Genomic DNA, 41,516 nt, shown 5'->3' with positions numbered 1-41,516 from the left:
GCTCGCGCTTGCCAAGCACGGGAGCAGCCCACAGCAGGCTACGCCCGCCCGAACTACCTGATTCCTTCAGGGAACCACAGAGAATTCAAGACGCTAGCTGTCGTGCACAAAGGCGACGGGCGAGGCAGCCCGTACCGCTTCATGTCGCCCGCAGAACGGCGATCGATCCCTTAATCCTCGTCAGGTTCGGCCCGGAACGGCGGCAGGAACGCGCCATCGCGACGCGTCACAACCTTCCCGTCGCGGACGCTCAGCAGCTCCGGCTCATCGTCCTCGTACCAGCGCTGGTACCCGAAAAAGGACTCGTTCTTGTGGAGCCGGGCGGCCAACCAGTCCATCAGCCCGGCCACCTCGGCATGCCCGTCGGGGTGGATCTCCCAGCGGCAGGTCAGCGCCCAGCGTTCGTCGCCGTGGTCATCCCCGCGCACCAGGATCGAGCAGCCGGCGCCCGAAATCTTCGAGGCCGCGTACGGCGAACCATCGCTCCACACCGGTTGCGGAAACTCCTTGATCACCCAGTCGCCGTTCTCGTCCTGCACCGGCTCCAGCTCGTCGTCCAGCAGATCGAGAACCTCGTTGACGATGATCGTCTTCTCGGTGATGTGCTCGGGCCGCGACCCGAGGCCCACGTGCCAGCGCAACTCGGCGAGTTCGGTCTCGGACAAGTCGCCGCGCAGGTCCATCGCGACCATGAGTTCGTGAATGTCAGCCACGGCAGCACCGTAGCGACACGGACCGACACCGGGCGGCCGCACCAGAACGGCGGGTCCGCTCTGAAGCCGAAGCAACTACTCACGGCCCGCTAGGAGGCGGCGGGGTGATGGTCGGTGAGGCGGTCGAGGGCGGCGGCGGTGGTCTCGTCGGAGGCGAGGTAGACGACCAGCCGCTGCTCGTCGGGGTCGGGCAGCTCCAGGCTCTCGTACGCCAGCCGTAGCTCCCCCACCTCCGGGTGCGCCCACCGCTCGACGCCGGTGCGCGTGGGCAGCGCGGCCGAGCCCTCGAACCGGTCGCGGAAGCGGTCGCCGGCGGTGATCGTCAGCTCCTCGGCGAGCAGCGCCGCGTGCGGGTCGCCGAGCGCGGACGCGGCCCGCAGCGCGGCGGCCCGCTCGTCGGCGACCGTGTCCCAGTCGGAGTGGGCGTCGTGCGCGCGCGGGTCGGTGAAGACGTACCGGACCAGGTTCGGCGGCTCGGCCTCCAGCAGCCCGCTCGGGCCGGCGAGCTGCGCGAACCCGGCCGTCCACGCGAGCAGGTCGCCGGGCCGGTTGGCAACCAGCGCCGGCGCGGGCTCGAGCCGGTCCAGCAACGCCTGCACGGTCGGGCGGACCGTCCGGGCCCGCGTCATGGCAGCCCCGTCGCAGGTGCCGCCGCCGGTGGTCTTCGCCAGCCGGTGCAGGTGGATCCGCTCGTCACGGGACAGACCCAACGTCTCCGCGAGCGCGGAGAGCACCTGGGCGGACGGGCTGCGGTCGCGCCCCTGCTCCAGCCGGGTGAGGTAATCGACGCTGACGCCGGCGAGCGTGGCCAGCTCGGCTCGGCGCAGCCCGGGGGTGCGGCGCCGGTTCCCGTTCGGGAGCCCGACCGCGGCCGGCGGGACCGCCTCCCGGTGTGCGCGTAGAAACGCGCCCAGCTCTGTCTCCCTCATCAACCGCGATTGTATTCACGGCGAGCCTGGCCCTGCCAGGGCTAGGAAAACCGCAGCCTGGTCCGGACACACCCAGCGCCGGGACGCTAGCTGTCATGAGCACCTTGGAGGAGGCCCATGATCCGGATCGCGATCATTCTGGGCAGCACCCGCCCCGGGCGCCGCGTCGAGGACGTGGCCCGGTGGGTCGCCGAGGCCGCCGGTCGGCACCCCGCCGTCAAGACCGGGGAGGCCGGCCTCGAACTCGTCGACATAGCCGAGTACGAGCTGCCGTTGCTGGATGAGCCGGCGCCCGCGGTCATCGGTTACTACCAAAATGCGCACACCAAGCGGTGGGCGGCCACGATCGACAGGTTCGACGGGTTCGTGTTCGTCACCCCGGAGTACAACAGTGCCATCCCCGCGGCGCTGAAGAACGCCATCGACTACCTGTACGCGGAATGGAATGAAAAGCAGCCGGGATCGTCAGCTACGGGGTTTACGGCGGCACCCGCGCCGCCGAACAACTACGGCAGACCATGGGCGAGATCAAAATCGCCGACGTACACGCCCAGGTCGCGATCAACCCGTACGTCGACTTCGACTTCACCGAATCCAAAGCCGGCGTCTGCGCCCCCGGCGAACGCCAGGAAACCGCCCTGATCACCATGCTGGATGAAGTCCTCGCATGGTCCCGTGCCCTCCGAGTGCTGCGGACCCCCACCGCGAGCGCCGATCCCCGGCCCGGGACGACCTGATCCACGCACCTCAAAACCGAAGCCATCCCGAATCCCTGACGCACCACCTATTTCCACACGAGAAAGGACCAAGATGAAAGTAGAGATATACGCCGATATCGCGTGCCCGTGGTGCCGCCTCGGCACGCACCAGTTCCACCGCGCTGTGGCCGCGGCCGGCACAGAAGCGGATGTCGAACTCGTTCATCGTCCGATCCAGCTCCTTCCCGACGCGCCCGAGGAGCCCCGGCCACTGATGGACGCGGTGGTCGAGATGTTCGGTCGCGAACAAGCCGAGGCGATGCTCGCGGAGATGACCCGGCTCGGCGCCGGCGAAGGAATCGAGTACCGATTCGACCGTGCGGTGGCGGTCAACACCTTGACCGCGCACCGGCTGCTGTGGCTCGCCCTGCACGAGCACGGTGCCGAGGTGCAGGCCGCGCTGGCGACCGCCCTCTTCGACGCGTACTTCCGCGACGGCGTGAACATCGCCGACCACACGCAACTCACCGAACTGGCCGAACGGGTCGGCCTGGACGGCGGCCGGGTGCGGGACTTTCTCGCCTCCGAGGAGGGGAGCGCCGAGGTACGTGAGCAGGCGGCCGCGGCGCGGCGGGACGGCGTCACCACCGTGCCGAGATTCGTCTTCGAGGACGGCGCGCTGATCGTAGGTGTGACCAGCACCGAGGCGCTCGGCGACGCGCTCCGGAAGGCCGGCGGCCGGTAAGGCGCCGCCTCAGGTGACGGTGCCGTCCCAGTGAGCGATCCATTCGCCCTGCTTGAGGACGACGGGCGGGGACGGCTGTGCGGGCCAGATCTGCAGGTAGTGGTGGTCGCCGTCAAAATCCGGCCGTTCCGTGAGCGTGCTCCAGACGTGGTAGCGCAGCCGGTGCATGCCCGGACCGGCGGGCAGCGGGGGAAGGCGGCGCATCGCCGCGTCGTCCCAGTCCATGCACCATCCGATCAGGAAGAGCTCGCCGGTCGTCGACATGAAGTCGATCTCCACGATCTCCTCGTACCCGTCGAGGTCGGCGCCCGGATCGTGGTCGGCGACGGTCACCGTGAGGGGGATGCCGTCGCCGTGCTGGTACGAGATCGCCAGTTCGGCCATGGCCTTCCGTACCGTGACGAGCGCGACGGACCGCTCCACGTCGCCCGCGTCGTCCCCGTCCCAGTCCCCGTTCATCAGGAAGACAGTGCTGCAGTCCTCGACGTCTACTTCCACCTGGACGGTCTCCGCATTGAGGCTCATGGCGGCGAGCGTAGAGCCCGCGACCCGCCTCGGTCGGTTCCCGCGTCACGATCCCACCGGAGATCACCATGCCCGCCCGGCAACCTCCCACCTACCGCTCGTTCGTCGAGCTCGCCACCGCCGACCCCGCCGTCGTCGGGCTCGTCCTCAAGGGCTCCCGCGCCCACGACGGCATGGTCACCGAGCACTCCGACCATGACCTGTACGCCGTCCTCGCCGACGGCGCGGCGACGGATCTCACCCGGTTCGCCGGTCACCGCACCCCCGAACTCGACCTCGTCATCATCACCCTGGCCGAGTTCCGTACGGCTGGAATGCCCGGCTTCGAGCGATACGCGCTCGCCCGCGCCAGGGTCGTGCTCGACCGGCTCGATGGAGGCATCGGCCGGATCCTGGCCGCCAAGGCACGGCTCGACGCCGACGAGGCGTTCCGGGACTCCGGTGAATGGCTCGACGCCTACGCCAACTCCCTCTACCGCTCCGTCAAGAACGACCGTGACGGGCATCCGCTCGCCGCCCGTCACATCTCGGGAACGGGCGACGTACCCCTGCAACGGCGCCTCTTCGCCCAGGTCGAGGCGGCGGCCCGGCGGGCCGGGCACGGCGCGGTGCTGGACGCGTGGGGCGAGGACCTCGACCTGATGCGACCGCAGGAGGACAGGTCCTAGCCCGCCGGCTTGACCTCCGGGTAGCGCGACGCCGGGTCGTTCAGGATCGGCTGTGGCTTGCCCCGCAGGTGGAGGTCGTAGAAGGCCGCGACGATCCCGCGCGTGATCTCCAGGGATCGCGTGGCGGGCAGGTCGGCGCCGTCGTCGATGCCGAGCTGCTCGGAAAGCACGGAGATGTCGGTGAAGGAGGCGTGCTCGGTACCCGTCACCACGAACCAGCGCTTCCAGCCGGTGAGGTTCGGCCAGGACTGGTCCCAGGTGGGGTCCTTGCCCGGGCTGTGCTTCGCCTCGGAGCCGAGGAGCAGGTACGGCTTGGCCAGCCCACTGCTGGGGACCGGGACGACTGCGGTGCCGTCGATGTTCATCCCGGCGCGCAGCCGGGAGTCCTTCAGCAGGGCGGCCACGGAGCTCGCGCCGCCCACGGAGTGGCCTCCCATGGCGATCCTGGATCGGTCGATCAGCTTGGGATACCTGGCGAGCACCGAGTCCAGGACGAAGGTGACATCGGCCGCCCGGATCTGCCCGACCTTGGCCCAGAACGCCGGATTCTTCGGTTCGATCTCGCACGCGACGCACTCCGCGACCCTCCCGTCGGGGAAGCTCGTGGCGACGTTCTCGTACGTGTGCCCGATGACGGCCACCGTGTAGCCCCGGCTGGCCAGGTCCTCGGCCAGGCCGGTGAGCGAGTAGCGGGGCTTGGTGAAGCCCGGGGAGAGGACCACGAGGGGCAGCCGTCGCTTGGCCGGCCGGGCGTCCTTGACGGCGTCGATCCGCGTCTTGCTGAGCAGATCGCCCGGTACGCCGGAAGCGCCCGCCTCCTTCAACGTGAGCTCGGACTCCTTGACCGTCATGTACGGCGCCCGCACCCCGCCGGCCTTCGCCGCCGGATACCAGAGCGAGACCATGAGCTCCCGCGCCTTCACGCTGGGCACCCAGGGATCGGGGCGGGAGGTGTCCTTGAGGTGGAGGGAGGTCATGCCGACCGGCAGCTTGCCCGTCGGCTTGGGGATGCGCAGAGCGGGTGCCGGCTCGGTGGTTCGGTTCCTGACGGCGGCCTCCGACGTGGCCGCCCAGGAGGCGGCGGCCGGCAGGGCGAGGAGTACGGCGAGGGCAAGCCGCCCGATTCGGTGACTCATGGGGCTCGACGCTAGGGCCGGGCGATCTCCGGCCGCGTCGGCCGTGACGACGACATCGGCGGCGGGGTCGTCCTCGAGATGTACTCCGCTCCGCCGATGCCCCCATACGCCACGAACAGGACAATGTGCGAGTGTCACTGATCAGAAGGCGATGGCGGGACCTGCTCCGCGCGGAGCACAGGCCCTCGCGTCGCGCGCTCGTGTTCGACGTCCTCCTCGCGGTCGCCTTGACCGTGCTGGCGATGGTGGCGGCGGCACCCGCCGTGGACGCCGTCCACAGCGTCGATCCCCTGCGGCTGCCTCCCCCGCCCCGGCCCGTCCTGCCCTCCCACAGTGACGCGGTCGATCCCGGTCTGCTCTTCGCGGTGGCGCTGACGGCGTTGCCGCTGGCCGTACGGCGGCTGTATCCGTTGACCGCCTTCTGGATCGTGCTGCTCGCCGCCCTGGCCACCGATGACGAGGCGACCTGGGTCACCGTGGCGACCTGCGCCATCGCCGCCTACGGAGCGGTCGCCTACAGCCGCAACCGGCTGGTGGCGCTGGGCGGTCTGGTGCTGGCCACCGTACTGGCGGGAATGGCTTTCAAGGATGCCGTGGCAGGGTTGCCGAGCTGGCTCGGGCCGTTCGTGGTGCTGCTCGGCGCGGGGGTCATGGCGAGCTTCGTCCGGTTCTGGCGGCAGCAGCTCGCCGAGCGGGACGAGAAGCTCCGCCGGGCCGTACAGGTGGAGCGCTCGCGCATCGCCGGCGAGCTGCACGACGTCGTCACCCACAACGTGAACGTGATGGTGATCCAGGCGGGGGCGGCGCGCAAGGTGATGGACACGACGCCGGAGCGGGCCAAGCAGGCCATGCTCGCGGTGGAGACCAGCGGCAGGGCCGCCATGGCCGAGCTCCGCCACGTCATGGGCCTGCTCGCCGCCTCCGGCAGCGGGTCCGACCTTCTCGAACCGCAGCCGGGGCTCGACCAGCTCGACTCGCTCATCGAACGCGTGCGCGCGGCCGGGGTCCCGGTCAGCGCCGAGATCGGTACGCCGGAGGGTCCGGTGCCGCCCGGGGTGGGCCTGGCCATCTACCGCGTCGTCCAGGAGGCACTCACCAACACGATCAAGCACGCGGGCGGCGCCGCCGTGTCGGTGGTGATCAGTCACACCGGCGACTGGCTGGACATCGAGGTCGCCGACCGCGGCGGCATTCCCGCGGCCCGCGCGGGGGACGGCCAGGGCCGGGGGCTGATCGGGCTGCGCGAACGGCTGGCGCTCTACGACGGGACCCTGGAGGCGGGGCCGCGGAGCGGCGGAGGCTTCGTGACGAGGGCGCGCCTGCGGTGGACGGCATGAACGAGGCGCCCCGCGTCGTCATCGCCGACGACCAGGCGCTCGTACGCAGCGGGTTCGGGATGATCCTGGCCGCCGACGGGATCGAGGTGGTCGCCGAGGCCGCCGACGGCGTCGAGGCGGTCGCCGCCGTCCGGCGGACCCGGCCCGATCTCGTGCTCATGGACGTACGGATGCCGCGCCTGGACGGCATCGAGGCCACCCGGCAGATCCTGTCCGGCGGCGCGGACGGGACCCGCGTCCTCATCCTGACCACGTACGACCTCGACCACTACGTCTACGCGGCGCTCACCGCCGGGGCCAGCGGATTCCTGCTCAAGGACGTCTCCCCCGAACACCTGGTGGCCGCGGTGCGCCTGGTGCGCACGGGGGACGCGCTGCTCGCGCCCGCGATCACCCGCCGCCTGATCGAGCGCTTCGCCCGCCACGACGAGCCCGCTCGCCGCGTCGTGCACGGCGACCTGTCGCAGCTGACCCCGCGCGAGCTGGAGGTCCTGCGCCTGCTCGCGACCGGCATGAGCAACGCCGAGGTCGCCGACCGCCTGGTGCTGAGCCCGACGACGGTCAAGACGCATGTCGCGCGCATCCTGTCAAAGCTGGAGCTCCGCGACCGCGTCCAGGCCGTCGTCCTCGCCTACGAAACCGGCCTGGTCAGCCCGAGCGCACCGGCTCCGATCACGCGTAAAGCTCCTTGAGGCCGACCAGGCGGACGCCTTTATGCAGCCATAGATCCCTAAACGCATTTCGTATTGTGTCGCTTAGGGTGGCTTCATGGAGGCAGGAAAGGCGATCTTCGAAACCGTCGACAAGCTTCGTCAGCGGCGCACGGCCCCGCTGGTGCTGGAGCTCGATCTCACAGAGGGCCTCACCGAGGGCCCGCCGGCGGACCCGCTCGCCGCGGTGCTGTCCATGCGCAAGACGCGCCTGTCCGACGTCCTGTCCGGGCTCAGGCGCGCCAGGCAGGACTCCAGGGTCAAGGCGCTGGTGGTGAGGATCGGGGGCAACCCGCTGGGCCTGGCCATGGTGCAGGAGCTGCGCCAGGCGGTGATCCAGTTCAGGGCGTCGGGCAAGCTGACCGTCGCGTTCTCGGAGACGTTCGGGGAGTTCGGCGGCGGTACGGTGCCGTACTACCTGGCCACCGCGTTCGAGCGCGTCTACCTGCAGCCGAGTGGCGACGTCGGGCTGACCGGGGTGGCGCTGGAGCAGCGCTTCGTCAAGGGGGCCCTGACGAAGCTGGGTGTCGGGTACGAGGCCGGGCAGCGGCACGAGTACAAGACCGCCGTCAACACCTTCACCCAGGACCACATGACCGAGCCGCACCGCGAGTCCATGGGCCGCATCGTCGAGTCGGTCACCGAGAGCCTCAGCGCGGGCATCGCCGACGGGCGCCGGCTCGACGCGGGCAAGGTGCGGGAGCTGATCGACCGCGGCCCGTTCACCGCCTCCGAGGCGCTGGAGGCCGGGCTGGTCGACGGGCTGGCGTACCGGGACGAGGTGTACGAGCAGGTCAAGCAGGCGGCGGGCGACGACTCGCACCTGCTGTACGTGTCCAGGTACGCCAGGGGCGCGGCCGTGCGGAAGCTGCCGCACCCGACGGCGGACGGGATCGCGCTCATCCACGGCACAGGCATGATCAGGACCGGCCGCAGCGGGCGCAGCCCGCTCGGCGGGGGCGGCGCGATGGGCTCCGACACGATCAGTGCCGCCTTCCGGGCGGCCCGGCGGGACGAGCACGTCAAGGCGGTCATGTTCCGGGTGGACAGCCCCGGCGGCTCGTACGTGGCCTCCGACACGGTCTGGCGCGAGGTGACCCTCACCCGCAAGGTCAAGCCGGTGATCGTCTCGATGGGCGACCTGGCGGCGTCCGGCGGCTACTTCGTGGCGATGGCCGCCGACGTGATCGTGGCCCAGCCCGGCACGCTGACGGGCTCGATCGGCGTGTACGGCGGCAAGCCCGTCGTGGCAGAAATGCTCGAAAAAATCGGCATAAATTCGGAAATGGTGGCGTCCGGGGCTAACGCGGGAATGTTCTCTACATCTCGCGGCTTCTCCCCCGAGCAATGGGACCGGGTGAACGCCTGGCTCGACCGTATTTACGATGACTTCGTGGGCAAGGTCGCCGCGAGCCGCGACCTGACCCGGGAACGCGCGCACGAGCTGGCCCGCGGCCGCGTCTGGACCGGCGCCGACGCGCACGCCAGCGGGCTCGTGGACGAGCTGGGCGGCCTGGAGGACGCGCTGGTCCTGGCCAGGAAGCGGGCCGGCCTCCCCGACGACGCCCCCGTACGCGCCTACCCCCGGCTCAACCCGCTGGAGCGGCTGCGCGGGCCGGACTCGAGCGAGGACAAGTCCGCCGCCCTGGCCCGCCTGCGCCTGGACGCGTGGGGTCCCCTCGCCCGCCTGTCCGCCGAGCTCGGCCTCCCCGCCGCGGGCCCGCTGCTCCTCCCCACGTGGTACGTGATCCGCTGAGCGCTCACGACCCGATCGGGCGGTAGCGGGAGCGGAGCCGTACCAGAGGCTGGAGAGCGGCCTCGACGTAGGGGACCGCGAGGACGGTGGCGATGAAGAGGGTGTGATCCCCGGCCGGGACCACTTTGGTGGTCTCGGCCTCCAGGGCGGCCACCCCGCCCTCCACCACCAGCGCGTCCGAGTGCGTTCCCCGGTGATGCGGCGTGCCCGCCAGCAGCAGCCGGGCGCTGGGCCGGCCGGGGGTGGCGAAGCGGCTGGCGATGGCCGCCTGGCCGGACGACAGGAGCGAGGCCGCCCAGCGGTCCTGCCGGAGCAGGACCTCGTTGAGGTAGCCACCACTGGCCAGGCTCACCAGGAGGAGCGGGGGCTCCAGCGAGACGGACATCAGCGCCGACACCGTGGTGCCCAGGTCGTCGCGCCCATCGCGTACGGTCACCACGGCCACCCCGGCCGCGAGCTGCGCCATCGCCTCCGTGAACTCGCTCACGGCACGAACCTAGCGGTGCGGGCCCCCGGACGGCGGGGACCCGCACCGGAAAACGGCGTCAGCCGAGACCGTTGGAGGTCAGCCATTCCTTGGCCACGGTGCCGGGCTCGTCCTTGTTGACGGAGATCTTCTGCATCATGTCCAGGAGGGACTGCGTGGTGAGCTTCGCCGAGACGGCGTTCAGCGTGGTCTTGATCGTGTCGTTCGCGGCCGCCTTGTTGAGGAGCGGCGTCACGTTCTGGGCGGGGAAGATGTTCTTGGGGTCCTGCAGCGGCACCAGGTTGTTGGCCGTCATCTTGGGGTCGGTGGTGAACACGTTGCCGACCTGGATCGTGCCGTCCTTGATCGCGTCAGCGGTGGTCGGGCCCGTGGGCTTCCACTGCTTGAACTCGATCCCGTAGACCTCCTTGAACCGCGCCTCCCACCGCTTCTTGAACTCGGGCGGGCCGCCGACGACGAAGTCCTTGGAGACCTTGGCCAGGTCCTCCATGGTGTTCAGCGACTGCTTGGTCTGGGTGTCCTTGGAGATGGACAGGCTGTCCTTGTCCTCGGCCGGGGAGGAGTCGAGCACCTCCAGCTCGGCGGGGAGCTTCTCCTTCAGCGCGGCGTTGACCTCATCGGTGGTCGCGGCCGTGTTCTTGAGGTCGACGAAGGCCAGCAGGTTGCCGTTGTACTCGGGCACGATGGTCAGGCCACCGCTCTTGACCTGGTCGATCACGACCTCGCGGCTGCCGATGCGCGGCTTCTCCTCGACCTGCACGCCCTTGGCCTGCAGCGCCTGGGCGTAGATCGACCCGAGCAGCACGCTCTCGTCGAAGTCGAAGGATCCGATGACGGCCTTGCCCCCGCCCCCGCTCGAAGCCGAACCGCTGGGGGCCGCGCTCGACGTGTCGAGCGGGTTGCCTCCAGTGTTGCCACCGCCACCACCGCCACAGGCGGCCAGCGCGAGCATCGCCGAAACGAACACCCCGGCGATGCCGTACTTGCGTCCCATCTTGCTTTTCCCTTCTAAGCGGGAGGTAATACAGGAGACTATCGGACCTTCAGCCGCTGGCTCACGCCCGGGGAGACCGTCACCCTCTGGGCGAGCGTGAACAATATCTGGACCACCAGGGCAAACAGCACAATCAGTACTGAACCGCCGACGACGCTCGCGTAATCCTTCGTCGCGAAACCGTCGATAACGAACCGCCCCAGACCACCGAGCCCGGTGTACGCGGCGACGGTGGTGGTGGCCACGACCTGGATCGCCGACAGCCGGCATCCCAGCAGGATCAGCGGCAGCGCGACCGGGACGAGCACCCGCCCGAGCACCTGCCCGCCGCGCAGCCCCATCCCGTACGCGGCGTCGCGCAGCTCGGGATCGACCCCCTTGATGCCCTCGAACGTGTTCACCAGGATCGGCGGCACCGACAGCAGCACCAGCGGGACGATCACCGGCAGGCTCGACGCCGTGCCGAGCAGCAGCACGAACATCACCAGCAGGCCCAGCGTGGGCAGCGCCCTGGCCAGGTTCGCGGTGACGGCGACCAGCACCTCGCCCCGGCCCGTGTGGCCGATCAGCAGCCCCAGCGGCACCGCGATCACCACGGCCAGGACCAGCGCCAGGGCCGAGAACTCCAGGTGCTCCAGCAGGCGCATGGGGATGCCGTCGGGGCCGGACCAGTTGGCGCTGTTTCCGAAGAAGTCGGCCAGCCAGCCGAAGAAGTCGGTGAGCCAGCTCACGATCCCTGCCCCCTTCGGGCCCGTACCCATGGAGTGAGCAGCCGCTGCGCCAGCACCAGCAGCCCGTCGGCGACCAGCGCCAGCGCCACGATCAGCACGATCCCGACGATCACCGGCGGCATGAACGGGTTCTGGTAGGCCCGCGTGAACAGCCCGCCGAGCCCGCCCTGCCCGATCAGCGCACCCACGCTGACCAGGCTGATGCTGGAGACCGCGACCACCCGCAGGCCCGCCAGCACCACCGGGACGGCGATCGGCAGCTCGACCGCGAGCAGCCTGCGCAGCGGCGTGAAGCCCATCGCGATCGCCGACTGCCGCACGTGGTCGGGCACCGAGCCGAGCCCGTCCACGACGGCCGGGATCAGCACGGCCATGCCGTAGAAGGTCAGCGGGATGATCACCGTGGTCTGCGACAGCCCGGTCACCGAGATCAGCAGCATGAAGACCGGCAGCGAGGGGAGCGCGTAGACGACGTTCATGAAGCCGGCGGTCGGCTGGTAGAGCCAGCGCCAGCGCACGCAGGCCAGCCCCAGCGGCAGCGCAACGACCAGCGCGAACAGGATCGGCACGAGGGACATGGTCAGGTGGTCGAGGAGCAGATTCTTGATGCTGTCGACCCGGCCGGTATCCCAGTTACGCCCGATCCATTCCCCTATGGAAGGAGGGCCGTCAGCCATCTGCCGCCTCCGCGAGCGCCTTGTCGAGCGTCTCCCTGGTGGCCACGCCGACGACCTTGCCCTGCTCGTCCACGGCCACCGCGCAGCCGGACGGCGACAGCAGCGCCGCGTCGAGGGCCGTGCGCATGGAGTCGCGCCCGTACACGAACGTCCCGTACGGCTCCAGCTCGTCGGGCCGCTCCCGGGAGACCCACCCGGTCGGCCTGCCGTCCTCCATGACCAGCCGCCACGGGTCGTCCGCGGTGTCGGTCAGGTCGGTACGCAGCCGCAGCCCGCCCGTCGAGATGAACTGCAGCCGCCGGATCCCCCGGTCGTGCCCCAGGAACTCCTTCACGAAGTCGTCGGCCGGCTCGGACAGCAGCGTCTTGGGAGCGGCGAGCTGCGCCAGCTTGCCGCCCACCCGCAGCACCGCCACGCGGTCGCCCAGCTTGATGGCCTCGTCGATGTCGTGCGTGACGAACACGATGGTCTTGTTCAGCTCGGACTGGAGCCTGAGCAGCTCGTCCTGCAGGCTCGTGCGCACGATGGGATCGACCGCGCTGAACGGCTCGTCCATGAGCAGCACGGGCGGGTCGGCGGCCAGTGCCCTGGCCACGCCCACGCGCTGCTGCTGCCCGCCCGAGAGCTGGAAGGGGTAGCGACCGGCCAGCGCCGGGTCGAGGCCGACCCGTTCGAGCAGCTCCATGGCCCTGGCGCGGGCCTTCTTCTTGTCCCAGCCGAGCAGGTACGGGACCGTGGCGATGTTGTCGACGATCTTGCGGTGCGGGAACAGGCCGGCTTGCTGGATGACGTACCCGATGCCGCGCCGCAGCGTCGGCGGGTCGATGCCCTGCACCGGTGTGCCGTCGAGGAGGATCTGGCCCTCAGAGGCGTCGATCATCCGGTTGATCATCCGGAGGGATGTGGTTTTTCCGCAGCCCGAGGGGCCGACGAGCACGGTGATCTCTCCCGTGGGCGCCTCGAGGTCGAGACGGTCCACGGCGACCGTTCCGTCTGGGTAGCGTTTGGTGACAGCGTCGAATGTGATCACGCGCGAACTCTCGCTTCAGGCTTCTGTGGCAGGGGCCGCAGCCCCCGTGCCACGACCGCCGCATGATCTATCGCAGGACAGACTACGGCGATCCGGACCACCGTGTCGTCCTGGGATCCAGCTGAAACGCTTCAGTTGAGCTGGATATTTACCCCAAATGTTGAAGTGGTAGTGCGCCGGACCGTGGTGTCTTGGCATGATTACCTCCACGAACTTCTGACCTATACCTCCACAAAGTCCTGACGAACACCCCGAACGAAATTCACGAACTTCAGCCCCGCACCCCTCACCCTCAGCGTCCGCTCACAGCAAGAGGATCCGGCCCCGTGTCTCAGCCGCTCACCGATCAGCGCCGACGCGCCGAGTTGATCGCAGAGCTCTACGACCGCCATGCCGCTGGGCTGTTCGCGTACTGCGCTGACCAGCTCGGCGACCTAGGCTCCGCGTCCGACGTACTGGTGACCTTGTTCTCCAGCGTCGCCGGCGTTCCCTCCGCCGCCGAAGCGCCTCGCGCCGCTCTCTACGCGTTCGCCCGCCGCGAGATCCACCGGCGGGACATCGTCTTCGCGCCCCCCTCCATCGATCCGCTGATCGACCCCGCCTCCGCCCTCGTCGAGCGCACCTTCCGCGAGCTGCGACCACACCAGCGCGAAGTGCTGGTGCTGTGCGCGGTCTGCGGGATGAGCAAGGCGGAGCTGGCGTGGGTACTCGACGTCGCCCCCGACACCGCCGAGGAACTGGCGGTGGGGGCCGCCCACCACTTCCGGCACGCCTTGGTGACGGCGCTGTCCTCCACCGGGGTCCGCGTGCCCAAGCCGGTGGCGGATGTGTACGGCGCCCTGGGCGTGGCCCCGCTCGCCGACATCATCGGCCGCCTCCCCTGGGCGCAGCCGCCCGGAGCCCTCCGGATCCACTTCGCGGGCTCCCGTTCCGCCAGCCCCGGCCCTCTCTTCGTCAAGCCCCGCTGGCCCAGCCCGCCGATGTGGCCCCAGCCTCTGGCCGACGGGGACCCGGCGACCAGCACGGTCATCTTCCCGGCCGAGCTGCTGACGCCGCCGTCACCGTCGCACGCGCCGGAGCACGCCGCCACCACGGCCCCGATGCCCGCACTGAACAACTCCCCGGAGTCCGCACCGCGCCGCGGAGAATTCCCGGCCTCGCACGTCCCCTTCGGAGAAGCCCCGTCCTCAACGCCACGCTCGTTCTTCGGAGAGGGCCGGAGCTCGACTCCGGTCTCCTTCTTCGGCGACGGCACGGCCTCGACCGCCCGCTCCCCCCTCAGGGACCCGTTGGCCTCCGCCCAGCGTCTGCACGATCCGCTGGGCCCCACCCCGTCTCTCAGAGATCCTCTGGCGGCGGTGGACGGCGCGCGGCCCGACCAGCCCGGCACACCACAGACAGCTCCACCCTTCGCAGGGAGGACCCCAGTGCCGCCTTACATCCATCCGTTCTTCCAGGACCCGCCCGACGAGCCTTTCGGCGGTCTGGAACCCTTCGCGACCGGCGACGTGATCTTACCCAGGGACACCCCTGAGCCCTTCGCGACCGGCGACGTGATCCTGCCCAGAGATGTCCCGAGGCCGTTCTCGGACGACGACGACGGCGACATCCTGGCCCCCAGGGACCCGCACCCCGACGTACTGGTGCACAAGGGCCCCGCCCGCCCGCTCCAGCCGCCGTCGCGGACGAACGAGCCGGCCCCCCTCTTCCGCCCCCGCCCCAAGTCGGCCAGGCGCACCAAGCCCGCCAAGTCCTCCGAGCCGGCCAGGCGCACCCCCAAGCCGGCCGAGCCCGTGAGGCCCGCCGAACCGGTCTACCGCCTGCCCCTGTACGACAAGGCGCCCCCGAAGCCCCCCACCCTCCCCAGGCCCTCCTCCTCATCGAGCAGGAGAACCCCTGCTCCACCTGACGAGGAACCCCAAGGGACCTTCGCCTCGCTGGCCCCGGAGCCCTCTCTCCTGGCTCCGCGCCCGGTCCGCGCCCGTCCGGTGCCCAAGAAGCGCCCGGCGTACACGGCCCGGCCCGAGAAGCCCCGCCGCCGCCAGGACCGGCACTTCGACTGGGCCTGGGAGGTCGTCGGGTTCCTGATCTGCGTGGCGATCGCCATGATCGTCTTCTTCTCGATGCCCGCGTTCCTCCACCCGTGAGGTGCGTCGTCGTATCGGCTCGGCAACTGACCCCGTCGAGCCGATCGTCGGACGTGACGCGCATCCCCTTCGCTTCGGCGGGTGGGAGCTGGGGAGTCCTCAGCTCGCCGCCCGCTTCACGAGCGCGCCGATCCTCGCCTCGTCGTCGGCGGTCAGCTCCGTCAGCGCGAAGGCGGTCGGCCACATGGTGCCGTCGTCGAGGTTCGCCGGGTCGTTGAAGCCGAGGGTCGCGTACCTCGTCTTGAACTTCTGGGCGGGCTGGAAGAAGCAGACGATCTTGCCGTCCTTCGCGTAGGCGGGCTGCCCGTACCAGAGCTTCGCCGTCAGGGACGGAGCGTCGGCCTTGACGATGGCGTGGATCCGCTCGGCGATGACCCGGTCCGCCTCCGCCATCTCGGCGATCTTCTCGAGCACGTCACGCTCCGCGTCGGCGGCCTTCGCGCCCGCACCGCGGCGCGCGGCCTTCTTCAGCTCCTGGGCGTGCTCCTTCATCGCGGCTCGTTCGTCGTCGGTGAACCCGTCGAACTTGCTGCCGGCCGCGGTGCTCTTGGTGGTCGTCTTCGTTTCGCTCATGGTGAGAATCTCCTTGTCTGCAAGCCATCTGTCTTGCTGGGCGGCCCCGGGCGGCGGATCAGTGGATGTCGCCCGGGGACCGGCGTGCCCTACCCCCACGCGCCGGCGATCTGCCGGGTGGTGGCGTTGAGCCGGTTGAACATGTTGGTGACGCCGATCATCAGGACGATCGCGGCCAGCTGCTTCTCGTCGAAGTAGGTGGCGGCGCTGTCCCAGACCTCGTCGTTGACCGCGTCGGCGCGGTCGGCCAGCCGGGTGGCGGCCTCGGCCAGCGCGAGTGCCGCCAGCTCCTCATCGGTGAAGTACGGGGTCTCCCGCCAGGCGGCGACCGTGGCCAGCTTCTCCTCGCTCACCCCGGCCTTGCGGGCCGTCTTGACGCCGCCGTCCACGCAGGCGCTGCAGCCGTTGATCTGGCTGACCCGCAGGTGCACCAGCTCCAGCGTCTGCCCCTCCACCCCGCCGGAGTGCACGGCCTTGAAGATGTCCTGGATGGGCTGCATCGCGCCGGAAAGGATCATGGCGGGGTTCTGCATACGGGGCTGCATCGGGTTTCTCCTCTTTCAGGTCTGCGCCCCGTTCCCTCGGGGGCGTGACTCCATGACAGCCTGTGGAGGGCTACGATGACGACGTCCATGGGACACTCTGGGACAGTTGACGTGGCTCTGACCAGCGGTGACCGCCTTCGAGAAGTTTCCGCCGGTGTGGGACAGAAAGACAGGGAACGGTGGCTGTGCACCAGAAGGCAGCGAAGGCCGACCCGAAGGACGAGCTGGCCGCCCGCCTGCGCCTGCTCCAGGAGCTGTCGGAGCGCGGCGTGCGGGCCCTGGCCCGGGACGCCGGCCTCAGCTCGTCGTCACTGTCGCGCTACCTCAGCGGCCAGACGTTGCCGCCCTGGCCCGCCGTGGTGGCGCTCTGCCGCCTCCTCAAACGTGACCCCCGCCCGCTGCGCCCCCTCTGGGAGCGGGCCTCCAACCCCCTGCCGGCGCCCCCGAAGACCAGCCGCCAGGTCCAGCCCCCGTCGCCACCCGCGGGAGCCCCGCGCCCGCCCCGCAACGACCTGCCGCGCGACGTGCCCGACTTCACCGGACGCGAAGCCCAGCTCGCCGCCGTGCTCGCCGGCGTGGACAGCAGCCGGGTGGTCGCCATCGACGGCATGGCGGGCGTCGGCAAGACCTGCCTGGCGGTGCACGCGGCGCACCGGCTCGGTGCCGACTACCCCGACGCGCAGCTCTACCTGGACCTGCACGGGTTCACCGCCGGACGGGAGCCGCTCGGTCCCGATCCCGCGCTGCGGGCCCTGCTCGCCGCCCTCGACGTCCCCTCGGAGAAGATCCCGCAGGAGGGCGGCATCGAGCCGCTGGCCGCCTGCTGGCGCTCCGAGCTGGCCCACCGGCGGGCCGTCGTGGTCCTCGACAACGTCGCCGACGCCGACCAGGTCCGCCCGCTGCTGCCCGGCGCCGGCCCCTCCGTGGCCCTGATCACCAGCCGCAACCGGCTGCTGGGCCTGGACGAGGTGCCCCCGGTGTCGCTGGACGTGCTGACCCCGCAGGAGAGCGCCGAGCTGCTGGCCCGCGCCAGCGGCGACCCGGGCGGGCCCGACAGCCGGCTGGCCCGCGACCCGGAGTCCGCCGCCGAGGTGGTACGGCTGTGCGGCCGGCTGCCGCTGGCCCTGCGGCTGGCCGCGGCCCGGCTGCGGCACCGGCCGGGCTGGACCGTGGGCATCCTCGTCGAGCGGATGGCGGAGGGGGCCACCGAGTTCGACACGGCGTTCGCCATGTCCGTACGGCAGCTGGACCGGACGCAGCGCCGCTTCTTCCGGTTGCTGGGTCTGATGCCCGGCGCGACCTTCGACGTGTACGTGGCGGCGGCGCTGGCGGACATACCGCTGCGCAGCGCCCGGGCGATGCTGGAGGACCTGCTCGACGCGCACCTGGTCCAGCAGCCGGCGGCCGGCCGCTACCGCCTGCACGACCTGGTGCGCCAGCACGCGCGCCGGGCCGCCGCCGAGCAGGACTCACCGGCGGACCTGGAGCAGGCGCTGGGCCGGGTGCTCGACTACTACGTGCACGCGGCGGCCGCCGGTGACGCCGCGATGTCGTACCTGTCCCCCGTCCGGGAGGTCTCCGCGGGCCGGCCCCCGGCCGAGCTGCCGCGGTTCGCCGGCAAGCACGCGGCCCTCTACTGGTTCGCCACCGAGTACACCAACCTGATGGCCGTCTTCGAGGCTGCCGTCGCGGCCGGCGCCGACGCGCACGTGTGCGAGCTGCCGCGCTTCATGCGGGCGTTCTTCGCGCGGCGCTGCGGCACGACGCACCTCAACGTCCTGTTCGAGCGGTCGCTGGTGGCCGCGCAGCGCCTGGGCGATCCGGTACAGCTGGCCGAGGCGCACAGCGACCTGGGTTTCGCCCGGTACAACGCGGGCCGGATGGCGGAGGCGGAGGCCGCGTACGAGGCGGCGGCGCCGCTGGTGTCCCAGACCGGGGACACCAGGTCGGAGGCCGAGCTGACCATGCGCCGCGGCTACCTGAGGTGGGACGAGGGCTACGTCGAGGAGCCGCTCGACCTCTTCCGGCTGGCCGGCAAGCTGTACGCGGACGCCGGCTGCCCGATGGGCACGGTCCATGCGACCGCGTACGAGGCCTGGGCGATGCTGCAGCTGGGACACCGCGAGGAGGCGGCGCGGCTGGCCCGCGCGGCGCTGGACATGCCGCACGCCGACCCCGCGTGGCCGCCCACGCTGACGGCCAGGATCACCCTCGGCGTGGCCATCGCCCCCGAGGAGCCCGGCGAGGCGCTGGAGCACCTGGAACAGGCGCTGACGCTGGCCCGCGAGGACGGCCACAAGCACAACGAGGCGTGGTGCCTCAACTGCATGGGCGTCGCGCTGCGGCAGATGGGCCGGTACGAGGAGGCGCTCGCCAGCCACCGTCAGGCGTTCACGCTGCTGGACGAGCTGTTCGAGGAGCATTGGAAGATCCATTTCCTCAACGGCTACGCCGAGACCTGCCGGCTGGCGGGCCTGCCCGAGCAGGCCCTGCGCCTGCACCGGCAGGCGCTTGAGCTGGCCCCGAAACTGGGATACCGGTACGCGGAGGCCCTGGCCCACGAGGGGATCGCCGCGGTCCTCGACGAGAGCGACCCGCCCACGGCCGCCGAACACCGCGCGGCCGGTCAGGCCATCCTTCAGGAGCTCAAACCGGAGACCTGACGCGACCAGCCGTCCCTACCCGGGCAACCGTTCACGTCAGCGTTGGAGCTCGGCCGACGAGGATGTCCGCGCGGGCGACTTGCACCTGGCGGGCCTTGCGGACGGCGTACCGCAGCACCGGGCCCAGTCTCGCGTGCACCGTCAGCACGTCCTCGACCGCGGTCCCCATGCCGTCCGCGGTCAGTCCGAACCGGTAGTCGAGCCGCACTCCGCCCGGGCTGTCCACCTCGCCCTCGATACCGTCCTCGGTGGCGCGTAACGTCACCTCGATCAGATTGTCGTACTTCGCAAAACCGAAGAAGCGGAACCGCTCCACGGCCACGAACCGCGTCTTGCCGGGCTCCCGGCGCACGTCGCGTACCGCCACCACGAGCGGCGACAAGCCGACGTAGTTCGACGGCTCGCTGAGGTGCGCGAGCACCACGGGCGGCGGGGCAGGAACGTGAAAAGCGTGGCGGAGCACGGTGCCCGGCATCGTTCACCTCACAGTCGTCGAAGGACTGCAACCGAGTATGACGCCGGGGGTGCCCCGAACCGTTCGGCGAGGCGGGCCACCGTGGCCGGGTCGACGAACGCCGCATCGGCGGATCATCAGCCCGTGGCGAGGTGGACAAGGAGGTCGAGGCCCTGGGGCGGCGCGGTCGTCATCACCGCGAGGTCTCGTGTTCTTACGACCCGGGATTGACGGGTAGCCATACCGCAACTAGCTTGGTTGCAGTATTGCGGATGTCGACCGAAGGGTGAGAGCAGTGAGCCTCAGCAGTAGGAGTGCTGTCGCGATTCATGCGCTCACGATGTTGGGTCGCTGGGATCGCTCGCTGACCTCGACCGAGATCGCCGACAGTCTGGCGAGCAATCCCGTACTCGTGCGACGCATCCTCGGCAGCCTGCGGGACGCGGGTCTGGTGTGGTCGACGGAAGGTCGCGGAGGCGGATGGTCGCTTGCTCGTCCCGCTCGTGAGATCACGCTCTACGACGCGCTTGTCGCCGTAGAGGCAGGGCCGGTCCTGTCGCGGCACGCCCATCCACCCAGCGACGCGTGCGAGGTCGGCCGCCACATGCAGACCCTCCTTGAGACGGAGTTCCGGGAGGCCGAACAGGCCATGCAGGAGCGACTGGGTCAGACGACCATCGCCCACCTGGTCCATCAGGTGCTGACCAAAGAGCGCAAACCGGCAACACAGCACCGGTAGCTGGATAACGGCGGAGAGGACGTCTCCGCCGTTTCTCTTAACCTTAACTGTAACCAATCTGGTGGCAGTCATGGCCACGCGGAGGGACGCCGAATGACAATCACATCGAGCAGAACAGGACGAACCGGTTCTGTGCCGGCACTGCTGGCTGTGTTGATGCCGGCGATGCTCGCCACGGTCGTCGCCAGTGACATGGTCAATCTGATGCTCCCCTCGATCGGTGAGGAGTTCGGGGCTTCAGAGGCCGAGCTCGCCTGGGTGGTCACCGGTTTCCTGCTGATGTTCTCGGTCGGCATCCCGTTCTACGGCCGCATCTCTGACCGGGTCAGTCTGCGGCGTCTGTTCTGCTTCGCTTTGGTGACTTACGCCGCGGGGAGCCTGATCTCCGCGCTTGCGCCGGGGCTCCTGGTGCTCGTGCTCGGACGGATCGTGATGGGGGTGGGCGCGGCCGGGTTGCCCGTGCTGTCGATCATCGCCGTCACCAGGCTGATGCCTGAGGACAAGCGAGGGATGGGGATCGGCGTCGTGTCCGCGGCCACGGGGATCGGCACCGCCGCAGGACCGGCCATCGGTGGTGGGATCGGCCAGTTTCTCGGCTGGCCCGCACTGTTCTGGATGATGCTCGTCGTCGCGCTGGCGCTGATTCCCGCGGCGTGGCGCGTGCTACCAGGCGGGCGCCCGGCCGGCGCGGGCCGCTTCGATCTTCCGGGTGGCATCCTGCTCGGGCTCGGCGCTGGGCTCATCCTGTTCGGGATCACCCGGGCACAGGCCGACGGTGTCGCGGCCCCGTCGTCCTGGGTCAGCCTCGTGGTGGCTGTGGTGGCGTTCGTACTGTTCGGCTGGCGCACGGTCCGCCTCGCGGATCCGTTCGTCCCGCCCACACTGTTCGCCGGCCCGATCTACCGGGCCGCGGTGGTCGTCGCGTTCCTGGCCATGGTCGTCAATCTGGGTGGCATGGTGTTCGTTCCGCTGCTCGTGGTCGACGTCAACGGCCTCGAGCCGGGCGCGGGTGCCCTGGTGATGGTCCCGGCCGGAGTCGCGGTCGCCGCCCTCTCACCGTTGATCGGTCGCCTCGCCGCCTATTCCGATGTCTTTCTGGCCATGGCCGTGATCGCCGTCCTCGCAGTGATCGCCGCGTTCAGGATGCGTCCAGCAGCCACATCGTCCCACCCCGATTCCCAGCCAGTTTGAGCACGATCGTCGTGTCAGGAGGCATCTCAGGTATCGGGGAGGGCCCGCGCCGCCTTTCTTCCGCCTCCTCTTCCCTATCCAACCGCCGACTGGGACCAAGCGGGAGCTGGCCGGTGGCTGCCCGTCCCGGTGATCGGGCGTGAGTTCGGCGTTGCCCCGTCGGGCAACGGCAGCCCCGCGGCACGCCGGTCCGGGGTGGGTGTCAGTCGGCCCACCGCTTCGCCGGTCAACGGGTGGGGTGCATGGCGCTCGGCAGTGACTCACCCCGGATCCGGCAGGTTAATCGACGCGAGCCTGGCCGGGGCAATCACGGTCGCGATGGCGACGATCCGGCCGTCGACGACGGTGAACGCCATGACCGAGAGCGGAGTTCCATCCTCGCGCCAGGAGACGAACCCGGGAAGGCCGTTGACGAGCACCGCTCGCCCTCTCGCGGCTGCGCCGGCGGCGACTCGAGCGGATGCGCCTTCGGCGACCTTGGTGGCGCCGAGGATGACGACCACCCCAGTGGGGGTGTCGACGGTCAGCCTCACCTCGGGGTCGAGCACGCGCAGCAACTCCTCGAAGTCGCCGCGGCGAGCCGCCGCCAGGAAGGCCTGGACCACCTCTCGCTGTTCCCGTCTGGTGGCCGTCGGCCGTTCGGTCGCCTGTACCTTCCTGCGGGCGCGGCTGGCGAGCATCTTGGCGGCGTCGGCGGACTTGCCGAGGATCTGGCCGATCTCGTCGAACGGCACCGCGAACAGGTCGTGCAGCACGAACGCCAGCCGCTCGCTCGGTCCGAGCGACTCCAGGACGACCAGGAGCGCGAGCCCGACCGAGTCGGCGAGCGCTACGTCGTCCTCCGGCGCGGGGCTGTCGTCGGCCGTCACGACGAGTTCGGGCAACCGGTCGTCGTAGGACGCCTCAGGGTGGGCCTGGCGCGATCGCAGGACGTCGAGGCTGATCCGGCCGACCACCGTGGTCAGCCAGCCGGCGAGGTTGTAGATGGTCGCCGTGTCCTGCCGGGAGAGCCGCAGCCAGGCCTCCTGGACCACGTCCTCGGCGTCGGCGTGCGATCCGAGCATGCGGTAGGCGACCGCGCGCAGCCGGTCGCGCTGGGCCTGGAACGCCTCGCCCACCGGGTCCGCCGGGCTGGTGTTGGACATGTTGTTACCTTCCTCGGATCTGCACCGTCATGGGTAATGACGGGCCCAGAGGGGCCCAGGTAACCGATGAAGGAGTACAACCGATGGAAGCACGCCTGAAGGGCCCGGCAAATCCCGACGTGATGACAGCGATCCAGCACCTCTACAAGGCGATCCACGCCAGCGGCGTGGATCCGCTCGTGCTCGGACTGGTCCACCTGCGGGCCAGCCAGATCAACGGCTGCAGTCCGTGCGTCTTTGCCGGGGTCGCGGCGGCCAAGAAGCACGGGGAGACCGACGAGCGGCTGCACAACGTGGTCGCCTGGCGCGAGACGCCCTTCTTCACCGAGGCGGAGCGGGCAGCGCTCGCGCTGACCGAGGCCGCCACCCGGATCCAAGATGGCGCGCCAGGTGTGACCGATGAGATCTGGGACGCCGCCGCGGCCCACTTCGACGAGAAGCAACTGTCCGCGATCAACCTGGAGATCGCGCTGACCAACTTCTTCAACCGTATCAACCGTACGATCCGGGAGCAGGCCGGCAAGACCTGGTGAGCCCGGCGGGACGTCATCCACTGGGAGCCGCGCCTCCCAAAGCAGGGGATGACGTCCCGCCGACCGAGATGCCGAAAGCTCGAACGAGGGCTTTTACAGAGTGGGGGATTCGCTGCGCTGTGGTTTCCGGCCCGGCCCTAGGTCGTCGCTCTGGTTAGGACGTTGATGAGGACGGCGGCAAACTCGGCGGGCTGGGACCAGTAGCCGGTGTGGTCGCCCGGGAAATCGATCACGCTCTTCCCCCAGCGGTCGGCCAAGGCGAGGCTGGGACGGTAGGCGAAGTGCTGACGGGAGTCCCGGCCTCCGGCCATCACGATCCGCTCCCGCTGGGCGTCGAGGGTCACCAGATCGGGACGATAACCGGGTGCCTGCCGTACTTCGTGATCAAGGAAGAAGCCGAGGTTGGCCGACAGGCGGTGGATCAGTTCGGGGTCGATGTCGGCCGGCCGCTGGAGCGCGTCCAGACCGATGCCGGTCATGAACATCCGCATCGCCGGTTCCACGCCGTCCCGCCGATAGGCGTCGTACACCTCCTGGAAGAACGCCCGCCACCTGGGTGCATCGGCCAGCACCTCCGCCAGGGGCGGCTCATGGGCGATCAGCCTGGTGACCAGGTCAGGGCTCTGGCTGATCAGAGCGAGTCCGATGACCGCGCCCGCGCTGCTGCCGAAGACCTGCGCCGGCCCCCTCGCAACTGCCCGTAGTAAACGACGCGCGTCGTCGACGTGGGTATCGCCCCAGGCGCTGTTGTCGAATGATCCGTTGACGGTGCTTCTGGAGAACCCGCGCCGGTCGTAGCTGATGACGGTGTAACGAGGGGCGAGTAGGTCCGCGACGGCGTCGAACAGGTCGGCGTCGCCGTTGCTTCCAGGGATCAGCAGCAGTGCCGGCCCATGTCCGCGCACCTGGTAGTGGAGGCGGGCGCCGGGCACGTCCAAGGTCTGGGTCTGCTTGACGGGCATAGCAATGATCCTTTCCTCGCTTACCTGTCGTAAGGTAAGCAAGCTACTAACCGGCCGTCAAGTAAGTTGCGCACCTCTAATTGACAGGGATTCCGAGGTGAGGCCTGGCTCCGCCCACAGGACCTGGCGGATCTTCTCCCATGGACACCTGACTCACGTGCCTTGAAGCGACACCCCCGGCTGCCGGCTCGCGTCCGAACCCAATTACCCGTCCAATGCTCGGTGACGGGCCACTAGAGAACTGCTGATCCGATTGGTGACTACCAGGCTGACAACGCGCGGGCTGTGCCGGCCTCCACCTACCCCGCAGAGCTCAGCCCCAGTGGATGCGGTCACGCGTTCACTGTGGGGATGGCGATTCCACTGGACAGCGGTTGCCTGGGGATGGGACGCCGGCTTCTCACTAGGATCCTGGGACATGGAACCCCTGCAAGGGACCCGTGGCATTCTCTACGTGATCGTATGCGCTGCGCCTGCCGCCAGCGATGTCCACCATCTGGTGCCCCTCGCCCAGGCAGCCGGGTGGCAGGTACACGTGGTCACCACGCCGATGGGGGAACGCTTCGTCAATGTCGCAGAGCTGGAACGTCTGACCGGTGACCTGGTCCGCAGCACGTACCGCATGCCGCAGGACCCCAAGGGCCTCCCTCCCGCCGACGCCGTGATCGTCGCTCCGGCCACCTTCAACACGATCAACAAGTGGGCGAACGGCATCGCCGACACCTTCGCTGTCGGGCTGCTGTGCGAGGTGATGGGGTTCGGCGTCCCGATCCTGGCCGTGCCGCTGCTGAAGGACGCGCTCGCCCGGCACCTCGCGTTCCAGCGGAGCCTGGACATGCTTCGGAAGATGGGCGTGCGGGTCCTGTTCGATCCCGCCGCCCCTCCGCAGTCCCGCATGCCATCCTGGGAACGCATCATGCAGGAGCTACACGCCGTGGTCGGGGAGCGACAGACGCAGGGGTGATGGCATGGACGCCCACAGGGAGATCGGCCGGCGGATCGCTCGGGCACGCCGTCGCCGTGGACTGTCCCAAGCGGTCCTGTCCGGTCTCGTCGGTCGTTCCGAGAGCTGGCTGAGCCAGGTGGAGCGCGGGCAGCGCGCCGTGGACAACCACACCGTGCTCAACGCCCTCGCTGACATCCTCGGCCTGCCCGTGGACGAACTCACCGTGAAGAAGACGAACTCGATGACGCGCTACCAGGCAGCATCGGCCATCCGGCAGGCGATGATGGGCTACGACGGCCTCTCCTCCCTCATCAACCCCCAGCACGCCCAAGGCTCGCCCGAGAGCGTCGTGTGGCTGCGGCACGAGATCCGCCGCGTGAACCGGCTCTACCAGGCCACCCATTACGACGAGGTCGGCAGGCGGTTGCCTCGCCTTATCGTCGCCACCGAACGGGGAAGCCGCCATGCCCCCGCCGCCCAGCGCCGGGCGTACCAGACTCTTCGCTCGCTGACCTACCACTCCGCCACCACGACCCTGCGCCGCGTGGGAGAGGCGGAACTCGCCTGGGTGGCCGCCGACCGCTCGCTGGCCGCCGCGCAAGAAGCGGACAAGCCCCTCCTCGCCGCCGTGAGCGCCTACCGGCTCGGCTACGTCCTGATACGGCTTCGCGAGACGGAACGCGCCTTGCGCCTGGTTCTCCAGGCAGCCGACGCGTTGCAGCGCGCCACCAGGCGGCCCAACCCGCGTGCCCTGCCCATCGTGGGCGCGCTCTACCTGGTCGCCGTCACGGCCGCTGCCGCTGCGTACGACCAAGCCGGGGTGCGCACCTTCCTCGCGCGCGCCCGGCAGATCGCCGACTCTCTCGGCGAAGACCGCAACGACTTCTGGACCGCCTTCGGCACGACCAACGTGACCATTCACGAGATCTCGGCGGCCGTCGAGTTCGGCGACACCCGACAGGCGATCGGCAGGGGCGAAACCCTCAATCTGGCACGCCTCTCTGACGGCCTGGTAGGACGCCGCGCGCAGGTTCACCTGGACCTCGCCCGTGCCTACGCCTTGCAGCGCAAGGATGCCGCGTCGGTCAACATGCTCGTCGAAGCCGAACAGCTCTCGCCCGAACTCGTTCGCTATGGTGGCCGTCCCCGCGAGTTGCTGACTCAGTTGCTCAAGCGGGAGCACCGTGCCAGTACCCCGCAGCTTCGCGGGCTGGCTCACCGGGCGGGCATCGTCTGACCCGCACTTTTGTGCGGCTCCTTGACCTTCACCACCGTGCGGGTTCCGCCGTTGACCCGCACCTACGGTTCCTCCTGCGTGGCGTGACCCGAGGCCACGTCCCCCAACAGGAGGGAACCTCACATGCGGCACGAACCGACAAACGCGTGGAATCGGTGCGCCTGCTGCCCCGAACCCCGTCAACCGATCGACCTCGGCCCGGTCCGGCCCCTGTCGGCGCTGGAAACCGCTGACGAACTCCGTGCAGCCTTGGCGCGCATGGGGATCCCCGCCGACGTCCAGGAAGGGCGCGGCCTCGCGCTGGTGTCGGTGTGGACCGGGCTCGTGGTGTGGACAGACGGCCTCTGGTACCGATGGTGGACGGGGCGCCGCTCCCAGACGGGCCGCTGGCTCTACGCACATCATTCCGCGTTCGAGCCAGAGCGGGCCGCACGCAGGATCGCTGCTCGATACGCCGAACTCCGCGAAGCACCGAGCATCGTGGCCGCAGGTGTGTCATGACAGTTGGCGAAGGCTGCCTGAGTCCGCACGTACCCATGGCTCAACGTGGTCACGCCCGGCTCGCATGGTTGGAACCATGTGGTGCCTTGGATCGCGTCCGCACCGTGGCGTGGACGTGCACATGCATGGCTGTGTTCTACGAACTGCGCGAGGGCGGCGGTCAGACCCTCATCCGCCGCACCCTGCAGGCCGAAGCCGGCGACGTGGTTCACGAGACCCACCAGTGCTCGATCGTTGAAGCTCGCGCGATCTGGGCGGCACTGCTGTCAGGCCAAGCCCGGTAGACGGGCACGGCGGTTGGGATCGCGCCGGATACCGTCCCGTCGCCGTGTCGCGCCCTGTGGTCGTCGCGTCCCACGGCAGCCGAACAACGCGGTATCGGGGGGCGGGAGTACGGACCGCGGTGCCGCGACGCGGGTTCGATGGGGCCCGATCCAGCAGGCCAGCCCGGTAGTCAGGCAAGGGGTAGGCGTCCTGGCGAGCGCAGCGAACGGGGTTTTCGGGTGGGCTCCAGCAGGTCAGACCGGTAATCGGGTCACGGGTGGGCGATGGCGCCGCAAGGCGCGGGGGTTGCGCCGCCAGGCGCCTGAATAAGGAACGCCTGAGCCCCGAGCGCGAAGCGCTCTCAGCGAAGACTTTTTGCTCGGGGCGGGGTCCAGCAGGCTGACCACCCAGATGGGCAACGGGTGGGTGAGCGCAGGCCCACCTACGAGTCGGAGGAGAGGATCAGGCCGCTGGTGGGTACGCCGGTGCCGGCGGTTACCAGGACGTTTCGGACGGCTGGGAGTTGGTTGGCGGCTGTGCCTCGGATCTGGCGGACGGCTTCCGCGATGCCGTTCATGCCGTGGATGTAGGCCTCCCCCAGTTGGCCTCCGTGGGGGTTCACGGGCAGGCGGCCGTCCAGTTCGATCGTGCCGTCCCGGAGGAAGTCAGGGGCCTCGCCTCGGGCGCAGAAGCCGAGCTCTTCCAGTTGGGCCAGGACGAATGGGGTGAAGTGGTCGTACAGGATTGCGGTCTGGATGTCTTTTGGCGATAAGCCGGACATGTCCCAGAGCTGGCGGGCTACCACGGCGATCTCGGGGAGGCCGGTCATGTCGTCGCGGTAGTAGCTGGTCATCATCATCTGGCCCGATCCCGCACCCTGGGCCGCAGCCGTGATCAGGGCGGGTGATCTGCGGAGGTCACGGGCGCGTTCGGCCGAGGTGACCACCAGTGCCACGCCGCCGTCGCTCTCCTGGCAGCAGTCGAGCAGGTGCAGCGGCTCGACGATCCACCTGGACGCCTGGTGCTCCTCCAACGTGATCGGGCGCCGGTAGAACCAGGCGGCGGGGTTGGTGGCGGCGTGGCGGCGCATGGCGACCGCCACCCGGCCGAAGTCCTCCGAGGTCGCGCCGTACGTGTGCATGTACCGGCGGGCGAACATCGCCACCCAGGCCGCCGGCGTCATCAGCCCGTACGGCACGTGCCAGCTCATCTCCAGCCCTTGGGAGGTGGGCTCGCCGGTCAGGCGGCTGTTCGGCTGGCCGAAGCGGCGGCCGGAGCGTTCGTTGAAGGCGCGGTAGCAGACGACCGTCCGCGCCATCCCCGTGGCCACCGCCATGGCCGCGTGCGCCACGGTCCCGCAGGCCGCGCCGCCGCCGTACTCGACCCGCGAGAAGAACGTCAGGTCCCCGATCCCCGCCTCCCTGGCGACGGCGATCTCCTGGTTGGAGTCCTGGGTGTAGGTCACCATGCCGTCCACGTCGCCGGGTGAGAGCCCGGCGTCGTCCAGCGCCGCCAGTACGGCCTCCGCCGCCAGCCGCAGCTCCGAACGCCCCGACTTCTTGCTGAACTCGGTGGCACCGATGCCCGCGACGGCAGTACGCCCGCTCAACACGGCTTTCCCTCCTCGGCCAGGGCGAAGGTGACGGTCCCGGTGGCGTGGTCGCCCAGGCTCACCTTGCCGCGTACCTCGACCGTCAACCGGCCCTCCTCACGCGACACGACCGTCCCGTTGAAGCACAGCCGGTCCCCCGCGTACGCCGGGACTCCCAGCTTGACGGCGACCCGCTCGATGACGGCCTCGGGCCCGGCCCAGTCGGTGACGTACCGCTCGACCAGGCCCATGGTGGTCAGGATGTTGAGGAAGATGTCCTTCGAACCCTGGGCGCGGGCCTTGTCGACGTCGTGGTGCACCGGCGTGAAGTCCATGGTGGCCAGCGCCGTGGAGACGACGAAGGTGGGGGTGAGGTCGATGGCCAGCTCCGGCAGCGCGGACCCGATCCCGGTACGCATCACGCGTCCTCCTTCGAAGGAGCCCACATCGGCAGGACGAGCTGGTCGTCCATCGGCCGGTACGTCACCCGCAACGGCATGCCGACGACCACCTCCTCGATCGGACAGTCCACGACGTTGCCGACGATCCGTACACCCTCGGGCAGCTCCACCACGCCGACGACGAACGGCGTCTCCCGGCCCGGCACCGGCGGGTGGTGGTGCACGACGTAGCTGTAGAGGGTTCCGTGGCCGCTCGCGACCAGGTGGGAGCTGTTGGCCGAGCGGCATTGCGGGCACAGGGGGCCGGGCGGGTGGCGGTGGTGGCCGCAGTCGGCGCAGGTCTGGATGCGCAGTTCCCCTTGCCGTACGCCTTCCCAGAAGAACGCGGTGTCCTGGTTGATCGCCGGTTGGAGCGGGTACGCCGGCCGGTCGGCGGCGGGAGCCGCCTTGGTGCGTGGGCGAAATTTCAGGACTCGGAAGAGCATTTCGGCGACCGGCTCGTCGTCCTCGCCGTACCAGGTGACCTTCCAGGTGGCGAAGAAGCCCACCCCCAGCGCCGTCCGCTTGGGCCCGGCCAGGTCCGAGAACCGGGTGGCCGGGGTGAGCCGCTCGCCGACCCGCGCGTACCGGTGGTAGGTCTGCTCGCAGTTCGTCGCCACGACGCCCGTGTAGCCGCTCGCGTCGAGCGCGGCCATCATGTCGTCCACCGCCGAACGGTCCTTCGCCGACCGGCGCACCCCCGGCATCGTCCACACCTGGGCCATCGCGGGCGGGGCGACCCCTTTCTCCAGGTACGCCGGGTTCTCGTCGCCCATGGCGTCCAGCCAGTGCCGGATCATGGGGCCGTTCACCGGGTCCTGCGCCGGGGTCCCGCGCACCTCCCCCAGCGCCGCCTGCTTGCCCGCGAGCTCGTGCAGCTCCTCGTCACTCAGGGGAGGGGTCATCGCGGCGGCCTCGGCAGGTTCAGGCCGAGCATGGCGATCAGCTCCCGCTGCACCTCGTTCACCCCGCCGCCGAACGTCAGCACCACCGCCCCCTTCACCCCGTGATCGGTACGTTCGAGCAGCTCGGCCGTCTCCGGATCCGACGGGTCCCCGTACCTGGCCAGGATGTCGCCGACGATCCTGCCGACCTCCTGCATGCGCTCGGAGCCGTAGATCTTGGTGGCCGACGCGTCGGGGGCGCCGAGCCAGCCGAGGTCCATGTTCGCGGCGACCTGCCAGTTCAGGAGCTCGTTGGTGCGGAAGAAGCTCCACACCCTGGCCAGCGCCCGCCGTACGTCCGGATTGTCCGCCACCCCGGTGCGGCGGGCCCAGGCGAGGAAGCGGTCGTAGGTCTGGCCGAGGTTCCCGGCCGGGCCGAGGGTGACGCGTTCGTGGTTGAGCTGGTTGACGATCAGGTCCCAGCCCCGGTCCACCTCGCCGACCACCATGTCCACGGGCACGCGTACGTCGCTGTAGTAGGTCGCGTTCGTGTGGTGGCGGCCGTCCATGGTGACGATCGGCGTCCAGGAGAAGCCGGGGTCGTCCGTGGAGGCGATCATCATGGTGATGCCCTTGTGCTTCTTGGCCTCGGGGTTCGTGCGGGCGGCCAGCCAGATGTACTGGGCGTAGTGCGCGCCGCTGGTGAAGACCTTCTGGCCGTTGACGACGTAGTGGTCGCCGTCGAGCACCGCCGTGGTGCGCAGGGAGGCCAGGTCGGTGCCGGCCTCGGGCTCGCTGTAGCCGATGGCGAAGTGGCACTCGCCGGCGAGGATGCGGGGCAGGAAGAGGTCCTTCTGCTCCTGGGTGCCGTACTGCATGAGCGTGGGCCCCACGGTCTGCAGCGTGATGATCGGGTACGGAACGCCCGCCCGGGCTATCTCGTTGGCGAAGATCTGCTGCTCCAGGGGGCCGTAGCCGCCTCCCCCGTACTCCTTGGGCCAGCCGAGGCCGAGCTTGCCGTCGCGGCCGAGGCGGCGGCAGTGCTCCATGTACGCCCCGCCGAACGGATCTTCCGCGATCTTCCTGCGGTCCTCGTCGGTGAGACAGCCCTGGAAGTACTCGCGCAGCTCGTCGCGCAGGGCGCGCTGGGCTGGGGTCAGGTCGATCAGCATCAGAGGAGCGCTCCGATCAGGTCGAGCTGGGCGTCGGCGCCGCCGAGCAGGTGGGACAGGTGCTTGGCCTGCGCGAAATAGCGGTGCAGCGGGTACGTGACGTCCAGCCCGAGGCCGCCGTGCAGGTGCTGGCAGGTGTAGAGGGCCTTCCAGGCCTCGCTGACGTGGTACGCGGCCAGCGCCAGGTCCTCGTCGGCCGGCAGGCCCTCGGCCAGGCGCCAGACCGCCGACCACATGGCCACGTCCAGGGCCCGCGCGGCGATGTAGACGTCCGCGATCTGCATGGTCACGGCCTGGAACTCGGCCAGCGCCCGGCCGAACTGCTTCCTCGTCCTGATGTACTCGGTGGTCAGCTCCAGCGCGCCCGCCAGCACGCCGCTCGCCTGGGCCGCCACGGCCGCCATGAACAGCCGCCGGGCCCCGGTGACCGCGTCGGTCCCCGCGACCCGCTCGGCCGGGGTTCCGTCGAGCACGATCGTGGCGGCGGGCTCGCCGGTGGAGGTGTACTCGGGGGTCGTGGCCGGTGACTCCACCAGGAACAGGCCCTCGTCGGCGGTGACGAGCACCATGTCGCCGGGGTACGGCACCGAGACCTTGCGCCCGGTCAGCGTCCAGCCGCCGTCCACGGCCCGGGCGGCCGTCGAAGGCGGGTCGGCCGGCGCTCTGCCGGGCTCGCGGAGCGCGAGGGTCATCCCGTTCTCGCGGCGTTGCTGGTCAAGGGTGCCATAGCGGGCCAGGGTCAGCGTGCTCACCAGCGCGGGCAGTGCGGGCACCGGCGCCGCCCGCGCTCCCACCTCCCGCAGCACCACGGCCATCTCCACGGGCCCGAGCCCGGCTCCCCCGGCCTCCTCCGGCACGCACACGCTCATGAGCCCGGCCTGCCGCAGCCGCTCCTCGTCCCCTTCCCTAGCGAGCACCTCGGCTGCCAGCTTCCGCAGGTCCTGCTGGGTTTCGTCCAGGTTGAAGTCCATTCACGTCTCCAAGAGGTGTTGCCTGCCGTGCCGTACGAACTCCTCCTCGATCCCCTTGACGTCCGAGTCGGTCAGCGGCCGGAGCCCGGAGCCCGACCGCAACCAGACCGGGTCTGCGGTACGCCAGCCCTCGCGGGCGAGGACCCGCTTGATGACTTTGTGGGAGGGCGTCTGGGGCAAGTGATCAGAAAGGCGGATATATCGGGGTAAGGACTTGGCACCCAGATCGCGGCGCACCGCCAGGAAGGCCGTGAACGCCTCCGGGTCGAAGGCCCCCTCCAGCACCAGCGCCGCCATGACCTGGTCGCCCGCCGCCGGGTCGGGCACCGGGTAGACGGCCGCCTCGACCACCCCCGCGAACTCCCTCAGCGCCGCCTCGATGGGCGCGACCGCCAGGTTCTCGCCATCCACGCGCAGGCGTTCGGTGCCACGGCCCGCGAAGAACACGTAGCCGTCCCCGTCCGCGTACGCCAGGTCGCCCGACCAGAACGCGCCGTCCCTGATCCGCTCGGCGTCCGCCTCGGGGTCGTTGTAGTAGCCGTCGAACAGCCCCAGCCCGCGCACGTTGACCAGTTCGCCGACGGCTTCGTCCGGGTTGAGCAGGCGGCCGTCCTCGATGCGGCCCGGCGGGCAGGGACGGCCGGTGAAGGGGTCGAGGATCAGGACGCCCTCGGGCAGCCGCCCCAGGCATCCAGGCGGCCCGGACGGGTCGGGGGTGAGCGAGATGGCCGTCTCCGTGGAGCCGAAGGCGTCGATCACCCGGCACCCGAACCGCTCCCCGAACCTCCTCGTCGCCACCGCGCTGCCCTCGTTCCCGAACGCGATCCTGAGCGGGTTGTCGGCGTCGTCGGGGCGCTCGGGGGTGGCCAGGACGTAGGAGAGCGCTTTGCCCACGTAGTGCAGGTACGTGGCGCCGTACCGTCTGATGTCGGGCAGCAGCCCCGACGCCGAGAACCGCCGCCGCAGCGCCAGCGCCGCCCCCGACACCACGGCCGGGGCGTAGGCGGCCATCAGCGCGCCGGAGTGGAACAGCGGCATCGAGCAGTACACGACGTCGGACGGGGTGAGCAGCGCCCCCAGGCTCAACCCGGGGACGGCCATCTTGCGCTGCGTGATCCGCACGGCGCGCGGGCGGCCGGAGGTGCCCGAGGTGAAGATCAGCATCACGAGATCCTCGGGCGCGGCGTCCTCGCCGAACGCGGCGTCCGTGGGAGACGACGAGGCGTCCGGCAGGGGCAGCACCTCCACCCCCAGCGCCTCGGACAGCGGCCCGGACAGCCCCGCGTAGGGGGTGTCCGCCAGAATCAGGTCCACGTCCGTGGCGCGGGCGTCGCGGATCAGCTCGTCGAGCGAGCGGGTCGGGTTCAGCGCGACGACCACGTGCCCGGACAGCGCCGCTCCGCCCACGATGAACACCAGCCCTGGAACGTTCTCGCTGAGCACCCCCACGTGCAACCCCGCGCCGCGCCCGGACAGCCAGGCCCCGGCGGCGCGGCAGGCAGCCACGTGCTCGCGCCATGACCACGTCGTGTCCTCGAACATCAGCCCAGGTCGATCGTCGTCGGCCCGTGCACGGAGCAGGGCCGCCAGCGTGTTCGCCGCCATCCGGAGTCTCCACCAAGCGCTCGGTCAGCCGAATCGCAAACTAGAACAGATTCTAATATCTGTCCAGTGCCCACCTATCCTGATAAGTCGCGACATACGGCTGTAACGCCACAGACATGGGCCTATAGGGCTTCTTTGTGACCCGCGAGTAACAAGCCACGTCATCGAGAAATCAGATAACGTGTTCTTATGCGTACCACGCACGCCGCGCCCTCCAGCGACACCGAGGGGACCATGGAGAGCCACCCCACGCCGGGCACGCACAGCGTCCGTACGCGTAGCCAGCACCAACGCCGCAAGCGCATCGTCCAGGCCGCCGCCGCGCTGGCCTCGCGCGGCGGGGTCGAAGCCATGCAGATGCGCACGGTGGCCGAGCGCGCGGGCGTGGCGCTTGGCACGCTCTATCGCTACTTCCCGTCCAAGATGGACCTGGTGGTGGCGGTGGTGGGCGAGGAGATCGACCTCCTCGAGAGCAGCATCGAGCGGCGTCCGCCCGGGGCCACCACCCCGTCGAGCCGCGCGGTGGACGTGCTGATGCGGGCGACCCGGGGGCTGATGCGCGAGCCGGAGCTGGCCGACGCGCTCATCCGCTCGTTGATCATGGCTGAGGTGCAGACGCCGTTCGGGGAGCGCATCACGGGGCTGCTGCTGCGGGTCTCGGCCGACGGCCTGACCCTCGAGGACGCCACCGAGGAGCAGGCCGACCTCGCGGGGTCGCTGGCCAGCGTGTGGGTGCAGGAGCTCCTCGAGATGCTCCGCGGCCGCCGCACCTACGACCAGATCCAGCGGCGCATCGAAACCGCCGCCGCCAGACTTCTCGCCGACATCTGACCCGTCGCCCGCCGCACTTCGGCAGAAAAGCAAACCCATACGTTACGGCTGCGCACGGGCAGGCCACCCGCCGCACTTCGGTTGACGGAGCGGCGAGCCTGGGGCGGAGAGCGGCAGCTTGCGTGACCAGCGGAGCCCCGTGCGAGCGCGACCATGAGCAGAGCCCTTCCAGGAAACGGCCGCTGACCCTTCAGTGGCGTGCCGCCGTTACGGCGCGCACAGTGGGCCGCCCGGGTGGTGTCCGGTGGGCCGGCTACCACATGTGGAACGTGCGCCGATACGCGTGCGGCGAGACCCCCACCGCCGCCTGCAGGTGCTGCCTGAACGAGGCCGCCGTCCCGAAGCCGGCGCGGTCCGCGACGCGGTCCACCGGCAGGTCGGTGCTCTCCAGCAGCTGCCTGGCCAGCGCGATCCGCTGCTGCGTCAGCCACTGCCCCGGGCTCAGCCCCACCTCCTGCCGGAAATGCCGGGTGAACGTGCGCCTGCTCATCCCCGCGTGATCGGCCAGGTCGTCCAGCCGCAGCGGCGTGCCCAGCCGTGTCATCGCCCAGGCCCGGGTGGGGGCGGTGCCGACGCTGGACGGCTCGGGCACCGGGTGCTCGACGTACTGCGCCTGGCCCCCGTCCCGCCACGGCGGCACCACGCAGGCCCTGGCCACCTGGTTGGCGACCCGGCTGCCGTGGTCGCGGCGGACGAGGTGGAGGCAGAGATCCACCCCGGCCGCGGCGCCGGCCGAGGTGAGCACGTCGCCGTCGTCCACGAACAGCACGTCCGCGTCCATCCGCACCTTCGGGAACGCGGCGGCGAACCGCTCGGCGTCCCGCCAGTGCGTGGTCGCCGGACGGCCGTCGAGCAGCCCGGCCGCCGCCAGCACGTACGTGCCGATGCAAATGGAGATGATCCGGGTGCCGGGGCGGATCCGGGCCAGCGCCGCGGCCAGCCCGGCGGGCAGCGAGTCCGCGTCCGTGAGCCCGGCGAACCACTCCGCGGCGGGCACCACCACCGTGTCCGCGCTCGCCAGCACGCTCGCGTCGTGCTCGACGGCGATGGAATAGTCGGCGGCCGTGGCGACGGGGCGACCGTCGACCGTGCAGGTGACCACGTCGTAGAGCGGCTCGCCGCCGGGCCCCTGCGCGGCGCGGAAGATCCTGGACGGCACGCTCAGCTCGAACGGGATGACCCCGTCCACAGCGAGGACGGCAACGCGATGCATGGCCCGATTTTTACACATCATGACCTTTGGGCCACTCGCGGGCCCGGCCCCGGAACCAGCAGGCTGGGTCTCATGAAGATGAAAGCGATCAGCCAGGACGTCTTGGGCGGCCCTGAGGTTCTGAAGACGGTTGAGGTCGACCGGCCCGTCCCCGGCCCGACCGAGGTGCTGGTGCGGGTGGAGGCGGCCGGACTGAACCCGACCGACTGGAAGACCCGCGCGGGCGGCGGCTTCCTGCGGGACAAGCTGCCGTTCGTGCTGGGTTACGACGTCTCGGGCGTGGTCGAGGACTCGGGCGTCGGGCAGGCGCTCTACAAGCCGGGCGACGAGGTGTTCGGCATGCTCAAGTACCCGGACGCGCATGGCGCCTTCGCCGAGTACGTCACCGCGCCGTCCCGCCACTTCGTGCGCAAGCCCGCCGCCGTCGACCACGTCCAGGCGGCCGGGATACCGCTCGCGGGGCTGACCGCGTACCAGGCGCTCGTGGACGTCGCCGGGCTGAAGGGCGGCCAGCGCGTGCTCGTTCACGCCGCCGCGGGCGGGGTGGGCCACCTGGCGGTGCAGATCGCCAAGGCGCGCGGCGCGTACGTGATCGGGACGGCCAGCGCGGCCAAGCACGAGTTCCTGCGCGGTCTGGGCGCCGACGAGCTGGTCGACTACCGGAGCGAGGACTTCGCCGAGGTCGTGCGGGACGTGGACGTGGTGCTCGAGACCATCGGCGGCGACTACGGGCCGCGGTCGCTGCGCACCCTGCGCAAGGGCGGCACGATCGTCTCCCTGGTGCTCCGGGAGCTCGACCCCGACCTGCACCGGCAGGCCGCCGAGCTGGGCATCCGCTCGGAGGCCATGCTGGTGGAGCCCGACCACGCCGCGATGCGCGCACTCGCGGCCCTGGTCGAGGCGGGCAGGCTGCGCGCGGAGATCGCCGCCGCCCTGCCGCTGGCGGAGGCCGCCAAGGCGCACGAGCTCGGTGAGACGAACCGGGTCACCGGCAAGATCGTGCTCACCGTCTCCCACTGACCTGATTCATGGTCATTTCTTTGGGCCCGTAAAAGGTTTCCCTTAATCGACCGGCCGTGCGGTCAAATGTCAGTGGCAACGTCTATACAAGGGAGGTATGACCGACAAGCCGACGAACGAGGAGTTCCTCCAACAGGCTGACCCGATGCGGCGCGAGCTGCTGGCGCACTGCTACCGGATGATGGGCTCGGTGCACGACGCCGAGGACCTCGTCCAGGAGACGTACCTGCGCGCGTGGCGGGCCTATGAGGGCTTCGAGGGGCGCTCCTCGTTGCGCACGTGGCTCTATCGCATCGCCACCAGCGCCTGCCTGACCGCGCTCGACAGCCGGAGCAGGCGGCCGCTGCCCACCGGTCTCGGTGCCCCCAGCACCGAGCCGACCGCTCCCCTGGTGTCGGACCACGAGGTGCCGTGGCTGGAGCCCGTGCCCGACGCCCTGACAGGCGTCGGCGGCGACGATCCCGCCACGATCGTGGCCGGCCGCGAGAGCATCAGGCTCGCCCTGATCGCCGCGCTGCAGCACCTGCCGCCGCGGCAGCGGGCCGTGCTGGTGCTGCGTGACGTGCTCAGGTGGAAGGCCGCCGAGGTGGCCGAGGCGCTGGAGACGTCCACCGCGGCCGTCAACAGCATCCTCCAGCGGGCCCGCGCCCAGCTCAACGAGGTGCAGCCGAGTCTCGACGACCCGGTCGAGCCGCTGTCGGCCGAGCAGCGGGCCCAGCTCGACCGCTACGTCGCGGCGTTCGAGAACTATGACGTCGACAGCCTGGTGCACCTGTTCACCAAGGACGCGGTCTGGGAGATGCCGCCGTTCGTCGGCTGGTACCAGGGGCCCGAGGCGATCATGGAGCTCACCAGGACGCAGTGCCCGGCCGAGCGCCCCGGCGACCTCAAGCTGGTCCCGATCGCCGCCAACGGGCAGCCGGCGTTCGCGGTGTACTACCGCGAGAACGGCGTCTACGGGCAGTTTGCGATCATGGTGGTGACGTTCGCCGTGGAGCAGATCCGGCACGTCGGCATGTTCTTCGAGGAGAGCCTATTCGAGACGTTCGGGCTGCCGTCGACGCTGGAGGGTTCCACGACAAAGTAGAACGCGTTACAGTCTCGCCAGAGCAACGTTCTGGAGGCGACTGTGGGCACACCTGTGATCGTCGAGGCCGTACGCACTCCCATCGGCAAGCGAGCCGGCTGGCTGGCCGGGTACAAACCGCAACAGGTTCTGGCTACCGCGCTGAACGGCCTCGTCGAGCGGTCGGGGCTCGACCCGGCGGCCGTCGAGCAGGTGTTCGCCGGATGCGTGACCCAGGCGGGCGAGCAGGGCGGGCACGTCGGGCGCTACTCGTGGCTCTATGCCGGGCTGCCGTACCGGACCGGGGTGACGACGGTGGACGCGCAGTGCGGGTCGTCGCAGCAGGCGGTGCACCTCGCCGCGGCCCTGGTGCGCGCGGGCGTGATCGAGGCCGGCGTCGGCTGCGGTGTCGAGGTGATGAGCCGGGCTCCCCTCGGCAGCAACGTGCGGCCCGCCACGGCCAAGCCGGACGACTGGAGCATCGACCTGCCCGACCAGTTCACCGCGGCCGAGCGGATCGCGCGGCGGCGCGGGCTGACGCGGGAGCGGCTCGACTGGCTCGGGGCGCGCTCCCAGCGGCTGGCGGCCAAGGCGTGGGCCGACGGGCGGTTCGAGCGCGAGATCGTGCCCGTCGGGGACGTACGCAGGGACCAGGGCTTACGCGAGACCACGGTCGAGACCCTGGCCAACCTCAAGCCCGTCGCCGAGGGCGCCCTCCACACCGCGGGCACCTCGTCGCAGATCTCCGACGGCGCCGCGGCGGTGCTGGTGATGAGCGAGGAGGCGGCCGCCAGGCACGGGCTGCGGCCCAGGGCTCGGATCCTGGCGCAGGCGCTCGTCGGCGCGGAGCCGTACTATCACCTGGACGGGCCCGTGGAGGCGACGGCCAAGGTGCTGGCGGCGGCCGGGATGACGATCGGCGACATCGACAGGTTCGAGGTGAATGAGGCGTTCGCATCGGTGGTGCTGTCGTGGGCGGGCGTGCACGAGCCCGACTTCGACCGCGTCAATGTCAACGGCGGCGCGATCGCGCTCGGCCATCCGGTCGGCGCCACGGGCGCGCGGCTGATCACCACGGCGCTGCACGAGCTGGAGCGGTCGGACTCGGCGACCGCGCTGGTCACGATGTGCGCCGGCGGGGCGCTGGCCACGGCCACCGTTCTCGAGCGGGCCGGCTGAGGGCTCGTCTGGTGACACTCATTACCCGATCGGGGGGCGCATGAAGAGCAGACGCAGGCCGTACGCGGAGCAGCGGCCGCAGGATCTCGGCGGCGGGGTGTGGAGCGTGCCGGTGCCGATCCCGGGCAACCCGCTCGGCTACACGCTCGTCTACGCCCTCGAGTCCCCCAAGGGACCGGTGCTGGTCGACGCCGGATGGAACCATCCGGACGCCTGGGACGCGCTCAGCGGCGGCCTCGCCGCGGTCGGGATCGACGTGAGCACGGTGAGCGGGGTGGTCGTCACCCATTTCCATCCCGACCACGCCGGGCTCGCGGGGCAGGTCAAGGACGTGTCCGGCGCGTGGATCGCGATGCACGAGGCCGACGCGGCGCTGGTCAGGCTCATGCACGACTACGCGGCCGAGGAGCACGAGAGCTTCCAGTCCGACATGCTCCGGCGGGCCGGGGCCGATCCGGGCGAGGCGCGGCAGGCGGTGAGCCGCCCGACCCCGCCGGCGCTGCCCGACCGCCGGTTACGTGACGGGGACCTGGTGGACCTGCCCGGCCGCAAGCTCCGGGCCGTCCACACACCCGGCCACACCCCGGGGCACATCTGCCTGCATCTGGAGGATGCCGACCGGCTGTTCACCGGCGACCACGTCCTCCCCGACATCACCCCCCACGTCGGGATTTATCCGTATGACCGGGACGATGTCGATCCGTTGGGCGATTTCCTGGACTCCTTGGACCGGGTCGCCGACCTGGGGCCCCTGGATGCGTTGCCCGCACACGAATGGATATTTCCTGATGTGGCCGCGCGAGCCGCCCAGATCCGCCACCATCACGATGAGAAGCTCGTACGGCTGCGCGCCCTCCTGGCCCAGCGGCCGGAACCGCTGACCATCTGGGAGGTCGCCGCGATGATGACGTGGAACAGGCCATGGGACGACCTGTCCCCGATGCTGAAAGGCATGGCGGCCGGGGAGGCCGCGGCGCATCTGCGCGCTCTGGAGGCCAGGGGCGAAGTTCGCCGGGTCCCTGGTGTCGATCCCGTCCGCTTCCAGGCTCTAGACTTCTAGACATCCGATGTCTAGGGAGCGAAGCGTGGCGGTCACTGACGCGGCCATCGACAAGATCAAACAGATGATCCTCTCGGGCGAGCTGGCCCCCGGCGACCGGCTGCCCAAGGAGGCCGACCTCGCCGAGCGGCTCGGCCTGTCGCGCAACTCGTTGCGCGAGGCCGTGCGCGCCCTGTCCCTGATCAACGTGCTCGACGTACGTCAGGGCGACGGCACGTACGTGACCAGCCTGGAGCCGCGGCTGCTGCTGGACACCATGTCGTTCGTGCTCGACCTGCACCGCGACGACACGGTGATCCAGTTCTTCGAGGTCAGGCGCATCCTGGAGCCGGCCGCGACCGCGATGGCGACCGAGCTGATGACCGACGCCGACGTCGAGGAACTCCGCGTGATCCTGGAGTCCCTGCCCGCGGAGCCGACGGTCGAGGAGCTGGTGGCCAACGACCTCCAGTTCCACCAGCGGATCGCGCGGGGTTCCGGGAACAGCGTGCTCTGCTCGTTCATCGAGAGCCTGTCAGGTCCGACCACTCGGGCCAGGATCTGGCGCGGGCTCACCCAGGAGGGGGCGATGCAGAAGACGCGGGAGCAGCACACCGCGATCTACGAGGCCATCGCCGCCCGCCAGGCCGACGTGGCCCGGTCCTGGGCGACCGTGCACGTGGCGGGCGTGGAGTCGTGGCTGCGCAAGGCGCTCGATCTCGACTGACCCCGCTACCAGGGGTTGGTGCCGCCCTGCTCGCTGAGGAAGACGCCGGTCGGGACGTCGGGCAGGGTGGCCTGGCGGGCCACGTGCTCGCCGCCCTCGTCGGCGGTCAGCGTCCCGATGAAGCCGTTGAGGTCGGTGGCGCAGAAGCCGGGCGCGACCGCGTAGACCTTGATCGGCGTGTCGCGCAGCTCCTCGGCGTAGATCAGGGTGACGGCGTTCAGCGCGGCCTTGGAGGAGTTGTAACCGAGCAGGGTCGCGTACTCGCGCCACTCGGGCTCCTCGTCGGCCAGGAACGCGAACGTGCCCAGGCCGCTGGAGACGTTCACCACGCGGCCGGCCTCCGACCTGCGCAGGAGCGGGAGCATGGCGTTGGTCACGGCGACGACGCCGATCACGTTCGTCTCGTAGACCTCGCGCAGGGCGGCGACCGGGAGCCGGCTCGGCGCGCGCTCGTGGTCGCGGCTGATCGCGGCGTTGTTGATGAGCAGGTCCAGGTGGCCGAACTCGCGCTCGACGCGAGCGGCGGCCGCCTCCACGGTGTCCGGGTCGGTGACGTCCAGGCATACGAACCGGGCGTCCAGCCCCTCCCCCGCCAGCTCCTCGGCGGCCTTCCTGCCGCGCTCGGGGTCGCGGGCCCCAACTAGGACGACATATCCGGACTTGGCCAGTACGCGGGCGGTGGCGTACCCGATGCCCTTGTTGGCACCGGTGATGAGTGCGATGTTCATGCCCTCAAGGCTGA

The 41,516-nt window shown here is 70.2% G+C and carries 43 protein-coding genes; 21 read left to right on the top strand and 22 right to left on the bottom strand.

The genetic code is table 11. The features are described 5' to 3' along the window. Positions 1-170: 170 nt before the first annotated feature. A complete protein-coding gene (locus ACIHFD_RS41230) occupies positions 171-713 on the bottom strand; it encodes a hypothetical protein (protein ID WP_397371548.1) in 543 nt (180 codons plus the stop codon). Positions 714-802: 89 nt separating this feature from the next. Then, positions 803-1,642, bottom strand: a complete 840-nt coding sequence (locus ACIHFD_RS41225) for a helix-turn-helix transcriptional regulator (RefSeq protein ID WP_397371547.1) — start codon at positions 1,640-1,642, stop codon at positions 803-805. 117 nt (positions 1,643-1,759) lie between these two features. On the opposite strand from ACIHFD_RS41225, the gene ACIHFD_RS41220 reads away from it, so the two are divergent. Next, on the top strand, positions 1,760-2,284 hold the full coding sequence (locus tag ACIHFD_RS41220) for an NADPH-dependent FMN reductase (protein ID WP_397371546.1): 525 nt from the start codon (positions 1,760-1,762) through the stop codon (positions 2,282-2,284). A 168-nt stretch (positions 2,285-2,452) separates the two neighbouring features. Then, the gene (locus ACIHFD_RS41215; RefSeq protein WP_397371545.1) at positions 2,453-3,085 is read left to right on the top strand and encodes a DsbA family protein; all 633 of its coding nucleotides are present in this window, start codon (positions 2,453-2,455) and stop codon (positions 3,083-3,085) included. A 9-nt stretch (positions 3,086-3,094) separates the two neighbouring features. Here the strand turns inward: ACIHFD_RS41215 and ACIHFD_RS41210 are convergent, their stop codons facing one another. Continuing rightward, positions 3,095-3,610: a hypothetical protein gene (locus ACIHFD_RS41210; protein ID WP_397371544.1), complete on the bottom strand. Its 516-nt coding sequence runs from the start codon at positions 3,608-3,610 to the stop codon at positions 3,095-3,097. 68 nt (positions 3,611-3,678) lie between these two features. On the opposite strand from ACIHFD_RS41210, the gene ACIHFD_RS41205 reads away from it, so the two are divergent. Next, a complete protein-coding gene (locus ACIHFD_RS41205; RefSeq protein ID WP_397371543.1) occupies positions 3,679-4,278 on the top strand; it encodes a hypothetical protein in 600 nt (199 codons plus the stop codon). Here ACIHFD_RS41205 and ACIHFD_RS41200 read toward each other — a convergent pair. Beyond that, entirely contained in the window at positions 4,275-5,414 is a 1,140-nt protein-coding gene (locus ACIHFD_RS41200) for an alpha/beta hydrolase family protein (protein WP_397371542.1), read from the bottom strand. The two genes, ACIHFD_RS41205 and ACIHFD_RS41200, sit on opposite strands and share 4 nt — an antisense overlap. Before the next feature lie 131 nt (positions 5,415-5,545). Between ACIHFD_RS41200 and ACIHFD_RS41195 the strand changes: the two genes are divergently transcribed. From ACIHFD_RS41195 to sppA, 3 genes are all read left to right on the top strand, one after another. Further along, complete coding sequence (locus ACIHFD_RS41195; protein WP_397371541.1) at positions 5,546-6,751, top strand: sensor histidine kinase; 1,206 nt, start codon at positions 5,546-5,548, stop codon at positions 6,749-6,751. Continuing rightward, positions 6,748-7,443, top strand: a complete 696-nt coding sequence (locus ACIHFD_RS41190) for a response regulator (RefSeq protein WP_397371540.1) — start codon at positions 6,748-6,750, stop codon at positions 7,441-7,443. Before ACIHFD_RS41195 ends, ACIHFD_RS41190 begins: the two co-directional genes overlap by 4 nt. A gap of 76 nt (positions 7,444-7,519) precedes the next feature. Further along, a complete protein-coding gene (gene sppA, locus ACIHFD_RS41185; protein ID WP_397371539.1) occupies positions 7,520-9,217 on the top strand; it encodes a signal peptide peptidase SppA in 1,698 nt (565 codons plus the stop codon). Between the two features lie 4 nt (positions 9,218-9,221). Here sppA and ACIHFD_RS41180 read toward each other — a convergent pair whose 3' ends face one another. The 5 genes from ACIHFD_RS41180 to ACIHFD_RS41160 are packed head-to-tail and all read right to left on the bottom strand — an operon-like array spanning position 9,222 to position 13,136. Beyond that, positions 9,222-9,704, bottom strand: coding sequence for a flavin reductase family protein (locus tag ACIHFD_RS41180; protein WP_355205315.1), 483 nt, complete (start codon positions 9,702-9,704; stop codon positions 9,222-9,224). A 58-nt stretch (positions 9,705-9,762) separates the two neighbouring features. Next, entirely contained in the window at positions 9,763-10,698 is a 936-nt protein-coding gene (locus ACIHFD_RS41175) for an ABC transporter substrate-binding protein (protein ID WP_355205312.1), read from the bottom strand. A gap of 38 nt (positions 10,699-10,736) precedes the next feature. Continuing rightward, the gene (locus ACIHFD_RS41170) at positions 10,737-11,429 is read right to left on the bottom strand and encodes an ABC transporter permease (RefSeq protein WP_397371538.1); all 693 of its coding nucleotides are present in this window, start codon (positions 11,427-11,429) and stop codon (positions 10,737-10,739) included. Beyond that, positions 11,426-12,106 (bottom strand): ABC transporter permease, encoded by a 681-nt coding sequence (locus ACIHFD_RS41165; RefSeq protein ID WP_397371537.1) that lies wholly within the window; start codon positions 12,104-12,106, stop codon positions 11,426-11,428. Before ACIHFD_RS41165 ends, ACIHFD_RS41170 begins: the two co-directional genes overlap by 4 nt. Further along, positions 12,099-13,136: an ABC transporter ATP-binding protein gene (locus ACIHFD_RS41160; RefSeq protein WP_350729444.1), complete on the bottom strand. Its 1,038-nt coding sequence runs from the start codon at positions 13,134-13,136 to the stop codon at positions 12,099-12,101. Before ACIHFD_RS41160 ends, ACIHFD_RS41165 begins: the two co-directional genes overlap by 8 nt. Before the next feature lie 326 nt (positions 13,137-13,462). Here ACIHFD_RS41160 and ACIHFD_RS41155 point away from each other — a divergent pair, with 326 nt between their 5' ends. Beyond that, a complete protein-coding gene (locus ACIHFD_RS41155; RefSeq protein WP_397371536.1) occupies positions 13,463-15,283 on the top strand; it encodes a hypothetical protein in 1,821 nt (606 codons plus the stop codon). Positions 15,284-15,382: 99 nt separating this feature from the next. Here ACIHFD_RS41155 and ACIHFD_RS41150 read toward each other — a convergent pair whose 3' ends face one another. Both ACIHFD_RS41150 and ACIHFD_RS41145 read right to left on the bottom strand, forming a co-directional pair. Next, entirely contained in the window at positions 15,383-15,856 is a 474-nt protein-coding gene (locus ACIHFD_RS41150; protein WP_397371535.1) for an iron chaperone, read from the bottom strand. Positions 15,857-15,945: 89 nt separating this feature from the next. Then, positions 15,946-16,401: a carboxymuconolactone decarboxylase family protein gene (locus ACIHFD_RS41145; RefSeq protein WP_397371534.1), complete on the bottom strand. Its 456-nt coding sequence runs from the start codon at positions 16,399-16,401 to the stop codon at positions 15,946-15,948. 185 nt (positions 16,402-16,586) lie between these two features. Here ACIHFD_RS41145 and ACIHFD_RS41140 point away from each other — a divergent pair, with 185 nt between their 5' ends. Continuing rightward, positions 16,587-19,064, top strand: a complete 2,478-nt coding sequence (locus ACIHFD_RS41140) for a tetratricopeptide repeat protein (protein WP_397371533.1) — start codon at positions 16,587-16,589, stop codon at positions 19,062-19,064. A 31-nt stretch (positions 19,065-19,095) separates the two neighbouring features. Here the strand turns inward: ACIHFD_RS41140 and ACIHFD_RS41135 are convergent, their stop codons facing one another. Then, entirely contained in the window at positions 19,096-19,539 is a 444-nt protein-coding gene (locus tag ACIHFD_RS41135) for an SRPBCC family protein (RefSeq protein WP_397371532.1), read from the bottom strand. 274 nt (positions 19,540-19,813) lie between these two features. Between ACIHFD_RS41135 and ACIHFD_RS41130 the strand changes: the two genes are divergently transcribed. Continuing rightward, the gene (locus ACIHFD_RS41130; RefSeq protein ID WP_397371531.1) at positions 19,814-20,257 is read left to right on the top strand and encodes an Rrf2 family transcriptional regulator; all 444 of its coding nucleotides are present in this window, start codon (positions 19,814-19,816) and stop codon (positions 20,255-20,257) included. 132 nt (positions 20,258-20,389) lie between these two features. Then, entirely contained in the window at positions 20,390-21,448 is a 1,059-nt protein-coding gene (locus ACIHFD_RS41125; RefSeq protein ID WP_397371530.1) for an MFS transporter, read from the top strand. 260 nt (positions 21,449-21,708) lie between these two features. Here ACIHFD_RS41125 and ACIHFD_RS41120 read toward each other — a convergent pair whose 3' ends face one another. Then, on the bottom strand, positions 21,709-22,593 hold the full coding sequence (locus ACIHFD_RS41120; RefSeq protein WP_397371529.1) for a sigma-70 family RNA polymerase sigma factor: 885 nt from the start codon (positions 22,591-22,593) through the stop codon (positions 21,709-21,711). A gap of 83 nt (positions 22,594-22,676) precedes the next feature. Here ACIHFD_RS41120 and ACIHFD_RS41115 point away from each other — a divergent pair, with 83 nt between their 5' ends. Continuing rightward, entirely contained in the window at positions 22,677-23,126 is a 450-nt protein-coding gene (locus ACIHFD_RS41115; RefSeq protein WP_397371528.1) for a carboxymuconolactone decarboxylase family protein, read from the top strand. 137 nt (positions 23,127-23,263) lie between these two features. On the opposite strand, the gene ACIHFD_RS41110 is transcribed toward ACIHFD_RS41115, so the two are convergent. Continuing rightward, positions 23,264-24,088: an alpha/beta fold hydrolase gene (locus ACIHFD_RS41110; RefSeq protein WP_397371527.1), complete on the bottom strand. Its 825-nt coding sequence runs from the start codon at positions 24,086-24,088 to the stop codon at positions 23,264-23,266. Between the two features lie 418 nt (positions 24,089-24,506). Between ACIHFD_RS41110 and ACIHFD_RS41105 the strand changes: the two genes are divergently transcribed. The 4 genes from ACIHFD_RS41105 (at position 24,507) to ACIHFD_RS41090 (ending at position 27,056) form a co-directional block, all read left to right on the top strand. After that, complete coding sequence (locus tag ACIHFD_RS41105) at positions 24,507-25,052, top strand: flavoprotein (RefSeq protein ID WP_397371526.1); 546 nt, start codon at positions 24,507-24,509, stop codon at positions 25,050-25,052. A 4-nt stretch (positions 25,053-25,056) separates the two neighbouring features. Beyond that, positions 25,057-26,271, top strand: coding sequence for a helix-turn-helix domain-containing protein (locus ACIHFD_RS41100; protein ID WP_397371525.1), 1,215 nt, complete (start codon positions 25,057-25,059; stop codon positions 26,269-26,271). A 258-nt stretch (positions 26,272-26,529) separates the two neighbouring features. Next, positions 26,530-26,772, top strand: coding sequence for a hypothetical protein (locus tag ACIHFD_RS41095; protein WP_397371524.1), 243 nt, complete (start codon positions 26,530-26,532; stop codon positions 26,770-26,772). A gap of 125 nt (positions 26,773-26,897) precedes the next feature. Further along, the gene (locus ACIHFD_RS41090) at positions 26,898-27,056 is read left to right on the top strand and encodes a hypothetical protein (protein WP_397371523.1); all 159 of its coding nucleotides are present in this window, start codon (positions 26,898-26,900) and stop codon (positions 27,054-27,056) included. 422 nt (positions 27,057-27,478) lie between these two features. Here the strand turns inward: ACIHFD_RS41090 and ACIHFD_RS41085 are convergent, their stop codons facing one another. Genes ACIHFD_RS41085 through ACIHFD_RS41060 form a run of 6 tightly spaced genes read right to left on the bottom strand, consistent with a single transcriptional unit; the run spans position 27,479 to position 33,699 of the window. Beyond that, positions 27,479-28,645 carry a lipid-transfer protein gene (locus ACIHFD_RS41085; protein WP_355205271.1) on the bottom strand — a complete coding sequence of 389 codons (1,167 nt, stop codon included), beginning with the start codon at positions 28,643-28,645 and terminating at the stop codon, positions 27,479-27,481. Next, positions 28,642-29,046 carry a MaoC family dehydratase gene (locus ACIHFD_RS41080; RefSeq protein WP_397371522.1) on the bottom strand — a complete coding sequence of 135 codons (405 nt, stop codon included), beginning with the start codon at positions 29,044-29,046 and terminating at the stop codon, positions 28,642-28,644. Before ACIHFD_RS41080 ends, ACIHFD_RS41085 begins: the two co-directional genes overlap by 4 nt. Continuing rightward, positions 29,046-29,972, bottom strand: coding sequence for a bifunctional MaoC family dehydratase N-terminal/OB-fold nucleic acid binding domain-containing protein (locus tag ACIHFD_RS41075; RefSeq protein WP_397371521.1), 927 nt, complete (start codon positions 29,970-29,972; stop codon positions 29,046-29,048). Before ACIHFD_RS41075 ends, ACIHFD_RS41080 begins: the two co-directional genes overlap by 1 nt. Beyond that, entirely contained in the window at positions 29,969-31,123 is a 1,155-nt protein-coding gene (locus ACIHFD_RS41070) for an acyl-CoA dehydrogenase family protein (RefSeq protein ID WP_397371520.1), read from the bottom strand. The genes ACIHFD_RS41075 and ACIHFD_RS41070 overlap by 4 nt, the downstream gene beginning before the upstream one ends. Next, positions 31,123-32,094, bottom strand: a complete 972-nt coding sequence (locus tag ACIHFD_RS41065) for an acyl-CoA dehydrogenase family protein (protein ID WP_397371519.1) — start codon at positions 32,092-32,094, stop codon at positions 31,123-31,125. Before ACIHFD_RS41065 ends, ACIHFD_RS41070 begins: the two co-directional genes overlap by 1 nt. Then, positions 32,095-33,699 (bottom strand): AMP-binding protein, encoded by a 1,605-nt coding sequence (locus ACIHFD_RS41060; RefSeq protein WP_397371518.1) that lies wholly within the window; start codon positions 33,697-33,699, stop codon positions 32,095-32,097. 234 nt (positions 33,700-33,933) lie between these two features. On the opposite strand from ACIHFD_RS41060, the gene ACIHFD_RS41055 reads away from it, so the two are divergent. Further along, positions 33,934-34,530, top strand: coding sequence for a TetR family transcriptional regulator (locus ACIHFD_RS41055; protein WP_350729801.1), 597 nt, complete (start codon positions 33,934-33,936; stop codon positions 34,528-34,530). Positions 34,531-34,783: 253 nt separating this feature from the next. Here ACIHFD_RS41055 and ACIHFD_RS41050 read toward each other — a convergent pair whose 3' ends face one another. Continuing rightward, positions 34,784-35,743, bottom strand: coding sequence for a GlxA family transcriptional regulator (locus ACIHFD_RS41050; protein ID WP_397371517.1), 960 nt, complete (start codon positions 35,741-35,743; stop codon positions 34,784-34,786). A gap of 78 nt (positions 35,744-35,821) precedes the next feature. Here ACIHFD_RS41050 and ACIHFD_RS41045 point away from each other — a divergent pair, with 78 nt between their 5' ends. The 5 genes from ACIHFD_RS41045 to ACIHFD_RS41025 all read left to right on the top strand — a co-directional run bounded on the left by ACIHFD_RS41045 (position 35,822) and on the right by ACIHFD_RS41025 (position 40,774). Then, a complete protein-coding gene (locus ACIHFD_RS41045) occupies positions 35,822-36,763 on the top strand; it encodes an NADP-dependent oxidoreductase (RefSeq protein WP_397371550.1) in 942 nt (313 codons plus the stop codon). Between the two features lie 97 nt (positions 36,764-36,860). Then, positions 36,861-37,850 carry a sigma-70 family RNA polymerase sigma factor gene (locus ACIHFD_RS41040; protein ID WP_397371516.1) on the top strand — a complete coding sequence of 330 codons (990 nt, stop codon included), beginning with the start codon at positions 36,861-36,863 and terminating at the stop codon, positions 37,848-37,850. Between the two features lie 42 nt (positions 37,851-37,892). Beyond that, complete coding sequence (locus ACIHFD_RS41035; protein WP_397371515.1) at positions 37,893-39,008, top strand: steroid 3-ketoacyl-CoA thiolase; 1,116 nt, start codon at positions 37,893-37,895, stop codon at positions 39,006-39,008. 40 nt (positions 39,009-39,048) lie between these two features. Beyond that, positions 39,049-40,068, top strand: a complete 1,020-nt coding sequence (locus tag ACIHFD_RS41030; protein WP_397371514.1) for an MBL fold metallo-hydrolase — start codon at positions 39,049-39,051, stop codon at positions 40,066-40,068. Positions 40,069-40,093: 25 nt separating this feature from the next. Further along, positions 40,094-40,774, top strand: a complete 681-nt coding sequence (locus tag ACIHFD_RS41025) for a FadR/GntR family transcriptional regulator (RefSeq protein WP_185068291.1) — start codon at positions 40,094-40,096, stop codon at positions 40,772-40,774. Between the two features lie 5 nt (positions 40,775-40,779). Here the strand turns inward: ACIHFD_RS41025 and ACIHFD_RS41020 are convergent, their stop codons facing one another. Further along, on the bottom strand, positions 40,780-41,502 hold the full coding sequence (locus tag ACIHFD_RS41020; RefSeq protein WP_397371513.1) for an SDR family oxidoreductase: 723 nt from the start codon (positions 41,500-41,502) through the stop codon (positions 40,780-40,782). Positions 41,503-41,516: the final 14 nt, after the last annotated feature.

Source organism: Nonomuraea sp. NPDC051941 (genome assembly GCF_044593615.1).
Note: the sequence above shows the minus strand (reverse complement) of the source record. Positions and strands in the feature narration are given on the sequence as shown.

Coding starts and splice junctions, on each gene's coding strand:
- ACIHFD_RS41110 (WP_397371527.1), bottom strand. CDS start 24,088: ATGCCCGTCAAGCAGACCCAGACCTTGGACGTGCCCGGCGCCCGCCTC.
- ACIHFD_RS41070 (WP_397371520.1), bottom strand. CDS start 31,123: ATGCTGATCGACCTGACCCCAGCCCAGCGCGCCCTGCGCGACGAGCTG.
- ACIHFD_RS41060 (WP_397371518.1), bottom strand. CDS start 33,699: ATGGCGGCGAACACGCTGGCGGCCCTGCTCCGTGCACGGGCCGACGAC.
- ACIHFD_RS41205 (WP_397371543.1), top strand. CDS start 3,679: ATGCCCGCCCGGCAACCTCCCACCTACCGCTCGTTCGTCGAGCTCGCC.
- ACIHFD_RS41080 (WP_397371522.1), bottom strand. CDS start 29,046: ATGCGTACCGGGATCGGGTCCGCGCTGCCGGAGCTGGCCATCGACCTC.
- ACIHFD_RS41135 (WP_397371532.1), bottom strand. CDS start 19,539: ATGCCGGGCACCGTGCTCCGCCACGCTTTTCACGTTCCTGCCCCGCCG.
- ACIHFD_RS41105 (WP_397371526.1), top strand. CDS start 24,507: ATGGAACCCCTGCAAGGGACCCGTGGCATTCTCTACGTGATCGTATGC.
- ACIHFD_RS41095 (WP_397371524.1), top strand. CDS start 26,530: ATGGGGATCCCCGCCGACGTCCAGGAAGGGCGCGGCCTCGCGCTGGTG.
- ACIHFD_RS41190 (WP_397371540.1), top strand. CDS start 6,748: ATGAACGAGGCGCCCCGCGTCGTCATCGCCGACGACCAGGCGCTCGTA.
- ACIHFD_RS41175 (WP_355205312.1), bottom strand. CDS start 10,698: ATGGGACGCAAGTACGGCATCGCCGGGGTGTTCGTTTCGGCGATGCTC.
- ACIHFD_RS41145 (WP_397371534.1), bottom strand. CDS start 16,401: ATGCAGCCCCGTATGCAGAACCCCGCCATGATCCTTTCCGGCGCGATG.
- ACIHFD_RS41220 (WP_397371546.1), top strand. CDS start 1,760: ATGATCCGGATCGCGATCATTCTGGGCAGCACCCGCCCCGGGCGCCGC.
- ACIHFD_RS41065 (WP_397371519.1), bottom strand. CDS start 32,094: ATGGACTTCAACCTGGACGAAACCCAGCAGGACCTGCGGAAGCTGGCA.
- ACIHFD_RS41225 (WP_397371547.1), bottom strand. CDS start 1,642: ATGAGGGAGACAGAGCTGGGCGCGTTTCTACGCGCACACCGGGAGGCG.
- ACIHFD_RS41075 (WP_397371521.1), bottom strand. CDS start 29,972: ATGACCCCTCCCCTGAGTGACGAGGAGCTGCACGAGCTCGCGGGCAAG.
- ACIHFD_RS41020 (WP_397371513.1), bottom strand. CDS start 41,502: ATGAACATCGCACTCATCACCGGTGCCAACAAGGGCATCGGGTACGCC.
- ACIHFD_RS41200 (WP_397371542.1), bottom strand. CDS start 5,414: ATGAGTCACCGAATCGGGCGGCTTGCCCTCGCCGTACTCCTCGCCCTG.
- ACIHFD_RS41165 (WP_397371537.1), bottom strand. CDS start 12,106: ATGGCTGACGGCCCTCCTTCCATAGGGGAATGGATCGGGCGTAACTGG.
- ACIHFD_RS41030 (WP_397371514.1), top strand. CDS start 39,049: ATGAAGAGCAGACGCAGGCCGTACGCGGAGCAGCGGCCGCAGGATCTC.
- ACIHFD_RS41210 (WP_397371544.1), bottom strand. CDS start 3,610: ATGAGCCTCAATGCGGAGACCGTCCAGGTGGAAGTAGACGTCGAGGAC.
- ACIHFD_RS41215 (WP_397371545.1), top strand. CDS start 2,453: ATGAAAGTAGAGATATACGCCGATATCGCGTGCCCGTGGTGCCGCCTC.
- ACIHFD_RS41115 (WP_397371528.1), top strand. CDS start 22,677: ATGGAAGCACGCCTGAAGGGCCCGGCAAATCCCGACGTGATGACAGCG.
- sppA (WP_397371539.1), top strand. CDS start 7,520: ATGGAGGCAGGAAAGGCGATCTTCGAAACCGTCGACAAGCTTCGTCAG.
- ACIHFD_RS41090 (WP_397371523.1), top strand. CDS start 26,898: ATGGCTGTGTTCTACGAACTGCGCGAGGGCGGCGGTCAGACCCTCATC.
- ACIHFD_RS41150 (WP_397371535.1), bottom strand. CDS start 15,856: ATGAGCGAAACGAAGACGACCACCAAGAGCACCGCGGCCGGCAGCAAG.
- ACIHFD_RS41045 (WP_397371550.1), top strand. CDS start 35,822: ATGAAAGCGATCAGCCAGGACGTCTTGGGCGGCCCTGAGGTTCTGAAG.
- ACIHFD_RS41055 (WP_350729801.1), top strand. CDS start 33,934: ATGGAGAGCCACCCCACGCCGGGCACGCACAGCGTCCGTACGCGTAGC.
- ACIHFD_RS41050 (WP_397371517.1), bottom strand. CDS start 35,743: ATGCATCGCGTTGCCGTCCTCGCTGTGGACGGGGTCATCCCGTTCGAG.
- ACIHFD_RS41040 (WP_397371516.1), top strand. CDS start 36,861: ATGACCGACAAGCCGACGAACGAGGAGTTCCTCCAACAGGCTGACCCG.
- ACIHFD_RS41120 (WP_397371529.1), bottom strand. CDS start 22,593: ATGTCCAACACCAGCCCGGCGGACCCGGTGGGCGAGGCGTTCCAGGCC.
- ACIHFD_RS41100 (WP_397371525.1), top strand. CDS start 25,057: ATGGACGCCCACAGGGAGATCGGCCGGCGGATCGCTCGGGCACGCCGT.